At 62.3% G+C, this 57093-nt stretch carries 51 protein-coding genes, 3 tRNA genes and 2 rRNA genes (2 of these 56 only partly in view); 19 read left to right on the top strand and 37 right to left on the bottom strand.

What is annotated here, in order from left to right; translation table 11 throughout:
* The 5 genes from MUB52_RS02800 to msrQ form a co-directional block, all read right to left on the bottom strand.
* A 23S ribosomal RNA gene (locus MUB52_RS02800) occupies window positions 1-1597 on the bottom strand (it extends 1777 nt beyond the left edge of the window).
* Window positions 1598-2031: 434 nt separating this feature from the next.
* Window positions 2032-2107, bottom strand: a tRNA-Ala gene (locus MUB52_RS02795).
* 105 nt (window positions 2108-2212) lie between these two features.
* A tRNA-Ile gene (locus MUB52_RS02790) sits at window positions 2213-2289 on the bottom strand.
* A gap of 208 nt (window positions 2290-2497) precedes the next feature.
* Window positions 2498-3957, bottom strand: a 16S ribosomal RNA gene (locus MUB52_RS02785).
* The 16S and 23S rRNA genes sit together here with 2 tRNA genes alongside, the layout of an rRNA operon.
* Window positions 3958-4734: 777 nt before the next feature.
* A complete protein-coding gene (gene msrQ, locus MUB52_RS02780; RefSeq protein ID WP_263842655.1) occupies window positions 4735-5358 on the bottom strand; it encodes a protein-methionine-sulfoxide reductase heme-binding subunit MsrQ in 624 nt (207 codons plus the stop codon).
* A 39-nt stretch (window positions 5359-5397) separates the two neighbouring features.
* Here msrQ and MUB52_RS02775 point away from each other — a divergent pair, with 39 nt between their 5' ends.
* Window positions 5398-5796, top strand: a complete 399-nt coding sequence (locus MUB52_RS02775) for a DUF2306 domain-containing protein (protein ID WP_263842654.1) — start codon at window positions 5398-5400, stop codon at window positions 5794-5796.
* On the opposite strand, the gene msrP is transcribed toward MUB52_RS02775, so the two are convergent.
* Both msrP and MUB52_RS02765 read right to left on the bottom strand, forming a co-directional pair.
* Window positions 5790-6695: a protein-methionine-sulfoxide reductase catalytic subunit MsrP gene (gene msrP, locus MUB52_RS02770; RefSeq protein WP_263842653.1), complete on the bottom strand. Its 906-nt coding sequence runs from the start codon at window positions 6693-6695 to the stop codon at window positions 5790-5792. The two genes, MUB52_RS02775 and msrP, sit on opposite strands and share 7 nt — an antisense overlap.
* A 110-nt stretch (window positions 6696-6805) precedes the next feature.
* Window positions 6806-7456, bottom strand: coding sequence for an HAD family hydrolase (locus MUB52_RS02765; RefSeq protein WP_263842652.1), 651 nt, complete (start codon window positions 7454-7456; stop codon window positions 6806-6808).
* Between the two features lie 296 nt (window positions 7457-7752).
* Between MUB52_RS02765 and MUB52_RS02760 the strand changes: the two genes are divergently transcribed.
* On the top strand, window positions 7753-8244 hold the full coding sequence (locus MUB52_RS02760) for a fasciclin domain-containing protein (RefSeq protein ID WP_263842651.1): 492 nt from the start codon (window positions 7753-7755) through the stop codon (window positions 8242-8244).
* A 62-nt stretch (window positions 8245-8306) separates the two neighbouring features.
* Here MUB52_RS02760 and clpB read toward each other — a convergent pair whose 3' ends face one another.
* A complete protein-coding gene (gene clpB / locus MUB52_RS02755) occupies window positions 8307-10925 on the bottom strand; it encodes an ATP-dependent chaperone ClpB (protein ID WP_263842650.1) in 2619 nt (872 codons plus the stop codon).
* Between the two features lie 571 nt (window positions 10926-11496).
* Between clpB and pyrF the strand changes: the two genes are divergently transcribed.
* Window positions 11497-12213, top strand: coding sequence for an orotidine-5'-phosphate decarboxylase (pyrF, locus tag MUB52_RS02750; RefSeq protein WP_263842649.1), 717 nt, complete (start codon window positions 11497-11499; stop codon window positions 12211-12213).
* A 227-nt stretch (window positions 12214-12440) separates the two neighbouring features.
* Here the strand turns inward: pyrF and MUB52_RS02745 are convergent, their stop codons facing one another.
* Window positions 12441-12881: an NUDIX hydrolase gene (locus MUB52_RS02745; RefSeq protein ID WP_263842648.1), complete on the bottom strand. Its 441-nt coding sequence runs from the start codon at window positions 12879-12881 to the stop codon at window positions 12441-12443.
* Window positions 12882-12909: 28 nt separating this feature from the next.
* Here MUB52_RS02745 and MUB52_RS02740 point away from each other — a divergent pair, with 28 nt between their 5' ends.
* On the top strand, window positions 12910-14163 hold the full coding sequence (locus MUB52_RS02740) for a DNA polymerase IV (protein WP_263842647.1): 1254 nt from the start codon (window positions 12910-12912) through the stop codon (window positions 14161-14163).
* A gap of 76 nt (window positions 14164-14239) precedes the next feature.
* Here MUB52_RS02740 and MUB52_RS02735 read toward each other — a convergent pair whose 3' ends face one another.
* Window positions 14240-15100 (bottom strand): N-formylglutamate amidohydrolase, encoded by an 861-nt coding sequence (locus tag MUB52_RS02735; RefSeq protein ID WP_263842646.1) that lies wholly within the window; start codon window positions 15098-15100, stop codon window positions 14240-14242.
* Between the two features lie 148 nt (window positions 15101-15248).
* Here MUB52_RS02735 and MUB52_RS02730 point away from each other — a divergent pair.
* From MUB52_RS02730 to MUB52_RS02720, 3 genes are all read left to right on the top strand, one after another.
* A tRNA-Val gene (locus tag MUB52_RS02730) sits at window positions 15249-15323 on the top strand.
* Between the two features lie 84 nt (window positions 15324-15407).
* Window positions 15408-15533 carry a type B 50S ribosomal protein L36 gene (ykgO, locus tag MUB52_RS02725; RefSeq protein ID WP_039685556.1) on the top strand — a complete coding sequence of 42 codons (126 nt, stop codon included), beginning with the start codon at window positions 15408-15410 and terminating at the stop codon, window positions 15531-15533.
* 199 nt (window positions 15534-15732) lie between these two features.
* A complete protein-coding gene (locus MUB52_RS02720; RefSeq protein WP_263842645.1) occupies window positions 15733-16401 on the top strand; it encodes a L,D-transpeptidase in 669 nt (222 codons plus the stop codon).
* 111 nt (window positions 16402-16512) lie between these two features.
* Here MUB52_RS02720 and MUB52_RS02715 read toward each other — a convergent pair whose 3' ends face one another.
* The 4 genes from MUB52_RS02715 to MUB52_RS02700 all read right to left on the bottom strand — a co-directional run bounded on the left by MUB52_RS02715 (window position 16513) and on the right by MUB52_RS02700 (window position 19517).
* Window positions 16513-16800: a hypothetical protein gene (locus MUB52_RS02715; RefSeq protein ID WP_263842644.1), complete on the bottom strand. Its 288-nt coding sequence runs from the start codon at window positions 16798-16800 to the stop codon at window positions 16513-16515.
* 228 nt (window positions 16801-17028) lie between these two features.
* Complete coding sequence (locus MUB52_RS02710; protein ID WP_263842643.1) at window positions 17029-17931, bottom strand: VPLPA-CTERM sorting domain-containing protein; 903 nt, start codon at window positions 17929-17931, stop codon at window positions 17029-17031.
* 312 nt (window positions 17932-18243) lie between these two features.
* Window positions 18244-19017: an anti-sigma factor family protein gene (locus tag MUB52_RS02705; RefSeq protein WP_263842642.1), complete on the bottom strand. Its 774-nt coding sequence runs from the start codon at window positions 19015-19017 to the stop codon at window positions 18244-18246.
* A complete protein-coding gene (locus tag MUB52_RS02700) occupies window positions 19017-19517 on the bottom strand; it encodes an RNA polymerase sigma factor (RefSeq protein ID WP_263842641.1) in 501 nt (166 codons plus the stop codon). Before MUB52_RS02700 ends, MUB52_RS02705 begins: the two co-directional genes overlap by 1 nt.
* A gap of 334 nt (window positions 19518-19851) precedes the next feature.
* On the opposite strand from MUB52_RS02700, the gene MUB52_RS02695 reads away from it, so the two are divergent.
* From MUB52_RS02695 to yghU, 3 genes are all read left to right on the top strand, one after another.
* Entirely contained in the window at window positions 19852-21252 is a 1401-nt protein-coding gene (locus tag MUB52_RS02695) for a selenium-binding family protein (RefSeq protein ID WP_263842640.1), read from the top strand.
* Between the two features lie 4 nt (window positions 21253-21256).
* Complete coding sequence (locus MUB52_RS02690; RefSeq protein WP_263842639.1) at window positions 21257-21916, top strand: hypothetical protein; 660 nt, start codon at window positions 21257-21259, stop codon at window positions 21914-21916.
* A gap of 85 nt (window positions 21917-22001) precedes the next feature.
* Window positions 22002-22871, top strand: a complete 870-nt coding sequence (yghU, locus tag MUB52_RS02685) for a glutathione-dependent disulfide-bond oxidoreductase (RefSeq protein ID WP_263842638.1) — start codon at window positions 22002-22004, stop codon at window positions 22869-22871.
* Between the two features lie 199 nt (window positions 22872-23070).
* On the opposite strand, the gene MUB52_RS02680 is transcribed toward yghU, so the two are convergent.
* The 8 genes from MUB52_RS02680 to MUB52_RS02645 all read right to left on the bottom strand — a co-directional run bounded on the left by MUB52_RS02680 (window position 23071) and on the right by MUB52_RS02645 (window position 30990).
* On the bottom strand, window positions 23071-24747 hold the full coding sequence (locus MUB52_RS02680; protein ID WP_263842637.1) for an ABC transporter permease: 1677 nt from the start codon (window positions 24745-24747) through the stop codon (window positions 23071-23073).
* Window positions 24748-24767: 20 nt separating this feature from the next.
* Window positions 24768-25613: an alpha/beta fold hydrolase gene (locus MUB52_RS02675; protein ID WP_263842636.1), complete on the bottom strand. Its 846-nt coding sequence runs from the start codon at window positions 25611-25613 to the stop codon at window positions 24768-24770.
* On the bottom strand, window positions 25610-26809 hold the full coding sequence (locus tag MUB52_RS02670) for a phenylacetate--CoA ligase family protein (protein ID WP_263842635.1): 1200 nt from the start codon (window positions 26807-26809) through the stop codon (window positions 25610-25612). The genes MUB52_RS02675 and MUB52_RS02670 overlap by 4 nt, the downstream gene beginning before the upstream one ends.
* Window position 26810: 1 nt before the next feature.
* Complete coding sequence (locus MUB52_RS02665) at window positions 26811-27197, bottom strand: cupin domain-containing protein (protein ID WP_263842634.1); 387 nt, start codon at window positions 27195-27197, stop codon at window positions 26811-26813.
* A 10-nt stretch (window positions 27198-27207) separates the two neighbouring features.
* Window positions 27208-28044 (bottom strand): ABC transporter ATP-binding protein, encoded by an 837-nt coding sequence (locus MUB52_RS02660; RefSeq protein WP_263842633.1) that lies wholly within the window; start codon window positions 28042-28044, stop codon window positions 27208-27210.
* A gap of 70 nt (window positions 28045-28114) precedes the next feature.
* The gene (locus MUB52_RS02655; protein ID WP_263842632.1) at window positions 28115-29398 is read right to left on the bottom strand and encodes an ABC transporter substrate-binding protein; all 1284 of its coding nucleotides are present in this window, start codon (window positions 29396-29398) and stop codon (window positions 28115-28117) included.
* Between the two features lie 96 nt (window positions 29399-29494).
* Window positions 29495-30571, bottom strand: coding sequence for a branched-chain amino acid ABC transporter permease (locus tag MUB52_RS02650; protein WP_263842631.1), 1077 nt, complete (start codon window positions 30569-30571; stop codon window positions 29495-29497).
* Window positions 30571-30990 carry a hypothetical protein gene (locus tag MUB52_RS02645; protein WP_263842630.1) on the bottom strand — a complete coding sequence of 140 codons (420 nt, stop codon included), beginning with the start codon at window positions 30988-30990 and terminating at the stop codon, window positions 30571-30573. Before MUB52_RS02645 ends, MUB52_RS02650 begins: the two co-directional genes overlap by 1 nt.
* A gap of 120 nt (window positions 30991-31110) precedes the next feature.
* On the opposite strand from MUB52_RS02645, the gene MUB52_RS02640 reads away from it, so the two are divergent.
* Window positions 31111-31449, top strand: a complete 339-nt coding sequence (locus MUB52_RS02640) for an SHOCT domain-containing protein (RefSeq protein WP_263842629.1) — start codon at window positions 31111-31113, stop codon at window positions 31447-31449.
* A 63-nt stretch (window positions 31450-31512) separates the two neighbouring features.
* On the opposite strand, the gene MUB52_RS02635 is transcribed toward MUB52_RS02640, so the two are convergent.
* From MUB52_RS02635 to MUB52_RS02625, 3 genes are all read right to left on the bottom strand, one after another.
* The gene (locus MUB52_RS02635) at window positions 31513-32502 is read right to left on the bottom strand and encodes a branched-chain amino acid ABC transporter permease (protein ID WP_263842628.1); all 990 of its coding nucleotides are present in this window, start codon (window positions 32500-32502) and stop codon (window positions 31513-31515) included.
* Entirely contained in the window at window positions 32502-33059 is a 558-nt protein-coding gene (locus MUB52_RS02630) for a hypothetical protein (protein ID WP_263842627.1), read from the bottom strand. Before MUB52_RS02630 ends, MUB52_RS02635 begins: the two co-directional genes overlap by 1 nt.
* Window positions 33060-34245: 1186 nt before the next feature.
* Complete coding sequence (locus MUB52_RS02625; protein ID WP_263842626.1) at window positions 34246-35064, bottom strand: ABC transporter ATP-binding protein; 819 nt, start codon at window positions 35062-35064, stop codon at window positions 34246-34248.
* 88 nt (window positions 35065-35152) lie between these two features.
* Between MUB52_RS02625 and MUB52_RS02620 the strand changes: the two genes are divergently transcribed.
* Window positions 35153-35332: a hypothetical protein gene (locus tag MUB52_RS02620; protein WP_263842625.1), complete on the top strand. Its 180-nt coding sequence runs from the start codon at window positions 35153-35155 to the stop codon at window positions 35330-35332.
* 425 nt (window positions 35333-35757) lie between these two features.
* Here MUB52_RS02620 and MUB52_RS02615 read toward each other — a convergent pair whose 3' ends face one another.
* Complete coding sequence (locus MUB52_RS02615) at window positions 35758-37725, bottom strand: AMP-binding protein (RefSeq protein WP_263842624.1); 1968 nt, start codon at window positions 37723-37725, stop codon at window positions 35758-35760.
* 257 nt (window positions 37726-37982) lie between these two features.
* Here MUB52_RS02615 and MUB52_RS02610 point away from each other — a divergent pair, with 257 nt between their 5' ends.
* Window positions 37983-39863: a PAS-domain containing protein gene (locus tag MUB52_RS02610; protein ID WP_263842676.1), complete on the top strand. Its 1881-nt coding sequence runs from the start codon at window positions 37983-37985 to the stop codon at window positions 39861-39863.
* On the top strand, window positions 39860-40561 hold the full coding sequence (locus MUB52_RS02605; RefSeq protein WP_263842623.1) for a response regulator transcription factor: 702 nt from the start codon (window positions 39860-39862) through the stop codon (window positions 40559-40561). Before MUB52_RS02610 ends, MUB52_RS02605 begins: the two co-directional genes overlap by 4 nt.
* 117 nt (window positions 40562-40678) lie before the next feature.
* On the opposite strand, the gene MUB52_RS02600 is transcribed toward MUB52_RS02605, so the two are convergent.
* Entirely contained in the window at window positions 40679-41875 is a 1197-nt protein-coding gene (locus MUB52_RS02600) for a Zn-dependent hydrolase (protein ID WP_263842622.1), read from the bottom strand.
* Between the two features lie 60 nt (window positions 41876-41935).
* The gene (gene fdhF / locus MUB52_RS02595; RefSeq protein ID WP_263842621.1) at window positions 41936-44701 is read right to left on the bottom strand and encodes a formate dehydrogenase subunit alpha; all 2766 of its coding nucleotides are present in this window, start codon (window positions 44699-44701) and stop codon (window positions 41936-41938) included.
* Window positions 44702-44901: 200 nt separating this feature from the next.
* Between fdhF and MUB52_RS02590 the strand changes: the two genes are divergently transcribed.
* Genes MUB52_RS02590 through MUB52_RS02580 form a run of 3 tightly spaced genes read left to right on the top strand, consistent with a single transcriptional unit; the run spans window position 44902 to window position 47239 of the window.
* Window positions 44902-45555, top strand: coding sequence for a histidine phosphatase family protein (locus MUB52_RS02590; RefSeq protein WP_263842620.1), 654 nt, complete (start codon window positions 44902-44904; stop codon window positions 45553-45555).
* Window positions 45556-45566: 11 nt separating this feature from the next.
* The gene (locus MUB52_RS02585; RefSeq protein ID WP_263842619.1) at window positions 45567-46184 is read left to right on the top strand and encodes a glutathione S-transferase family protein; all 618 of its coding nucleotides are present in this window, start codon (window positions 45567-45569) and stop codon (window positions 46182-46184) included.
* Entirely contained in the window at window positions 46184-47239 is a 1056-nt protein-coding gene (locus MUB52_RS02580; RefSeq protein WP_263842618.1) for a saccharopine dehydrogenase, read from the top strand. Before MUB52_RS02585 ends, MUB52_RS02580 begins: the two co-directional genes overlap by 1 nt.
* A gap of 63 nt (window positions 47240-47302) precedes the next feature.
* On the opposite strand, the gene MUB52_RS02575 is transcribed toward MUB52_RS02580, so the two are convergent.
* From MUB52_RS02575 to MUB52_RS02555, 5 genes are read right to left on the bottom strand one after another with little or no spacing between them, the layout of a single operon-like run.
* Window positions 47303-48034 (bottom strand): SDR family NAD(P)-dependent oxidoreductase, encoded by a 732-nt coding sequence (locus MUB52_RS02575; protein ID WP_263842617.1) that lies wholly within the window; start codon window positions 48032-48034, stop codon window positions 47303-47305.
* Window positions 48031-48594 (bottom strand): DUF3833 domain-containing protein, encoded by a 564-nt coding sequence (locus MUB52_RS02570; protein ID WP_263842616.1) that lies wholly within the window; start codon window positions 48592-48594, stop codon window positions 48031-48033. Before MUB52_RS02570 ends, MUB52_RS02575 begins: the two co-directional genes overlap by 4 nt.
* Before the next feature lie 3 nt (window positions 48595-48597).
* Window positions 48598-49833: an MFS transporter gene (locus MUB52_RS02565; RefSeq protein WP_263842615.1), complete on the bottom strand. Its 1236-nt coding sequence runs from the start codon at window positions 49831-49833 to the stop codon at window positions 48598-48600.
* Window positions 49830-50588, bottom strand: a complete 759-nt coding sequence (locus MUB52_RS02560) for a DUF1365 domain-containing protein (RefSeq protein WP_263842614.1) — start codon at window positions 50586-50588, stop codon at window positions 49830-49832. The genes MUB52_RS02565 and MUB52_RS02560 overlap by 4 nt, the downstream gene beginning before the upstream one ends.
* Window positions 50585-51913, bottom strand: coding sequence for an NAD(P)/FAD-dependent oxidoreductase (locus MUB52_RS02555; RefSeq protein WP_263842613.1), 1329 nt, complete (start codon window positions 51911-51913; stop codon window positions 50585-50587). Before MUB52_RS02555 ends, MUB52_RS02560 begins: the two co-directional genes overlap by 4 nt.
* Before the next feature lie 242 nt (window positions 51914-52155).
* Between MUB52_RS02555 and MUB52_RS02550 the strand changes: the two genes are divergently transcribed.
* A complete protein-coding gene (locus tag MUB52_RS02550) occupies window positions 52156-52680 on the top strand; it encodes a sigma-70 family RNA polymerase sigma factor (RefSeq protein ID WP_263842675.1) in 525 nt (174 codons plus the stop codon).
* Between the two features lie 5 nt (window positions 52681-52685).
* The gene (locus tag MUB52_RS02545) at window positions 52686-53345 is read left to right on the top strand and encodes a ChrR family anti-sigma-E factor (RefSeq protein WP_263842612.1); all 660 of its coding nucleotides are present in this window, start codon (window positions 52686-52688) and stop codon (window positions 53343-53345) included.
* Window positions 53346-53421: 76 nt separating this feature from the next.
* Here MUB52_RS02545 and MUB52_RS02540 read toward each other — a convergent pair whose 3' ends face one another.
* The 4 genes from MUB52_RS02540 to MUB52_RS02525 all read right to left on the bottom strand — a co-directional run.
* Window positions 53422-54516: a mandelate racemase/muconate lactonizing enzyme family protein gene (locus MUB52_RS02540; protein WP_263842611.1), complete on the bottom strand. Its 1095-nt coding sequence runs from the start codon at window positions 54514-54516 to the stop codon at window positions 53422-53424.
* Between the two features lie 4 nt (window positions 54517-54520).
* A complete protein-coding gene (locus MUB52_RS02535) occupies window positions 54521-55471 on the bottom strand; it encodes a 2-hydroxyacid dehydrogenase (protein WP_263842610.1) in 951 nt (316 codons plus the stop codon).
* The gene (locus MUB52_RS02530) at window positions 55472-56320 is read right to left on the bottom strand and encodes a fumarylacetoacetate hydrolase family protein (protein WP_263842609.1); all 849 of its coding nucleotides are present in this window, start codon (window positions 56318-56320) and stop codon (window positions 55472-55474) included.
* Between the two features lie 76 nt (window positions 56321-56396).
* Window positions 56397-57093, bottom strand: the end of a protein-coding gene (locus MUB52_RS02525; RefSeq protein WP_263842608.1) for an IlvD/Edd family dehydratase. It continues 1115 nt past the right edge of the window; the window shows 697 of its 1812 coding nt (coding positions 1116-1812); the start codon falls outside the window, past its right edge; it ends in the stop codon at window positions 56397-56399.

Genomic DNA, 57093 nt, shown 5'->3' with positions numbered 1-57093 from the left:
GCTTTCCCACTTAGCCATGAATTAGGGGCCTTAGCTGTAGGTCAGGGTTGTTTCCCTCTCCACGACGGACGTTAGCATTCGCCGTGTGTCTGCCATCTAGTACTCCTCGGTATTCGGAGTTTGGTTAGGATCAGTAAGCCTGTGGGGCCCCATTACCCATCCAGTGCTCTACCCCCGAGGGTATTCGGATGACGCTCTACCTAAATAGATTTCGCAGAGAACCAGCTATCTCCGAGTTTGATTGGCCTTTCACCCCTAGGCACAGCTCATCCCGATCCTTTTCAACGGATGTGGGTTCGGCCCTCCAGTAAGTGTTACCTTACCTTCAGCCTGGCCATGCCTAGATCACTCGGTTTCGGGTCTGATCCCACGAACTCGACGCCCTATTAAGACTCGCTTTCGCTGCGCCTACACCTAACGGCTTAAGCTTGCTCGTGAGACCAAGTCGATGACCCATTATACAAAAGGTACGCCGTCACAAGACTGGAGATCAATTTGGATATGGTTCAGAAATCAAAGGTATACCGCACCGCCAGCGTCTCGCCGCCAGGGTTTGTGTCTTCGATATCCGCGTTGGATTTGTGATCGAATGCAAGTGAGATCCGGCTGTTGTCGGCCAGCGTATAGCCGATGCCGATCAGCGATCTGAATTGCAGGTTGCCACCCAGCGGGCTGCCGCCCGTGCCTTCGTCGTAGTAGCCAGGCATAAAGCTGCCCTCTACGAACCAGGGACCTCCGCCGATGGACCATCTGGCGTGAACGCCCACACCGATGAATATGTCGCCATCATCATCGACTTGGCCGGCTCCGGCGAGCGAATACGATGCCGTCTGGCCCGAAAAAAACGGGTCTGCATGGTATTCGAACACAAGGGCCACAGCCTGCGTATCCGTTTGGTCTAGCACATCGTCGACGCCCAGCCCGATCACATATTCATCGGCAAGGACCGGCGATGTCGCCAGTGCGAAGGTCAGTACGGAAGCGAATGTTTTCATAAGCTTCCAATGACATCCAAATTGAACTCCAGTCAAGCTCCGACTGATTGTAGGCGTTCGGTTTCAGGTACTGTTTCACTCCCCTCGTCGGGGTGCTTTTCACCTTTCCCTCACGGTACTGGTTCGCTATCGGTCAGTAAGGAGTACTTAGCCTTCGAAGGTGGTCCTCCGATCTTCAGACAGGATTTCACGTGTCCCGCCCTACTTAATACGTCCAATCGTGCTTCTTATACGGGACTATCACCCACTATGGTTGCGCATTCCAACGCATTCTAACCACACTCATGGCTCGGCTGGTCCCCGTTCGCTCGCCGCTACTAGGGGAGTATCAATTGATTTCCTTTCCTCCGGGTACTTAGATGTTTCAGTTCCCCGGGTTTGCTCTTATAACCCTATGTATTCAGGTTATAAGTACCTGTTTTACCGCATTATTAATCGACCCCGAGAGGTCAATAATAACACAGTATCAGGTGGGTTCCCCCATTCAGAAATCCATGGATCAAAGCTTATTCTCAGCTCCCCATGGCTTATCGCAGAGTATCACGTCTTTCATCGCCTCTTACTGCCAAGGCATTCACCAAACGCCCTTTTCGCGCTTGATTTGATCCAGAAAAAGAAAGACTTGATCTTTGATGTCCTACCGCGCGGAGCGCTACTTGAGGACGATCAGTCAATCGCGGTGCTGGAAGCTGGTAAGAAACCAACACCCTTATTCTGAACCAAAAGCATACTTTCCCACGTTGCCGTGCGGCAACGCGTGGTTAGTGTACTTGACTTGGACAACTCTGTTCGTTTCAGCTGGGATATTCATAGATCAGCGAGGAAGCACCGAGCCCACGAACCTTCCACCGAAGTGGAACCAACTGAGATCGCCGCCTTACTTGGCAGGATCAAACAGTGTTGATTGTCACTTTAAGATTTCTCTTAAAGTAACTGTATCTCTCTAAACGATGTAAAAGACGATGACCGAAGCCATCTGACGTCCGATTGGACGGCTAAGCACTTGCCAGTGCTTGGCGATCTAATCGGCGGGATATGGTGGAGCCTAGCGGGATCGAACCGCTGACCTCCTGAATGCAAATCAGGCGCTCTCCCAGCTGAGCTAAGGCCCCAGTGCATTTCGCAAAGCGAAATGTGCGTCGCACCGGCAGGCGTTTCCGAAGGAAATGCCGAGAGGTGCCAACCACGTTTTGTTTTCTTTCAGAAAACCAAATTGGTGGTGGGTCGAGGAGGACTTGAACCTCCGACCTCACGCTTATCAGGCGTGCGCTCTAACCACCTGAGCTACCGACCCAGTTGATTTTGCAAAGCAAAATCGACGTAGCCCGGCAGGCGTTTGCAGCGCAAATACCGAGAGGGCCGTAAACGGTCGCCGCTTCCGCAGCAACCTGACTGAAGAGATATGAGGACGGCTCGGTCCGTCTGATTTGACCGGCTTTGATTGCCGATCTTGCTAAGTGTTTCACGAGTGATGCGAACATCGCTTCTAGAAACATCCTTAGAAAGGAGGTGATCCAGCCGCAGGTTCCCCTACGGCTACCTTGTTACGACTTCACCCCAGTCGCTGATCCTACCGTGGCCGCCTGCCCCCCGAAGGTTAGCGCAGCGTCGTCGGGTAGAACCAACTCCCATGGTGTGACGGGCGGTGTGTACAAGGCCCGGGAACGTATTCACCGCGTCATGCTGTTACGCGATTACTAGCGATTCCGACTTCATGGGGTCGAGTTGCAGACCCCAATCCGAACTGAGATGGCTTTTGGGGATTAACCCACTGTCACCACCATTGTAGCACGTGTGTAGCCCAACCCGTAAGGGCCATGAGGACTTGACGTCATCCACACCTTCCTCCCGCTTATCACGGGCAGTTTCTTTAGAGTGCCCAGCCGAACTGCTGGCAACTAAAGATGTGGGTTGCGCTCGTTGCCGGACTTAACCGAACATCTCACGACACGAGCTGACGACAGCCATGCAGCACCTGTCACTGCGCCACCGAAGTGGACGTCCCATCTCTGGGATTAGCACAGGATGTCAAGGGTTGGTAAGGTTCTGCGCGTTGCTTCGAATTAAACCACATGCTCCACCGCTTGTGCGGGCCCCCGTCAATTCCTTTGAGTTTTAATCTTGCGACCGTACTCCCCAGGCGGAATGCTTAATCCGTTAGGTGTGTCACCGAACAGTATACTGCCCGACGACTGGCATTCATCGTTTACGGTGTGGACTACCAGGGTATCTAATCCTGTTTGCTCCCCACACTTTCGCACCTCAGCGTCAGTATCGAGCCAGTGAGCCGCCTTCGCCACTGGTGTTCCTCCGAATATCTACGAATTTCACCTCTACACTCGGAATTCCACTCACCTCTCTCGAACTCAAGACCAGGAGTTTTGGAGGCAGTTCCAGGGTTGAGCCCTGGGATTTCACCCCCAACTTTCTGATCCGCCTACGTGCGCTTTACGCCCAGTAATTCCGAACAACGCTAACCCCCTCCGTATTACCGCGGCTGCTGGCACGGAGTTAGCCGGGGTTTCTTTACCAGGTACTGTCATTATCATCCCTGGCGAAAGAGCTTTACGACCCTAGGGCCTTCATCACTCACGCGGCATGGCTAGATCAGGCTTGCGCCCATTGTCTAAGATTCCCCACTGCTGCCTCCCGTAGGAGTCTGGGCCGTGTCTCAGTCCCAGTGTGGCTGATCGTCCTCTAAAACCAGCTATAGATCGTAGACTTGGTAGGCCATTACCCCACCAACTATCTAATCTAACGCGGGCTAATCCTTCTCCGATAAATCTTTCCCCCGAAGGGCGTATGCGGTATTACTCTCCGTTTCCAGAGGCTATTCCGCAGAGAAGGGCATATTCCCACGCGTTACTCACCCGTCCGCCGCTCACCCGAAGGTGCGCTCGACTTGCATGTGTTAGGCCTGCCGCCAGCGTTCGTTCTGAGCCAGGATCAAACTCTCAAGTTGAAAAGCTCTTACGAGCTTATCCTTGACGTTCGAACCTCTGCACATCACTGGATATGTTTATACCTGCCCGGCCTGGGCAGAACATATCCAATAGTCATCTGTTTGTTGTGCTTCAGGTTTCATAAGAAACCGGAAACCGTCCAAACAGTGAAGCTGACACTCTATCATCGACCGCATGGTCTAAGAGCGCGATATACAGACGTTGATCCATCGAATGAACCAAACCGCCCACATATCTCTTCAGTTATTCATCAATTTCAAAGAGCGTAGAGACAAAATCGACAGTGATGCGCCCTAACTTTCTGGCGCGCCCCGCCTCGTTTACCTCTGAATTTTTGTCTTGCGTCTCGTCTCGGTCCGTTGCGTTTCCGCTCTGTCCCGCTCGTTTGGCGCCCCGTCAGCGCGTCTCAGCGCCGCCGGTGAAGGGGGTTCTACGGTTACTCGCAGAGACCCGCAAGCCCTTTTTTCGCAAAACGTCATTTTTTTTACATCTTTCGTGTTTCTCCTTTGAAAACAGCCGATTGGTTGCGAAAAATTTCCCGAAATCAGGCCATAGGGCAGCAATATTTCGTTCATCAAACCGAAAGGATGTCCGTCCGATCCCTACATATTGCGTTATCCCCAGACCTATCCCCAAGACTCACCGACTCTGCGGAGAAATCAGGCCCGAGTCGTGCCATGAATCACGTGACACGAGACCCGTCAGGCAGATCGCTCGTCAGGATTCGTCCAGATGGTCAAAAAAGAGTCGTCCCGGCCTCACGCCCCGGCGCCCACTCAAGCGGTCTGCTTTTGCCGCCTCTTTGGCAGGCGCAGCGCCAGCAGCCCCAGAACCACAGCAAGGTAAGCCAGCGGTTCCACCGCCCACACCTTGCTCAGCATAACGTAATGCACAGCTCCCAGAATCGCGGCGACATAGGCCAGCTGATGCAGCCGCCGCCAGCTCGGCCCCAGTTTGCGCACCGACCAGCTGTTCGACGTCAGCGCAAGGGGCACGAGCAGAATGAAGGACACCATCCCGATGGTGATGTAGGGCCGCTTGAGAATGTCGGCCCAGATCTGGCTGAGGATGCCCACGTCGAGCACCAGCCAGACCAGCAGATGCAGGGTCACATATGTAAAGGCCAGCAGCCCGAACATGCGGCGAAACTTCAGAAGATTGATGCCGAGATATCGGCGCAGTGGCGTGATGCAGAGCCCGAAGATCAACAGCTGCAACGCGATCTCACCCAGCTCATGCTCCAGCGCCTTGATCGGCTCGCGCCCCAGGCCCCCGGTCTGCGCCAAGTACAAGAGCCACGGCACCGGCAGCAGGTATAGAATATAGAGTGGCCAGGTCGGCACCTTCCGGACAAAGCCATTGATCCGGTCGGCCCAAGTCGATTTCGATGCTATGGTCATCACCGAACGTCCTGCAACCTGATGTGCAAAAACCGGCCCATGTCATTCGCACCCCTCTTCCAGTCGAGCGCCGTCATCATACTCCACGCGCTCGGCGCGTTCACCGCGCTGATGCTCGGCATCGTGCAATTGCTTCTGCCAAAGGGCAGCGAGACGCACCGGATCTGCGGCTATCTCTGGATCACACTGATGGTGCTGGTCGCCCTGTCGAGCTTCTGGATAAATGATATCCGCCATCTTGGTCCTTTCAGCGCCATCCATTTGCTGTCGATCTACACCCTGTTCGGGGTAGCCTCCGGCCTCCGCGACGCCCGACGCGGCAACATTACCGCACACAGAAAAACAATGCGTGAAATCTTCTGGATTGCGCTCATCGGCGCCGGTGCTTTCACGCTTCTACCCGGGCGCGTGATGCATCAGGTGGTCTTCGGTCAGTAGAAACGCGTGAGGTCCATGCCCTCATAAAGGCTCGCCACCTCCTCTTCGTACCCGTTGAACATCAGGGTCGGAATGCGCGGCGAAAAGAGCCCGCCGCCGATCTTACGCTCGGTCGCCTGGGACCAGCGCGGATGATCCACATTCGGATTCACATTGGCATAGAATCCATACTCGCTCGGCTGCAACGCCTGCCAGGTGTTCACCGGCTCTTCATCGGTCAGGGTAATCTTCACGATCGACTTGATGGATTTGAAGCCGTACTTCCAAGGCACCACCAGCCGGATCGGCGCGCCGTTCTGGTTCGGGATCGTGCGCCCGTAGATGCCCGTCGCCATGATCGTCAGCGGATGCAGCGCCTCGTCAAGCCGCAGCCCCTCTACATAAGGCCAGTCGATAAAGCGGCTGGATTGTCCGCGCATCTCCTCAGGACGATAGAGCGTCTCGAAGCGTACGTATTTCGCCTGCGCCTGCACACCGGCCATCGCCAGCAGGTCAGCCAGCTCAAACCCGTTCCACGGGATCACCATCGACCAGGCCTCGACACAGCGGAAGCGGTAGATGCGCTCCTCCACGGTCATCTCGGCCATGATGTCCTTGAAGTCATAGTCTCCGGGTCGGTCCACCAGCCCGTCGATGGTCACGCTCCACGGTTCGGTGGTCAGCGCCGAGGCGTAGGTCGCCGGGTCGCTCTTGCCGGTGCCGAACTCATAGAAGTTGTTGTACTGCGTGATGTCCTCCCAGGCGTTCGGCTCCAGCGCCTCTTCGGCCCGCGCCGCAGTGCCCGCGCCTGCCAGGGCCACACCCGCCGCCGCGCCCGCCATCAGCTGGCGCCGGTTCAGAAACACCGCTTCGGGCGTTGCATCGTCACGTGTCAACGTGTTGGTCCACCGATAGGCCATCGGACCCTCCTGAGGTTCGTCATCACCCGTGATGTAGGAGGTTCCGGCCCGGGCGCCAAACCAAATCGGGTCACGAATGTGACAGGCGCCTGTAACCTTTAAGTGGCCGGTCAGAGCCCCAGCAGGCCGGGCAGCACCGCCATCCGGTCGAAGACCGCATCACAAAGCGGTGTCATGCGCGCGGGGTCGGTCGCGGCCGTATAGCCGAAACAGAGCATGCCCGCCGCCCGCGCCGCTTGCGCGCCGGTCGGACTGTCCTCGATCACCACGGCACGGGATACGGGCACCCCGGCCTGGGCCGCGGCGTGCAGGTAAAGATCGGGCGCGGGTTTCGGGCGCGCCACATCCTGCCGCGAATAGATGCGCCCGGCCAACCGCCGCTTCAGCCCCGTCCGGGTCAGCGTGATCTCCATCTTCTCGTGCCGCCCGTTCGAACCGACGGCGCATGCGATGCCCGCCGCATCGAGCGCATCGAGTACATCGACGATCCCGTCGACCGGTTCGACCTTCGCGGCCAGTTCGGCGTAGATGTCCTGATAGATCAGCTCCACCCAATCGTCGGGAAGATCGGCGCCCATGTTTTGCGCCATTTCCATGATCCCCATCATCGTCCCACCGACAAACAGCTCATCCGCCTGGGCCCGCGACAGATCGAGCCCGTGGCGCGCGAGGTTGTCCCGCATGATCGCGACGCTCAGGACCTCGCTGTCCACCAGCACACCATCGCAGTCGAAAATCACGAGATCGGGCGGAAAGGTCATGAGATGCGCGTATCCTTCTTCTCGGCCTTTCTGTCGTCATTTTGGGGGACTGGTCAATGCTTTGCGCGGCCCGGCTCGCAACCCGACGTGAGCGCATAGAGCAGAGCCCGATCACACGCGGATGACAGGCCCGCCTGACAATTTTGTTATTGGAAATCGTGACCTCGTGCTGCTTAGCGCGGGCGCGTCGTCGGTCAAATGCCATCGGCGGGAATCCCCGGTGATCCAAGCCGCCCGCATCAACGTTTCCCCCTCGATGCCTGAGAGGCATTCACCCTTCAATCAAGGAGATCTACATGTTTCGTCGTACTTTCGTGAGCCTGACCGCCGGCGCAGCACTGCTCGGCACAACTGCCTTCGCGGGAAGCTCGTCCAAAGACATCGTGGACACCGCAGCAAACGCCGGCAGCTTCAGCACGCTCGTGGCTGCAGTCGAAGCCGCCGATCTGGTCGATACGCTGAAGGGCGAAGGTCCCTTCACGGTCTTCGCACCTACCGATGAAGCGTTTGCAGCCCTGCCCGAAGGCACCGTCGAGGCGCTGCTCGAGCCGGAAAACAAGGACCAGCTGATCGCGATCCTCACCTATCATGTCGTACCGGGTAAGGTGATGTCGACCGATCTCAGCGACGGGATGAGCGCTACGACCGTTCAGGGCGGCGATCTGACGGTCGATCTTTCCGATGGCGTGAAGATCAACGAAGCCTCGGTGACCTCTGCGGATGTGGAAGCCTCCAACGGCGTGATCCACGTAATCGACACGGTGATCCTGCCCGACGAGAGCAGCTGATCAAGAAGAACGGCCCGGCAGAGCGATCTGCCGGGCCTTTTCGGTTTCACGATTTGACGTGATCAGTGCACGACCGCATCGTCCGGTTTGGGCCGGTTCGAGGCCGCCACCCGATCTCCGATGATTAGCCCTTCGGCCCCTGCAGTCACGGTCACGCTGTCGCCGTCCTTCACATCGCCCGCCAGCAGCATTTCCGCCAACGGGTCCTGCAAGGCGCGCTGGATCACCCGCTTCAGCGGTCGCGCCCCGAAGACCGGGTCATAGCCCTCATCAGCGAGCCACTTGCGCGCGCCCTCGTCCAGATCGAGGGTGATTTTCCGCCCCGCGAGCCGCTTCAGGAGCCGCGCCATCTGGATCTCGACAATCCCGTCCATGTTCTCGCGGTTCAGCCGGTCGAAAATGATGGTCTCATCGAGACGGTTCAGGAACTCAGGCCGGAAGTGCGCGCGCACCGCATCCATCACGTCGCGCCGCGCTTGGGACGAATCCGCGCCCTCCGGCAACTGGCTCAGCGCCTGAGACCCGAGGTTCGAGGTCAGCACGATCAGCGTCTGTTTGAAGTCCACTGTCCGGCCCTGCCCATCGGTCAGCACCCCGTCATCGAGCACCTGCAGAAGCACGTTGAACACATCCGGGTGCGCCTTTTCGACCTCGTCGAAGAGCACGACCTGATAGGGCCTGCGCCGCACCGCCTCGGTCAGCACCCCGCCCTCGTCATAGCCGACATAGCCCGGAGGCGCGCCGATCAAGCGGGCCACCGCGTGTTTCTCCATAAACTCCGACATGTCGATGCGCACCATCGCGCTGTCGTCGTCAAAGAGGAACTCGGCCACCGCCTTGGTGAGCTCGGTCTTCCCGACACCTGTCGGGCCAAGGAAGAGGAATGAGCCCAGCGGGCGGTTCTCGTCGTTCAGGCCCGCGCGCGCCCGGCGCACGGCGTTGGCCACCGCCTTCACAGCCGTATCCTGGCCGATCACCCGCGCGTGCAGTTGATCTTCCATGCGCAGCAGCTTGTCGCGCTCGCCTTCCAGCATCTTGCCCGCAGGGATCCCCGTCCAGCGTTCGACCACGCTGGCGATCTGATCAGGGCGCACAGCCTCTTCGACCAACACGTCACTGTCGTCGCGACCCTCAGCCGCCTCAAGCTGCTTTTCCAGCTGCGGGATCACGCCGTACGACAGCTCCCCGGCCTTCGCCAGATTGCCCTCGCGCTTGGCGATCTCCAGATCGGCGCGCGCTCGGTCAAGCTGCTCCTTGATGTCCCGCGCGCTCGACAGCTTGTCGCGCTCGGCCTGCCATTGGGCTGTCAGCTCATCGCTGCGTTCCTGCAGGTCGGCAAGGTCCTTCTCCAGCGTCTCCAGCCGGTCCTTGCTCGCCGCATCGTCTTCCAGCCGCAGCGCCTCGGCCTCGATCTGCTTCTGCAGGATCTCGCGATCCAGCGCGTCGAGCTCTTCGGGCTTGCTGTCCACTTCCATACGCAACCGGCTGGCGGCCTCATCCACGAGGTCGATGGCCTTGTCCGGCAGGAAGCGGTCGGTGATATAGCGATGGCTGAGCGTCGCTGCCGCCACCAGCGCGGAGTCCGAAATCCGCACCCCGTGGTGCAGCTCGTACTTCTCCTTGATCCCGCGCAGGATCGAGACGGTATCCTCCACCGTCGGCTCCTGCACCATCACCGGCTGGAACCGCCGCGCAAGCGCCGCGTCCTTCTCCACATACTTGCGATACTCATCGAGCGTGGTGGCGCCCACACAATGCAGCTCACCGCGCGCCAGCGCCGGTTTGATCAGGTTGGCCGCGTCCATCGCGCCATCCGCCTTGCCCGCGCCCACGAGCGTGTGCATCTCGTCGATGAACAGGATGATCTCGCCCGCGGCCTCGGTTACTTCGGTCAGCACCGCCTTGAGCCGCTCTTCGAATTCGCCGCGATACTTCGCACCGGCAATCAGCGCCCCCATATCGAGCGCCAGAAGCTTCTTGTTCTTCAGGCTCTCGGGCACATCGCCGTTCACGATGCGCAAGGCAAGGCCCTCGGCAATCGCCGTCTTACCGACACCCGGTTCCCCGATCAAGACGGGGTTGTTCTTGGTCCGGCGGCTCAGCACCTGCATGGCGCGGCGGATCTCTTCGTCGCGGCCGATAATGGGGTCGATCTTGCCCGCCTCGGCGCGCTCCGTCAGGTCCATCGCGTATTTCTTCAGCGCGTCATAGCCTTCCTCGGCATTCGCCGTATCCGCCGTGCGGCCCTTGCGAATGTCGTTGATCGCGCCATTCAGACCCTGTGCTGTGACACCCCCGGCATCCAGCGCCTCCTTCGCCGCCGATTTGACCATGCAGAGCGCCATTAGGATGCGCTCTACGGGCACAAAACTGTCGCCCGCCTTCTTGGCCAGCGCCTCGGCCTCGGCCAGCACCTTCTGCGTTGCATTGTCGAGGTAGATCTGCGCGGCGTCTCCGCTCACTTTCGGCACCTTCGACAGCGCCAGTTCGACACTTTCAAGCACCCGCGCCGGCTGGCCACCAGACGCAGAAATCAGGTTGCTCGCCAGCCCCTGGTCATCGTCCATCAGTGCTTTGAGAATATGTTCGGGTGCCAGTCTCTGGTGGCTCTCCCGGGTCGCGATGGTTTGGGCTGCCTGAATGAACCCGCGCGACCGCTCCGTGAACTTGCTCAAGTCCATGGTCGTCTCCTTTTTGCTAAGCGTCCTCGTCTTGCTGCGCCCGGCTCAGCGGCACGTCAGCGGTCAGGACCTTGCCCTGTTATCTGGGGCGCCAACGCTTGTGCTTCAAGACCGGTGGCGCCCCAAAATCAACCCTAGGTGTATGTGAGCCGGCGCGCCGTGATCTGAACCAATCGAAAGCGGCATGGGAAAGCGGCAGGGGCTTTCCCCGTTAACCATCCATCTCCAGTGCCTATCTCAAGCTCAGACAGCGGCAATGGATCGGTTTTGCCCCGTGTTCTGCCGGTTTTGTCGATATGTAACCAGTTGGCTTGGTTCGCCAGTTCCTGCCGCTCCGCCTGATCTCACAAAACCACTTGTCAGACGGGGCGGCCGGCGTCGGACATGCGAAGGCTGCAGGCCCAGATCACCCCCCAGGTGCCGCCTTGCAGCCGCATGTTCGAGGTCGTGATTTATCTCGGGCCCGGCGTGCCGCCGCGCGGTATCGTCCGGGCCGCTCTTTTGTCACCCTCAGCAGTGGACAGCCGCGGCGCAACCGCATAGGACAGCACCAGGCGAAGCGGAGCAGCGCATGGCGGACGACAGGTTGATCGTGGCACTTGACGTACCGAACGCACTTGCAGGCGCGGAACTCGCGCAAAAGCTCGGCGATGCCGTGAGTTTCTACAAGATCGGGCTCGGTATGCTCTCCGGCGGCGGGCTGGCGCTGGCGAACGAGCTCAAGCAAGACCACGGCAAGCGCATCTTCCTCGATATGAAGCTCTTCGACATCGGCGCCACCATCGAGGCGGCAGTGCGCGGTTTGGCGCAATTCGATCTCGATTTCCTGACCGTTCACGGCGATCCGCATGTGGTGACCGCAGCGAAGGCGGGTGCGGGCGGGTCGGAGATGAAGATCCTTGCGGTGACAGTGCTCACGTCGCTCGATCGTGCCGACCTCGACGCCTGCCAGATCCGGGCGGGCGATCTGGCTGAGTTGGTCACCGCGCGGGCCGCGCGGGCCTTCGAGGCTGGTGCCGACGGTGTGATCACCTCCCCGCGCGAAGCCGCCCTGATCCGTGCGCTGCCCGAGGCGGATGGCCGCCTCATCGTGACCCCCGGCGTGCGCCCGGCCGGCGCCGATCTGGGTGACCAGAAGCGAGTCGCCACACCCGCAAATGCCATCGCAGACGGCGCTGATCATATCGTCGTTGGGCGTCCGGTGTGGCAATCGCCTAATCCTAAGGCAGCTGCCGAAGCCATTTTGGCCGAGCTCAACAGCCCGCAGGCACAGCAGCCAAACCACTGATCTGTGGTCAGATTTCCGGGTTACCCACAGGCCCGTGCGCGGAGAAGCGCCGCAAGAGACTGTGGCTATCGAACAACAGACCACAGGATGTGGGTCAATCCGACCATTCGCGGTTAGGCCGATTCGCCTTTAGGTGGTAAGTTGAGCCTAGGTGATACTCCCCAACGAACCGCGTCTTCCTGAGGTTCGTTACCTCCCCCCGCTCAGATCAGCGGGGGGTTTTTCGATCAGGGCATCTCTTCCAGACACAGCCGCAGCCGGTCGCGGAGATGCGCAATGACTTTCGGGTGGGCGAGAAACAGCGCCAGCCTGACCGCCGCCCAGCCTTGCCCCTCATCCCCAAACGAGATCTCGCGCAGCGTGCGCTTGTCAATCTTGGCGGCGAACAACCAGTAGCCACGGCCACCGCGTTCGAACCGCCGCCCCCAGATGACGGCAGTGCGCGGCAGGCGCAAACCAAGCTCCTCGCGGGTTTCCCGCAAGGCACATTCGACCGGGTCCTCGAAATTCTCGCGCCCGCCGCCGGGCAAGTCCCAACACCCCGCATGATCGATGTCCGGCGTCGCATCGCGCAGCAGCGTTACCACATGACGATCCGTCAGAAGCGCCAGCTTGGTGCCGTGGAAGGGCATGTTCATTTCCGGAGCGCTCGCATAATATCGGGACATGCCGCACTGATAGCAGAAGCCTGCGAGAATGCCCGCCCTTTGCCGCGATTGTCTCACTGAATTCGACGCCGGTCGGCGCTGCCCCGCCTGCGCCAGCCCGCGCGTCGTGGCACATGGCGAACTCTTCTCGCTCTCCATCGCGCATATGGATTGCGACGCCTTCTACGCCTCTGTCGAGAAGCGAGACAACCCCAGCCTTGAAGGCAAACCGGTGATCATCGGCGGCGGGCGGCGGGGTGTGGTCTCGACCGCCTGCTATGTCGCGCGCATCCGCGGGGTGCGCTCGGCCATGCCGATGTTTCAGGCACTGAAACTGTGCCCTGAAGCGGTGATCATCAAACCCCGCATGCAGGCCTACGTGGAGGCTTCGCGTGCGATCCGTGCGATGATGGAGGAGCTCACGCCCGACATCGAACCGCTCTCGCTGGACGAGGCCTTTATGGACCTCTCGGGCACCGCCCGCCTGCACAGGCACCCACCCGCGACCATGCTCGCCCGGCTCGTCAAACGCATGCGGGAGGAGTTGGGGCTGACCGGGTCGATCGGCCTCAGCCACAACAAGTTCCTGGCCAAGGTCGCCTCCGATCTGGAGAAACCGCATGGCTTCTCGGTGATCGGCGCGGCCGAAACCGCAGCCTTCCTGCACGACAAGCCTGTGCGGCTGATCTGGGGCGTCGGTGCCTCCTCGCAGGCCGCGCTCGACAAGGCGGGCATCCGAACCTTCGCGGACCTTCTGCGCTGGGATCGGACTGACCTCATCGCCCGCTTCGGTAGCATGGGGGACCGGCTCTGGCATCTGGCCCGTGGGCAAGACCGCCGCCGCGTCTCGGCCAACGCCCCCGTAAAGTCGATCTCGAACGAGACCACCTTCCATGAAGACACTGGCGATGCAGACCTGCTCGATGGTCACCTCTGGCGCATGGTCGAGAAAGTCGCGGACCGCGCCAAGGCCAAGGATCTTGCGGGCCGGGTCGTGACACTGAAGCTGAAACGCGCCGATCACTCGCTGCTGTCCCGCAGGATCAGCCTGCGGGACCCGACTCAGATGGCCGACACCATCTATCGCACTGCGCGCGGACTGTTCGACCAGGTGGGTGGCGAAGGCCCTTACCGCCTGCTTGGCTGCGGCCTGTCGGATCTGGTGAGCGCCGAGGGCGCGGACCGCTCAGGCGACTTGCTCGACCCGCAGGCGGCACAACGCGGCAAGGCCGAACGCGCAGCGGATGAGATTCGCGCCCGGTTCGGGCATGACGCGATCCTGAAAGGACGCGCCCTGCGCTGATCGATTGTCAGGTCTTCGGGCCCTAGCGAAGCGAACATCTCGCAGCCCACACTGCGGAGCGCGAGATCGGCAGCCGCTACTCCGCCGCCAGCGGCATCCGCTCCTGCCCGATCTGGGCGATCTCGGCGATGACACCTTTGAGGGTCCGCTGCACCTCAGCAAAACGGGACGACCGCCGGATCCGGCCCTCGTCCATATAGATCGCGCGGTCGATCTCGACCTGGATCGCATGTTGCCCGCGGCTCGGGCGCCCGTAGGCCTGGGCCACATAGGCGCCCGCGAAGGGCGCATTACGCGTAACCACGAAGCCCGCGGCCGCAAACGCCGCCTCCACCCGGTCGACGATATCGCCGCCCGCGGCCGCTCCGAACCGATCGCCAAGAACGATCTCGGGGCGTTTTGCCCCCGACCGCGCAATGCCCTGCACCGCCTCATGCGGCATCGAATGGCAATCAATCAGGACCGCCTGCCCATGATGACGCAGCGCCTCATCCAGCAGCCCCTGAAGCGTATCGTGATAGGGGTGCCAGTATTGATCCAGCCGCCGCTTGGCCTCCAGCATGCTGATCTTGCCGCTGTATATGGCCCGGCCATTCGCGACCACACGGGGAATCACCCCCAGGCCGGACGCGACGCGCGGGTTGTGCCCGCGTCGACGAACCCCTTCGATCAGCGCCGGATCGAGCTCATCCGAGCTGCGGTTCAGGTCCACGAAGGCACGGGGCGCGCCCGCCTTAAGAAAGGTCGCACCGAACTGCGGCGCACAGTCGAACAGCTGATCGACGAAGGCGTCCTCGGAGGACCGGATCGCAAGCTCATCCAGCACGCTCGCGCGCAGCATCGACCAAGGATAGTTCCGCCCGCTGTGCGGCGAGGCGAAAACCACACAGGAGTTCGGTTTTTCCGGATAGCTGACTTCGAATGCGGGTTGTGACATACCTCTTCCTTCAGCGCCGACCATAGCGCAGAAAATGCGAAAACCAAAAGCCCTTGATCTTATCTTCGACTCCTTTTAAAGACCCGCTACCGGCGCGTTCTTCGCGCCCCATTTCGTTTTGGGGCCCGGGCAATTGTGCAGGCATCAAGGGTGATTAGCTCAGCGGTAGAGCACTTCGTTGACATCGAAGGGGTCACTGGTTCGATCCCAGTATCGCCCACCACGTCATTCATCGGTCCGGCTTGCCGGGCTGCCCGCAACCCCGGCGCTGGTCTGCGCGCCGACTGAGAAGACAAAGGAGAGGACCATGAAGGTTCGCAACTCGCTCCGCTCGCTCAAGAATCGGCACCGAGACTGCCGGATCGTGCGTCGCAAGGGCCGCGTCTATGTGATCAACAAGACACAGCGCCGGTTCAAAGCCCGCCAAGGCTGATCTCGGCCATATCGTGTCAGTAAGCCGCTCCTTTCGGGGCGGTTTTTTCTTGCCTGAATGGCGTCGGGCAGGCCATCACAGAGACCGATTGCACAAATCCGTGATCGCGCCGACTCATGCTGATTTCTGTCGTAAAGTTGGTGGAAACTATCAGCTGCTATATCGCGTTGAGTTGAGAGTAACCTAGGACCAGAGACCCATGTTAACGAGAAGACATTTCATCCAGACCACGACGGCGCTGTTTTCTGCGGCGATTCCAGCATCCCTCATTGCGACACCGGCCGACGCGGCCCGCAGCAAATGGGACATCTGGGATGCGCGCGTCACCCCCGCCAATTACGACCCGGCGACATCGAACCCCTGGGGGCTGCATCCGCGCTTCCTGCCAACGCGCGTCGAAGCGAACGCCAGCCTGCGGCCCGGCGATATCCATGTGGATGCCGTTGCGCGTTACCTCTACCATGTGGACACCAACGGCACCGCCATGCGGTACGGTGTGGCCATTGCCCGTGGCAATCTCTACGAACCCGGTGTCTACACCATCCGGCGCAAGGCCAAATGGCCGAAGTGGACCCCGACCGCAGCGATGATCAAGCGAGAGCCCCATCTTTATGAGGAATTCGCCGACGGCGTGCCTGGCGGGCCGACCAATCCGCTTGGGTCACGCGCGCTCTATCTGTTCGAAGGCAACCGCGACACCTACCTGCGCATCCACGGCACCCCCAGCCCCCGGTCGATCGGCGGTCGGGCAAGCTCGGGCTGTGTGCGTATGGTGATGGCCCATATCAACGGGCTCTATGAAAACGTCTCAACGGGCGTCACGGCACATCTCTACCCCGCTGAGACCTACGTCACGGCCCGCAGCTAAAGCCATTTGCCTTGAAGTTGGTTCACCTATTGCAGCCTGATTTCGATGAAATCAACGCAATAGGTGACCAATCCTGTTTCTGGTGAGAAGGGAACGCTCCCAGACCGGGTGTCAGGCCCCGGTCGCGGTTGTGTCCGACTGGGGCCGGGTGCAGATCGGCTGTCCAGCCGCATTGCGCAAGGGCAGAAGCGTCGTTTCCACCGGGCCGACGTGACGATACCAGTAGCAGCCGTCTTCAGGCAGGATTCGAACCGAGGTGAGGTCCTGGTTGGGCGCGGCCATGGCCACGACCTCCTCTGGCAGATTGCGGATCGGTGTGCCACCGGCGCCCGTGCCGGTCTCCGCACATGCGCCGAGCAGAACAGTCAGGGCCAATGGCCAAATCATCTGAAATTTCATCTTCACGTCCATCAAGAGCTTGTCGATTGCTGTCCCACTCCCAAGCGGGGTGTCAACGTTCAATCTAGGCCCATCGGATGTGAAAGAGGTTAATGGCGGCGGTTTTGCAACGCATTGGCTGCCGACACCAAATGCCGGGACCGGAGAGGCTCAACAGGCGAAGGTCGTGAAACCTGCAGTCCGGTCCCGGCGAAAGCACCGGCGTGCCAGGCGCCGGTGCTTATCTCATCAGGCGGTACGGCGCCGGCGGCGCCCGACAGTGGCCCCGCCCAGCAAAGCCGAGCCCAGCAGCACCACGCCCGCAGGCAGCGGCACCGGTGCAACCGTCGGCTCGCCAAAGATGAAGTCGTCCATTGCCACGACGCCCGCCCCGCTGGTGGCTTCGTCGAAAGGAATGAAACCCGCCTGCACAGTCGCGCCGACGATCACCGGCGCATCAAAAAGAATACCGAGGAAGGACAGCCCGCCGGGCCCGCTCGCCTCGGCATTGAAGGACAGTTTGGGCGCGTCCGAACCGATGTCCTGACCCGACAGGAACAGGTTCACAATCGCATCGGTGGTCGGTGCCCCGGTCTCATCATATGTCTCGCTGACATTGGTAAAGATGATGCCCAACCCTCGGGTCGCGGCCGGGGTTTTCTGATCGGCGGGATCAAAGAAGAGGACGTCAAAGATCGTGCCACCCGTCGGCGCAAACAACCGCTCGGGGCTGAACACACCCAGTTCGTCTTCAAAGCCGAAGCGCACCGGCTCGCCCGAGGCTTCCGTGCTGCTCAACTGAAAGCCGTCTGCAATCAATTCTTGCGGGCCCGCATTGGGGTTTTCGCTGGGACGAAACTCGATCCCACGGGCGCGCGGTGCGGCTCCGAAGTTGAAAAAATCGCCGGGGAAAGGGTTCGGATCGGAGATCGCATCCGGCGCGGCATCCCAGTTTATCTGCCTGCGGCCACCGTCGAAATTCTCCGGCTCGTTGGGGTTCAGAGCGCCCAGGGCGTCGCGAAACGCATCAACCTCGGCCTGGATGCTGGCCGCGTCCGCGCCCGAGGCGCTAAAGACGACCGGGGCTGACGGAGCAAGCGACGGAAACAGCACAAGCGCTGCAACCGCAGCGATCAATCGGGGCGAACTCATATTACATCCTGAAGAAAATTTATTGAAAATGCTTTGTAAGGCGGGGCGATCTTCACAACCCGCCCAAGCGGGTAGGAACGCAAACCGCGGAACGGTCGGAAACCAACACGAGCGATCAGGCCGCTGCCCGGTCGCATCCTCCAAAAACCACACACCGGAGGCACATAAGACGATCCCGCCATGTCCAGGCTCCTACCCGCTGGGACAAGCCACCACAGTGTTGCTTGCACAGGGACTACAGCCGAGCGCGGCAGATTATTCTCGGCATCCGAGAAATTCCTTTAATTTTTTGAAAAACGGCGGTCGACGATGTCAGACCTGCGTCGCAGCCGCCTCGGCAATCGTGCTCAGATCGGTCCGGTCCTGATCTCCCACGACAACGAAATTCGCGCCTGCGCCACCCCAGGAGACCATACCAAACGCACCGATGGTCTGCGCGGCGAAGCCCTCGCGCGGAGCTTCCGTTGCAATCAGACAGAGCGCGACAACCCTCTGATCGGCGTCAAGATACATCAGCTGCGCGACGGGTTTGCCCGCGGCCACGAGCAGCCGGGCCCCCTGAAACTCCAGCCCTTGCGCCGAGAGATCGGGGACCGCAACATTGGTGCCCACGGTATTTGTCAGCCAGGTCTGGATATGCTCGCGCTCGGAGGCAGGGACCTCCACAAGATGGCGCGTCTGTGTCGCATAAACCGCGTGATAATCAGCGATGTCCTGCAACCAGCCCGGCGCTGCGGCAAGCGTGCTGTCCTGCGATTGGCCCGCCCAGTATCCGCCAATACCGCCGATCATCAGCGCAATCAGGGCTGCAATCGTAGCGCCCCAGGGTGGAGACCGCCGCGGCGCACCTGTCGCATTCGCCACATGATCGTCCGGCGCCTCCTGGATCGCCTTGGCCAAGTCGAACGGGACCGGCTCGCGCAGCATGGTGTCGAACTCTTCGAGCGCCAGCCGGTCCGCCTCGCGGATCGCTTCGAACTCCGCCAGAAGCGCCGGATCGCCTTCAAGTTCCTTTTCGATCTCGCGCGCCTCCGCTTCGGAGAGCTCGCCATCCAGAAAGGCACTGAGCCGTTCGTGATCTTGCATCACTGCACACCTCCCCCGGTCTCGGCGATCTTCTTCGCAAGGGTCTTCCGCGCACGATAGACCCGGCTCATCACGGTCCCGACCGGAATATCCAGAAGCTCCGCTGCCTCCGCATAACTATAGCCCTCGACGGAGACGACGAGAAGAATCGTGGACAGATCGGCGGGCAGAGCCTCGATCTTGCTCTGCAACTGCACTGCCGCGACGCGCGCTTCGCCGGTTTCCGTTGTGACCAGCTCCACGCTCTCCTCCGCAGGCACGTGCCCATCGCCCAGGCGTACCTGCCGCTTGCGCACCTCGTTGATCCACAGGTTGCGTGTGATGCGGAAAAGCCAACGGTCGAGCGGTTGCGCAGGGTCCCACTGATGCGCGCGCGAGAGGGCGCGCAGACACGCGTCCTGCACAAGGTCGTCCGCCTCGGGGACCGAGCGCGTCAGCGTCCGGGCGAACCGCCGCAGACGCGGCAAGGTCGCGATCATTTCCCGCTTCAGGTCCGTCAAACCGCCCCCTGTGTTCCGGAGTGCCACCGTCTCGGGGGAGATAATGAAGCGCAAATCCGCCCGCCGCAACTGGCTTGCCCGATCTTGAGCTTGGATGGAACGGCTCCGCCGGTCAGGTGGCGTCCCGATAGGTTTGCGGTCAGGCGTCGTATCGATGGTTCGCCAACACGCTGATAAATCGAGAAGACTTCGCGCGCAGGCAGTCACCGGGCTGCCTGCTTGTCGCCGCCCGATTTCGCGGCGCGCGAGAAATCAATTGTCTGACATTTGATTCTGTGTCAGCTTTTCCCGGGGGACGCTGCGATCCGACTGCGTCCAACAGGGAGGAAAACAGATGAATTTGAGACCAGACCCAACGTTTTATCCAACGCCGCAAATGGCTATGCAGGCGCCGGTCGAGACCTTGGCCTTCACGCTGATGCTGAGTCCCGATGGCTCGCAACCCGATGGGCTTGCCGTGGTCGATGTGGACCCGAAGTCCGACACCTACGGCCAGATCGTGCACAGCCTTTTCATGCCGAACAAAGGAGACGAGTTTCACCACTTCGGCTGGAACGCCTGTTCCTCCGCGCTCTCGCCGCTCACCGGCCACGCTTTCCTGGAGCGCCGCTATCTGATTATCCCCGGCATCCGCTCCAGCCGCATCTATGTAATCGACGTGAAGGAGCCGCTAAAGGCCAAGATCCACAAGATTATCGAACCCGAAGAGCTGATGGCCAAGACCGGCTATTCGCGCCCGCATACGATCCACTGCGGCCCCGAGGGCATCTATGTCTCGACGCTTGGCGGTGGCGGCGCGGACGGCACCGACGGCCCTCCGGGTATCTTCATCATGGACTGCGAAACCTTCGAGATTCTCGGACGTTACGAGATGGACCGGGGCGAACAGGACAAGCATTACGACTTCTGGTGGAACCTGCCACGCGACTACATGGTCAGCTCCGAATGGGGGCTGCCGCCGCAGTTCGAAAACGGGATCGTGCCGGAGGATCTGCTCAGCAAAAAATACGGGCACAAGATCCATTTCTGGAACCTGCGCCAGCGCAAGAACGTCCAGACCATCGACCTTGGTGCGAACCATCAGATGGCGCTGGAGATCCGCCCGGCCCACGACCCGGCGAAGGACTACGGGTTCGTGGGGGTTGTCGTGGATACCACCAACCTGCAAGGTGCGATCTTCACCTGGTGGCAGAAGGACGACGGCACGTTCGAAGCCAAGAAAACCATCACCATCGATCCGCAGCCAGCGGATGCCGACGATCTGCCGGAGCTGTTGAAAGGCTTTGGCGCGGTGCCGCCGCTGGTGACCGATATCGACCTGAGCCTCGATGATCGCTTCCTCTATGTGGCCTGCTGGGGGCAGGGCGAGATGCACCAGTATGACGTCTCCGACCCGATGAACCCGAAACTCGCGGGCAAGGTCGAGATCGGCGGCATTGTGAAGAAGACGCCGCATCCCAACGGCAAGGACTTCGGTTATGGTCCGCAGATGGTCGAGATCAGCCGGGACGGCAAGCGCGTCTACTGGACCAACTCGCTCTATTCCACATGGGACGATCAGTTCTATCCGGGTGACCGGGGGGCGGCGATGGTCTGTGCGGACGTGGGCGAGAATGGCGGGCTGACCCTGAACGAAAACTTCTGGGTCGAGTTTCCCGACGGCTATCGCAGCCACCAGATCAGGCTCGAGGGCGGCGACTGCTCTACCGACAGTTTCTGCTACCCCTCCGTCTGAGCCTATGGAGAGCATGAACACGGCGGCGTCCCTTTGGTCCGCTGTCGTGGTCTCGGGCGTCTATCACGGGGTCAACCCAGGCATGGGCTGGCCCCTCGCCGTGTCGGCCGCGCTGATGGCGCGCAAGACCGGCGATCTCTACAAGGCGCTCGCGGCCCTTGCCGCGGGGCACCTGCTGGCCATGGCCGCGATCCTCTTTCCCTTCTCCGCGCTGATGGTACTGGTCCAATGGCAGCGCGAGATCCAGACCGGGGCGGCCCTGTTGGTCATCGCCCTCGGGGTCTATTTGCTGATCAACCGCCGCCACCCGCGCTTTCTCGCGCGCGTGCCGCCCTCGCGTCTGGCGCTCTGGTCGTTTTTGGCCGCCATGGCCCACGGCGCGGGGCTTATGCTGGTGCCGATCTACCTCGGCATCTGCGGCACGCTCGAGACGGATTCGGGCCACGCCGCCGCCTATGACCTGATGTGGAACAACGCGACCACGGCCCTCGCCGTCGCCCTTGCCCACACCGGAGCCATGATCCTTGCAGGTGGCGCCGTCGCCGTGGGGGTCTATTACTGGCTGGGCCTCACATTTCTGCAGAAAAGCTGGTTCAACCTCGATGTGATCTGGGCGCTCAGCCTGATCCTCGTCGGCCTCATCGCCCTCATCACCGCACATTAGACCCTGCACACGCGCGCCTTGCCCTTGCTCTGGCCAGCATCCACGATAGGTGCACCAAGGACGCAACCGCACCGAAAGGGCCGCCATGAGCACAACCGAATACACTCCGCCGAAAGTCTGGACATGGGACGAGGAGAGCGGCGGCACCTGGGCCAGCACCAACCGCCCCATCGCCGGCGCCACACATGACAAGGAGCTGCCTGTCGGCAAGCACCCCCTGCAGCTCTATTCGCTGGCCACGCCAAACGGGCAGAAGGTCACGATCATGCTGGAAGAGCTGTTGGCGCTGGGGCATGAGGGCGCGGAATACGACGCCTGGCTCATTCGCATCGGGGATGGCGATCAGTTCGGCAGCGGCTTTGTCGAGATCAACCCGAACTCGAAGATTCCCGCGATGCTGGACACCACCACGGGCCTGCGCGTCTTCGAGAGCGCATCGATCATGATGTATCTGGCCGAGAAGTTCGACAGCGCGTTTCTGCCCACCGAACTCAAGGCCCGCACGGAATGCCTCAACTGGCTCTTCTGGCTGCAGGGCTCCGCGCCCTATCTGGGCGGCGGCTTCGGTCATTTCTACGCCTACGCGCCCTTCAAGCAGGAATACCCGATCAACCGTTTCGCGATGGAGACAAAACGGCAATTGGATGTGCTCGACCGTCATCTGGCCGATCACGAGTATCTCGCGGGCGAGGACTACACGATTGCCGATATGGTCACCTGGCCCTGGTACGGACGCACCGTGCGGGGCGAGAGCTATGACGCGGGCGAGTTCCTCAGTGTGCATGAGTATGAGAACGTGATCCGCTGGGAAAAGCAGATCGCCGCGCGTCCGGCGGTGCAGCGCGGCGTCAAGGTGAACAAGGTGAACGGCCCGCTCGACCAACAGCTGCACGAGCGCCACGACGCCAGTGATTTCGACACCAAGACGCAGGACAAGATCGGCGAGGAGGTTTGAGCATCCCGGGCGCGCGCTGCGCCGATATCCCGCCCCGCTGAAAAGCCGGGCCTCGCCCGACCTCCCACCAGAGGGCGATTTAGACGTCACAAACAGCCCGACGCCGGCCTTGTCCGCAGTGCTCCACAAAGCAAACGCCTAGCAAACGCCCTCCGGGTCGGGCGATGCCCGTGCGCCAAGGGGCGGCCCAAGGCCCGCCCTACCCGCGGCGGCTCCGGCCCACCTGGCGACAAATCAGGATCACGGGAAGGAGGCCGATGGCCACGATCACGAGGCTCGGGACCGCAGCGCCCTCCAAGCGTTCGTCGCTCGCCAGGCGATAGGCCTGCACCGCCAGCGTGTCATAGTTGAAGGGCCGCATGATCAGCGTCGCGGGTAGCTCCTTCATCACGTCAACGAAGACGATCAGCAGCGCGGTCAGCAGGCTCGGCGCCAGGATCGGCAGGTGTACCCGGCGCAGCGTCCCCGTCGGCGTCTGCCCCAGCGACCTTGCGGCGGCATCCATGTTCGAGGGCACCAGCGCCTGCCCCCCCTCGTAGGCCCCCAGCGCCGCCGCAAGGAACCGCACCATATAGGCCGCCACGAGGAGCCAGATCGACCCGGTGATCAACAGCCCCGTCGAGATGTCGAAGCGCGCCCGCATGACCGCATCCAGCGCGTTGTCAAAGGCGGCAAAAGGCACCAGCAGCCCCACGGCAATCACCCCGCCCGGGACTGCGTAGCCAAGCCGGGCCACATAGCCCGCCCCGAAAGACAGCCGCCCCGGGCGCAGCCGCTGGAAGAACCCCACGGTGATGGCTGCCCCGACCGTGCAAAGCGCCGCCACAGCCGCCAGCGTCAGCGAGTTCTGGATGAACCCCAGATAGCGCGGGCTTGCGAGGTTCTGCTCCGACCCAAGACCCATCGAGAACAGAACGATCACTGGCAGCACAGCGCCCAGCAGCACCGGCACCCCACAGAGCACGGCCGCCAGCACCGCCCGTACACCATGCAGACGGGCCGGCTCCATCCGCTGCTGTCGCCGCGATGCGTCGTGGTACTTGGCGCCACCCCGTTGAGTCCGCTCCAGCATCGCCAGCAGCAGCGCGAAGCTCAAGAGGCACAGCGCCAGCTGCGCCGCTCCGGCGCGATCCGCCAGCGAGAACCAGCTTGTGTAGATCCCGGTCGCGAAGGTCTGAACGCCGAAATAGGCCACTGTCCCGAAGTCAGCAATGGTCTCCATCACCGCCAGCAGCACGCCCCCCGCAATCGCCGGACGCGCCAGCGGCAGGCTGATCTTGAAGAACGCCGACCAGGCACTTGCGCCTAGCGCACGCGCCGCAAGGAAGGTCGTGGCGCTCTGCTGCAGGAACGCCGCCCGCGCCAGCAAATAGACGTAGGGGTAGAGCACGAGGATCAGCATGGTCGCCGCCCCGCCCACCGAACGCACATCCGGGAACCAATAGTCCCGCGGCCCCCACCCCGTCACGTCGCGCAGCAGCGTCTGCACGATACCGGGATGATCCAGCACATGGGTGTAAGCATAGGCCAGCACGTAAGCGGGAAACGCCAGCGGCAGCACAAGCGCGATCTCGAAGACCCGGACGCCCGGAAACCGCGTCATAGTGACGAGCCAGGCAGCGCCTACGCCCAACGCGAAGGTGCCCAGCGAGACCATCAGCACAAGCCACAACGTGGTTGCGGTGTAGCGCAGCAGAACGGTGTCCATCAGATGTGCGATTGTCTCTGTCCCGCCGCTCAGCGCCGCGATGACCACCGCAACCATGGGCAGAGCACAGACCGTCGCGGCCAGCAACGCAATGGCGGCCAAAGCCCGCAGCCCCTCTGTCGCGTGGCGGCGCGGTGCGGAAACGGGCAATGAGGGCACATCAGACATGAGCCTCTTTTTCGACAAATTCAGTCAGAAAGGCCAGAGCGTTCCGGATCGCGCCCTTCGAATATCGCCCGCGCGGTGTCGAAGATCGCGGGTTCGGTCAGAATGAGCATATGCGCATGTCCGGGGAAGCGGCGCAGGGGGACCTCGCCGAGCGTTGCAGCGAAAGCGCGAGTCTGGTTGGTGGAGAACACCGAATCCTCGTCGCCGATAAGCAGGGTCACGGACTCTGGCTTCGGCACCGGTGTCTTGGGCCCCAGCCATCGTTTGAGCCCACCTGCATGCGCCCGCAACAGCCCGTTCTCCGGGTATACCATGCGTGCCGCACGGGCTTCTGTGAACTGGCGGCTTTTCTCGCGCGTGTCGACATGCTGCAGCACCGCCCGCCCGAAGAGCAGGATCCGGTAGTACTCCAGCCAGACGGGCCGCACCCGCAAAGAACGCACCCGCCACGCCACCCCGAGCACATCCCGCGTGGTGCCAAGCATCGTGCGCCACCCGCCCGCGCCGGGAAGTCCGGGGGCAATGGCAACGGTGCGCACCGCATCGCCCAGAAGCGCGGCTGCTTCGATCACTATGGCCCCACCCGTTGAGAAACCCAGAAGGCCGATCTGCCTGTGGGGGTATGCGCGGGCGAAAGCCACGATTTGGCCGGCGGCCTGCACGATGTCGAGCGGCGGTGACAGGGGCCGCCCGTCGAGACCGGGGAACGGGTAGAACACAGGCTCCCACCCCGCGGAGCGCCAGGTCAGCACGGGATCGAAGATCTCAATCCGGGTGAGCGCGCCCGGTGCGCAGATCACAAGCCGCTCGGCCTGCGCCACTGCATCGGCGTCGTAGATCAGCGCGGAAGGATCGGTCTGCGTCACTCGTAGCTGCGCTGGTCCTCGATCACCAACCCGTCGCGCGGCAGGCTGCCGGGGCTGACCACCTCGACCGCGCCCTTGAGCTTCAGCACATCCATCACGCTTTGGGAGAAGGCCTCGGCGGAGCCACCCGCCGCTTCCAGCTGGACCGTCATCACATCCTGCGCGCCTTCGCGCCGCGCAATCACCCGGGCGCGCGCGATTTCGTCGTGCCGCGCCACCAAAGCCGCCACTTGCTCGGGCCGGACAAACATACCCTTGATCTTGGTGGTCTGATCGGCCCGCCCCATCCAGCCCTTGATGCGCGTGTTCGTGCGCCCGCAGGGGCTGTCGCCCGGCATGACCGCGCTCAGGTCGCCCGTTGCAAAGCGGATCAGCGGATAGTCGGGGTTCAGCGTGGTCACGACAACCTCGCCCACGTCGCCTTCAGGCACGGGATCGCCGGTGCCCGGGGTGACAATCTCCACGATCACCCCTTCATCGACAATCATGCCCTCCATCGCGGGGCTCTCATATGCAATATTGCCAAGATCGGCGGTCGCATAGCATTGCAAACAGGCGATCCCCCGCTCGGCATATTCGGCGCGCATGGCGGGGAAGAGCGCGCCGCCGCCCACCGCTGCCTTGGTGATGCCCAACGACACCCCAAGTTCATCGGCCTTGTCGAGGATCACCTTCAGATAGTCCGGCGTCCCTGCATAGGCGGTCGTACCCACCGCTGCTGCCGCCTGCAACTGCAACTCGGTCTGCCCGGTCCCCGCCGGCAGGACCCGCGCGCCCACCGCCCGCGCACCGCTCTCAAAGATCATGCCCGCAGGCGTCAGGTGATAGCCAAAGCAGTTCTGCACCACGTCATCCGCGCCAATCCCCGCCGCATGCAGAAACCGTCCCATGCGCCACCAGTCATGGCTCACCCCGCCGGGCTCATAGATCGGCCCGGGCGACTGGAACACATGCGCCGCATTGGCCACCGGAATGCCGCCAAAGGGCGGCTTTTCGGCCTGCCACGCCGCCAGGTCGGATTTGCGCAGCACCGGCAACTTCGGCAGATCGCTCAGCCCGGTGATCTCCACATCCTCGGCGAGGCAATTGCCGTCCGCCGCCCGCACGCGCGCCACCTGCGCAACCAGCGCCTCGCCCTGCGCCGCGGCCCGCGCATCCGAACTGCGCACCTCCAGATCGTCGTAAAATCCGCTCATCTCACTCCGCCGCCACGGTAAACGGCGCATCCGCGCGCACAATATGGGTGGTCACGATCTCCATGGGCGCATCCCCAAGATTCGTGACCCCGCCATGCACTTGCCCCTCGGGGAAGAACATCGGCGTGCCGGCGGCAAACTCCACCTCCTTGCCGTTGGGCAAGAGCGCGCGCCCGCCCACAACGACCACCGCATGCTCATCGCCGGGATGCGTGTGCAGCGGAATGCGCCCGCCCGGCATGAGCTTCAACTCCGAGACAATGACAACCGTGCCCTCCGCGCCGCTCAAGGGCTGCTCGTTCAGCACCTCGCGCTGCACCAGATCCTCCGCCCAGCCCGGCGCGGCCAGCACGAGCGCCATCAAGGCAAAACCCACCTGCTTCATCATGTCCCCCCCCTTATGACAACCACCTCTTGCGCCGACGATAACTGCGTACGTCGCGGAAGGACTTCCGCCCTTCCTCCGACATGCCCAGATAGAACTCCTTCACATCTGGGTTCTCCCGAAGCTCCGCCGCGGGCCCGTCCATCACCACCCGACCCGACTCCAGGATGTAACCGTAATGCGCAAAGCGCAGCGCCACATTGGTGTTCTGCTCCGCCAGCAGGATCGTGACGCCCTGCTCCTCGTTGATGGACTTCACGATCTCGAAAATCTGCTCCACCAGCTGCGGCGCCAGCCCCATCGAAGGCTCGTCCAGCAGGATCGTTTCCGGCTTGGACATCAGCGCGCGGCCAATCGCCGTCATCTGCTGCTCGCCCCCGGAGGTATAGCCCGCTTGTGACTTGCGTCTCTCCTTCAGACGCGGAAAATATCCGTAGACCATCTCCAGATCCGCCTGAATCGCCGCATTGCCGTCCTTGCGGGTGTAAGCGCCGGTCAGCAGGTTTTCCTCGACGGTCAGATGCTCAAAGCAATGCCGCCCCTCCATCACCTGTACCACCCCGCGCTTCACCGTCTCCGCCGGGTCCGCATGATGAATGGGTTCCCCATGATACTTGATAGAGCCCTTGGTCACCTCGCCCCGCTCAGACGCAAGGAGCCCGGAAATCGCTTTCAGCGTCGTGGTCTTGCCCGCCCCGTTGCCCCCCAGAAGCGCGGTGATCCCGCCCTTCGGCACGGTCAGGCTCACGCCCTTCAGCACAAGGATCACATGATTATAGATCACCTCGATGTTCTTCACATCGAGCACCGTTTCCGCCCGAACCGCAGGCGCCTGCGTTGTGTCCAGCATAGGCTTCACCCGTCCAGAAATACTCAAAATCCCCCGGCGACAGCACAGGCCGCCGCCGGGGGGATGCACATCAGTTGCAATTACTCTCGATGTTGTTCTCCGCCTTGTAGGCGGCGGAATCCTCATCGATGAGCGGTTGGATGATCTCCATATCCGTGGGCGCGAAATCGGCGATTTGTACGAACTCACCGGCCGCCGCATCCCACTGCGTCACAGCCACAAGGCCATCGCCACCATGGTTCTCGCAGGACACGGTGAACTCCGGCCCGAAGCCCGGCACGCCATTGGCCGCCATGATCTCTTCGGTGATCACAAGATTCTCCATCCCGTCGCGCATCTGGCCGGAGGTGATATCGGCCACCCCATGCATCTCCTGCGCCACCTTCACCGCCTCGGCCGCCAGCATCGCCGCATAGAGGCCACGGTTGTAAGGAACGGTACCCAACTGATCGCCCGCGCCCGCAGCTTTGCCGGCCTCGACTACATACTGCCGCAGATCGTCATAGAGCGGGAAGTCATCGCCCACCGCCGACATGGACAGCGCCTTGTAGCCGTTGGCCTTGTCGCCCGCAGGCTGCACGTCAATCTCCGCGCCCGACCACCAGATGCCGATGAAATTCTCCATCGGGAAGCGGATGTTCGCAGCCTCCTGGATCGCCACCTGGTTCATCACGCCCCAGCCATACATGATCACATTGTCAGGCCGCTCGCGGCGGATTTGCAGCCACTGCGACTTCTGCTCCTGGCCGGGGTGATCGACCGCCAGCTGCAGCAGCTCGAACCCGTGTTTTTCCGACAGCTTCTCCAGCGTGCGGATCGGCTCCTTGCCGTAAGCCGAGTTGTGATAGACCAGCGCGATCTTCTTGCCCGAGATATCGCCGCCGTTGACATCGAGGATGTGGTTGATCGCCGCCGAGGCGCCATTCCAGTAGTTCGCCGGGTAGTTAAACACATGGCTGAACACATCGCCGTTGGCCGCCGAGGTGCGCCCGTAGCCCATGGAGTGGATCGGGATATCATCAGCGGTCGCCTTCGGGATCAGCTGATAGGTGATGCCGGTCGAGAGCGGCTGATAGACCAGCGCGCCTTCGCCCTTGGTGCTCTCATAGCACTCCACACCCTTCTCGGTGTTGTAGCCCGTTTCGCATTCGACCACGCGGGTCATCACCCCACCGATACCGCCATCCCGCTCGTTCAGCAGCGTGAAGTAGTCGGCATAGCCATCTGCAAAGGGGATGCCCCCTGCGGCATAAGGCCCGGTGCGGTAGCTGAGGCTCGGAAAGACAAGATCCGCCATCACGGGGCTTGCCGCCATCAGGCCCGCCACGGCCCATGTACCCAGTTTGTAGTTCATCGGTGATACCTCCCTTGGTTTTTGTCCGATGTGCCGGTGGCCCGGCGCTTTTCTTTACAAGGGGTGGCCTGAAAGCCCACCCCACCTGTCAGTTGCTCAGTGCGGGAACGGCCACAGCCGCAATTTCTCCTTGGCCACCCGCCAGAGCTGCGCGAGCCCATGCGGTTCCGCGATGAGAAACACCACGATCAGCCCGCCCACGATCACGAGGTTCAGATGCGCCACGATATCCGTGGGCCAGCCGAACCAATCGACCCCGATGATCTTGAGAAGCACCGGCAACAGCACGAGAAACGCCGCCCCCGCAAAGCTGCCGAAGATCGAGCCGAGGCCCCCGATGATGATCATGAAGAGCACGAGGAAGGACTTGGTGATCCCAAAGGCCTCGCCTACCTCCACAGCACCGAGATAGACCGCAAAGAAGAGCGCGCCCGAGATGCCCACGAAGAAGGAGCTCACCGCAAAGGCCGTCAGCTTGGCCTTCAGCGGGTTCACCCCGATGATCTCAGCCGCGATGTCCATATCGCGGATTGCCATCCACTGCCGCCCCACGGACCCACGTGTGAGGTTCCGCGCGACCACAGCGGAGAAGATCGTGAAGATCAGGCAGAACATATAGGTCGCCCAGGCTTCCGTATTCGGCCCGGTGATCAGGATGCCGAAGGTGTCCCGCTGTGGCGCGTTGATCTGGCCCGAGGCTGAGTAATTGTAGAACCAGCTCACCTTGTTGAAGAGCCACACCAGGAAGAACTGCGCCGCCAGCGTCGCCACCGCCAGGTAGAACCCCTTGATCCGCAAGCTGGGCAGCCCAAAGAGCACGCCCACCATCGCCGTGATCCCGCCCGCCAGCAGCACATGAATGAACATGCTGACCTCCGGGAACCCCGTCATCAGCTTGTAGCACGCATAGGCGCCCACCGCCATGAACCCGCCGGTGCCCAAGGACACCTGGCCGCAGTAGCCCACCAGGATGTTCAGCCCGATCGCGGCGATTGCATAGATCAGGAACGGCATGAAGATCGAATTTACCCAGTAGTCATTGATCACGAAGGGGATGATCACCACCGCAATGAACAGCACCACGTAATAGCGATACCGGTCGAACTTGATCGGAAAGGTCTGGCTGTCCTGCGGGTAGGTGGTACTGAAATCCCCGGCCTCACGATAGAACATCAGTAGAGCAGCTCCTTGATTTCGCGGAATTTATCCGTGTAGTGGAAGTTGATCATCCGAAAGGAACTACCCTGCGCCTCCCCCGAGACCGTCCAATAGACGATCCGGCCGTCGTGTTCGGTCATGAAGATCTCTGAGATGAACTCCGGATTCTGCCGGGCCCGCTTGATCGTGACGCATTTCATGTCTTCTTCTGGCAGAATGGCCTTCAGACCATCGGCCAATTGCTTTTTCGCTGCGTCTGCAATCTCGAAATCTTCGAACGCCTGGTCGAAGCGGCCCTCACTGACCAGTTCCTTGACCCGTTCCAGGCCCGCGCTTGGTGGCGGGTCCGAAAAGCCGGAACACTCTGCTCCTGCCGATGCGGCCAGACACAGGCTCGCAAGTGCAGCGCACCCTAGATGATCGAACGCACGCATCAGGCGTCTCCTGCCAGGCGGCGATTGCACCCGTTAACCACATCACAATCTTTCACGGATTCTCCCCATTTCGCCCCATTTCCCCTGCCACATCTGCCGTTGGGGGCAGGAGTGGGATCAATGACGGCCATCCTGAAGGATCTGCGCGAGCTCGACGCCCGTCTGAGCCGCGGCGAGATCACCGATGTGGAATACATAGCGCGGCGGAGCGCGCTAATCGACAGCATCGACGTTGTCGAAACCGAATTCGTCGCGCATGAAACCCCCGCAGACCCCCCCGACACGAAGCTGCCCGGGCCAATGAAATGGGGCTTCGGCATCGTTGTCTGCCTCGGCATCATTGGCGTCTGTCTGTGCTTTGCGATGCTGATCTTTGGCGACATGAACCTCGCGCTGACCCTCGGCGTGACGATCCTCGCCGCCCTCACGGTCGCCCTCTTCCGCAGCCTCGAAGAATGAGCCTGCAGGGGGTCTGCCAGTTCGCGGCGGACACGCTCTAGTGGGGCACCTCTGTGTCGCTGCTCACACACGTTCAATGATCTTCTCCCCAAAGAGCCCCTGCGGGCGGAACACCAGGAAAACCAGCGCCAGCATATAGGCAAACCAGTTCTCCGTTGCGCCCCCCAGATACGGCAGGCCGATCCAGAACTCAAAAAGCTTCTCCCCCACCCCGATGATCAGCCCACCGACAATCGCGCCAGGAATCGAGGTGAAGCCCCCCAGCATCAGGACCGGCAGCGCCTTCAGGGCAATCAGGCTCAGCGAAAACTGCACCCCAGATTTCGCACCCCACATGATCCCAGCCACAAGGGCGACAAACCCTGCCAGCGACCACACCAGAATCCAGATGAAATTCAGCGACACGCCGACGCTCAGCGCCGCCTGATGGTCATCGGCAACGGCGCGCATCGCGCGCCCTTGTTTGGTGTATTGCGCAAAGGCCACCAGCGCCGCCACCAGGACAATCGCCACGATGCTCGCCACGATGTCCAGATTGTCGATGAAAAGCCCATAGCCAAAGAGGTTGAAGGTCGCCTCGTCGATGGTCTCATTGATCCCTTGCGGCAGACCCACATCCAGCGTCTTGATGTCAGAGCCCCACATGAGATCGCCCACACCCTCAAGGAAATACGCAAGCCCGATGGTCGCCATGAACAGAATGATCGGTTCCTGCCCCACGAGGTAGCGGAAGATGAACCGCTGCACCATCCAGGCCAGCAGGATCATCACCGCCACGGTCATGACAATTGCCAAGAGCGCGGGCAGCTCCCAGCCGAAATAGTGGATCTCCGTGCCGAAGATTGCATTGATCAGATGCGCAAAGGGCACCTGCCCATTCATGATCCCGTAAAGGGTCATGGCCGCGAACAGCGCCATGACCCCCTGCGCAAAGTTGAAGATACCGCTGGCCTTGTAGATCAGAACAAAGCCCAAGGCGACGAGCGCGTAGAGCACCCCCGCCATGAGCCCGTTGAGAAATACCTCGATCGTAAAGGCCAGCTGTTCCGGCATCAGTTTGCTCCTTGCCCCAGCAGAAGCCGCGTGTGTTCGCGCTCCGGCTGATACGAGACTTTGAGCCGGGTCAGACCCGCCTCGCTCAGGTTCCAGTTCAAGGTGATCTCGGTCACCCGCCCGTCCTCACGGGGGGCGGCCAGGAAAACGGCCGCATAGGCGCGCGGCATCTCGCGCTTCGAGACAGGTTCGAACGGGGCCGTGGCCGCAAACTGCGCCCCTTCCCCTTCCCGCCAGTCGCGATAGGCGAGCAGCAGGTCGGAATACTGCATCCCCGTCATCAGAAGCTCACACGACGGGTAGTCATCCCCGTAAACCACAGCAACCTGTGGATTCGCCGTGGTCATATAGCCCAGCGTGACCTGCGTGAGCTCACTCGCCGCAAACCGGGCCTTCGCCCCGCTGGGAATTTCGCGCAAAGTGGAGCGGTCCAGCGACGCTGGATCGTCGAGATAAGCTGCGCAATAGGATTGATAAAGCTCGCAGGTTTCCTGCATCGCCGGGGTCGGCTGCCCGCAGAACTGCGGGCCCGCCTCGGCCTCGGTGCCTGTGAACACTACTCCAGACAGGGCGAAGGCGCCCCCTATAGCGGTTCGACTTACAGCTGAAAAACACGCATCACTTTTGGCGTTCGAGCCGAAGGCGAGAGGCAGCGAAAAATGATCCACCAAAAAGTCGAACTGCTTAAACCACCATTTACTCATGTGTACCCTCCAAACGGTATCCATTGTCCGTCTGCTCTCTGACACCGACGAAACCGTGCCGATGTGTGCTGAAGGGCAGGACCGCCGGCAGACAAAGCGGGTTCTTGCCCATTTTGCCTTGGTACCACGGAAACAATCCGCCGATGACTGGCCAATTGTTCAAAAAATATAACAGGAGTGGAGTGTTCGTGAGGGTATGGTTGGCTTGCCCAAGATGACGAAGCCAGTGTTGTCAAAACCTTGCCGCCGCAAGGACACATCTCGAAAACCCGGCGCGCATTGTTATTGTTCCTCATCATTTGAGACATATTGGAGAGACACCCAGCGATTGACTGAGCAGCAACACTGGGAAGCCCAACTACAATGACAGAGATTATCGGTCTAAGCATTTCTTCATTCCGACTAACTCGTGCCATCGCGTTTCGCTTGCCATACGGTGTACAGTTGAGCAGTCGCCTGCTTAGGTAACTCGTAAGACAAGTGAATGATCAGATGTGGATTTCGCCATCCATGACTGCGAATCTTGCGAGAATTTGGACGATCTGGTTCCATTTCTGTGTATCGGCCAGACCCAACCAATTCATCTACTTGTTTAGACCCAGCATAGTCCTTATCGGGTACCGTTTTCTGTCTCCAATAAATGCTGCAACTTTCAACCGTATTGTCAGTGCGAAGCACAATGTTCATCGCAAAAGCGCCGTCCGGCGACTCGAAAACGGTCCACGAGTCATGCTCGGACAAGAAAATCAGATTCTGCCAGAATGGCTGGTCGAATTTCTCCATTGGCTCCAGACAGCGCGAATAAAACTCGGTCCATATGTCTGCACGCAACGGCGATGCTACCACCAACGTACAAGAAGCCACCACGATCGAAACAATATGGAAGAATTTGACGCCTAAGCGCCGCACAAGATGCGAATTCAGTGGTGGCCTTTGCAGTTGGGAAACCAAACAAACCCCTACCCTACCGCCCGCAACGCACCGACGTAATACCGACGTGATACCGACGCAAAACCGACGCGCCACCGACGGACCCAAATCAGTCATGCGCGACCCCCAGATAAGCGTCGATCACCGCCTGATTTCCGCGCACCTCATCGGGCGTCCCGTCACCGATCTTCTTGCCGTAGTCCATCACGACGACTCGGTCAGAGAGGTCCATGACCACGCCCATGTCATGCTCGATGAGCGCGATGGTCGTGCCAAACTCATCATTCACGTCGAGGATAAAGCGGCTCATGTCCTCCTTTTCCTCAACATTCATCCCCGCCATCGGTTCGTCCAGCAGCAGAAGCGACGGCTCCGCCGCCAACGCCCGCGCCAGCTCCACCCGCTTTTTCAAGCCGTAGGGAAGACGCGACACCGGCGTCTTGCGGATCGCCTGAATCTCCAGAAAATCAATAATTTTTTCAGCAACCTCCCGGTTCTCCGTCTCTTCCTTCTCGGACTTGCCCAACCACAGCGCCTGGCTGAACAACCCCGTCTTCATCTTGGTAAGCCGCCCGGTCATGACGTTGTCGAGCACCGACATCCCCTCGAAGAGCGCGATGTTCTGAAACGTCCGCGCGATCCCCTGCTGCGCCACCTGGTAGGGCTTCATCGCAGGCCGCGGCGCGCCCTTGTAAAACACCTGCCCCTCCTGCGGCACATAGAACCCAGAGATGACATTCAACATCGAGGATTTGCCCGCACCATTGGGCCCGATGATCGCCCGGATCTCTCCCTCGCGGATGTCGAACGAGATATCCTTGATCGCCTCAACCCCTCCAAACCGAAGGGTAATATTGCGCATCTCCATGACGACGCCACCGATCTTGCGGCCGTCTTCGGTGGTGTAACCTTGCGATTGATCAAGCATGGCCGACCTCCAGCGTGCGCAAGCTCCGCGATATGTTAACCATCATCTGCCTAAGCTGGCGGAAGGAGCAGCAAAAGGAGACATCCCGATGCGCAATGATTGGGAACGCACCTGCCTGATATCCATGGCGGCCAAACGCAAAACCCGCGGCCTCAGCCGCGCCGAAGCGATCCGCGACATCGACGCCGCCCTGCGCGGCTTCTCGACCCGCTTCCACATCAGCCGCGCCGTTAGCGCCGCCTACGACGGCCCAGCCAAAGACCTGTGATCGCGCCCGCGCATATCCGTTGAAAGTTTCATCGACCTCACTAGTCACTCAGGCTGCCTCCCCAGATGAAAACCAATAGGTATTGAGCAGGCCAACAGCGATGTATCCCAAAAACGGCGCACCTCCCACCATTACGAGCCGAAGTGACTGTCGCTCCTCTGCCTCATCTGTTTCAATTATCCCCAACGGCCGAAAGCCCTCCGGACGGCGGATTGCGTAGCGCGCCATCGTAAGCCCCAGAAACAGGCAAAAAATCACAAACGGCGAGGAAACCGGCGCTTGAAACCAGAGGAGCAAACCACCAGCCAAGACGCCTAGACCAACAGACCTGCCTACACCTATGCGTCCGATCAGACCGTCGATAGAAGCATGTACTCTGGCTAAGAAACTCAGCACGCGCCATGCAACGTAAGACGTCGACCACATCATTCCGCCGCCATTTTCTGGGCAACCGTCTGCACCGTCGCCGAGCGCACCTCCAAGGTCGCGGAAATCGACCCCTTGCGCCCATCCTCATAAGTCACTTCGGTGACCGTGCTGACAGACCCCGACCCATCGTAAAGTGCCGCGATGATATCCGCGTATTTCTCCTCGATGATCCGGCGACGTACCTTCCGTGTCCGCGTCAACTCGCCGTCATCCGCGTCCAACTCCTTGTGCAGCACCACAAAGCGGTGCACCTGACAGCCCGACAGCATCTCGTCTTCGGCCACCGACCGGTTCACCTGCTCCACATGAGACTGGATCGTATCCATCACCTGAGGGTGGCGTGCGAGTTCCTGATAGGAGGCATAGCCGATGTTGTTCCGCTCGGCCCAGTTGCCCACGGCCGTGAGATCAATGTTGATGAAGGCCGTGCATTCGTCCCGTCCGTTCCCGAAGACCACCGCCTCCAGGATATTCGGGAAGAACTTCAGCTTGTTCTCCACATATTTGGGCGCAAAGAGCGCGCCTGACGCCATCTGCCCGACGTCCTTCGCCCGGTCGATGATGCGCAGGTGCCCGGTGTCTTCCTCCACAAAGCCCGCGTCCCCGGTCGCGACCCAGCCTTCTGCATCCTTGGTCCCGGCGGTGCTTTCGGGGTTCTTGTAGTACTCGACGAACACGCCAGGTGAGCGATAAAAGACCTCGCCATTCTCCGCGATCTTCAGCTCCACACCGGGGCAACAAACCCCCACCGTATCACTGCGCACCTCGCCGTCAGGCTGCGCGGTGATGAACACCGTGGCCTCGGTCTGACCATAGAGCTGCTTCAGGTTGATCCCCAAAGAGCGATAGAAATCAAAGATTTCCGGGCCGATCGCCTCACCCGCCGTATAGCCCACGCGCACCCGGCTCAGCCCCAGGGTGTTCTTCAACGGCCCGTAGATGAAAAGCTCCCCGAGATTGTATTTGAACCGGTCCCACTGGCTCACCGGCTGACCGTCCAGAATGGCCGGGCCCACCTTGCGCGCCTGCGCCATGCAGACGTCAAAGAGCCACTTCTTGAAGCGCCCCGCGTCCTCCATGCGGATCATCACATTGGTCAGCTGGGTCTCGAACACCCGCGGCGGGGCGAAATAATAGGTCGGCCCGATCTCGCGCAGATCCACATGCATGGTATCGGCGCTCTCGGGGCAGTTCGTGCAGAACCCCGTCCACATCGCCTGCCCGACCGAGAAGATGAAATCCCCAACCCAGGCCATCGGCAGGTACGCCAGAATATCATCACTCTGCCGCAGATCGTCGAACTCGGAGGAGGACTTCGACGTCTCGATCACGTTGCGGTTGCTCAGCACCACGCCCTTGGGTTTGCCGGTCGTGCCGGAGGTGTAGAGCATGACGCAGGTGCTGTCGTAGTCAAGCTTGTCTTGCCGCGCGGTCAGCTCGCCCGACAGCTCGTCGCGCTTGGCGCGGCCCACGTCCTGAATATGGCTGTACTGGTGTAGCCGGGAATGATCGTACGTCCGCAGTCCGCGCGGATCGAGATAGATCATCTGCTCGAAATTCGGCAGCTCGGCCTGAACCTCAATGACCTTATCGACCTGCTCCTGATCGCCGGCAATCACGAAGCGCGCGCCGCAATGCCCCAGCACGTAAGCCATCTCTTCGGCCACCGCATCCTGGTAAAGCGGCACCGGCACGGCTCCGCACATCTGTGCGGCCACCATCGACCAATAAAGATAAGGGCGGTTGCGCCCGATGATCGCGACAAAGTCGCCCTCCGCCACGCCGAGATCGAGCATCCCGAGTGCCAGCGCCTCGACCTCCTCGCGCGTCTCCGCCCAGGTCCAACTCTGCCAGATGCCATACTCCTTTTCGCGATACGCGGGCGCGTTCGCGAATTCGGTCGCATTGCGGTGCAACAGCGCCGGAACGGACTGCGGTCCGCCGACGCCCGTGGGGCTTGTCATCAACTGTTGTCCTCCCAGACCTTGCCTTTTCCAGACAAGCGCGGCGCTCCCCGCCGTCCTTCCGGTAACAATGTGACAATTACGCTCGACGTCAACTTTTTCGTCATGATTTCTCAATCCTTACGAATTGTTACAGCGCGATCCGAGCCATGCGGCAAAGCTGATTTTCCCTCGATTATTCCGTGATAGGATAGCGGGCGGGACCATCCGGAACAGGAGTGATCGTGCCCCCCGCCGAGACCAGAACACAAGAGCTCATGGCCGCCGGTCTCAACCTGATCGGCCAATCGCTGACGATCTACGATTCCGACCTGCGGCTGGCGGTGTGCAACGGCCCGTTTCAGCGCATGTTCGACCTGCCGGATGAGCTTGTCACGCCTGGCGCCGCCTTCGAGGACACCATCCGCCATCTGGTCGCGCGTGGAGAGTACGGTGACGTCGCCGACATCGAGGCCTTCGTGACCGAGCGCGTCGAGCAGGCCCGCGCCTTCGAGCCACACTACATGGAGCGAACCCGGTCGAACGGGCGGATCATCAGCGTGGAAGGCGCGCCCCTGCCGCAAGGCGGCTGGGTCACCGTCTACACAGACATCACCCGCACCAAGCGGCAGGAAGCCCTGCTGCAAAGCCGGTCGGAGGAGTTGTCCGATCAACTGAACACCTATGCCGAAGAACTCTCCAGCACGAACCGCGCACTGGCGGCCATGAACGCGGCCCTGCAGGAGGCCAAGCGCGAGCTCACAGAGATCGAAGCGCGCACCCGGCTCACAACCGAGATGATGCCGGCGCATATCGCTCATGTGGATGCAAGCGGGCACTACACCTATTCCAACAGGCAGCTCAGCAGCGTGATGCCGGGGCGCCCCACTGACATCTTCGGCATGCACATCAGCGATGCGCTCGGAGCCGCCACCTATGACCGCATCGCGCCGCATCTCAGTACCGCCTACGGCGGTCAGCCGTCCGTTTTCGAGTTCACTGATGATGCCAGCGCGCGGCGCATCCGCGCGGCCTTCACGCCCGACGGCCGGGGGGGCGTCTATATCCTCTCCATGGATGTGACGGCCGAGATGCAGGCCCGCGTTGCGCTGCAACAGACCCGCCGCCGGGCCCTGGCCGCGCAGATGACCTCGGGCCTCACCCATGATTTCTCGAACCTTCTGACAATCATCCTCGGGCTGCAGTCCAAGCTGCTGCGCCAAGACGGGCTCGCGCCGGATGTGGTCGAAATGGCGGAAGGCACGCTGGCGGCCGCGCGGCGGGGTGGCGCGCTTCTGAGCAGCATCGCAGGCATGACAGCCGAGCGCGCGCTCCGACCGAAGGCCACAGACCTTGCGCAGCTGATGGACAATCTCAGCACGCTGGCCGATCACACCTTGCCTGATGGCATCACGCTGCACATCGACGGCGCAGCACCTCAAGGTCCGGTGATGCTCGACGCGGGCATGGCCACCGACAGCCTCTTGAACCTCATCCTGAACGCGCGCGATGCCTGTGGCGCCAGCGGCCAAATCCGAGTGTCGCAGCGCATCGTGCATGACACCTGGATCGAATGGCAGGTGACTGACACGGGCCCCGGTTTCTCGGAGCGCGCGCTCAGCCACGGGTTCGATCCGTTCTTCACCACCAAGGGTGCGGAAGGTTCCGGCCTCGGGCTGCCCATGGTCTACGACATGACCAAGCTCGCCGGAGGCGATCTGCGGCTCGACAACACCGAAAGCGGCGCGCGGGTGGTGCTGCGCCTGCCCTACCGGCCCGCCATCGAGACCCCGCAAGCGCTCGTCCTGCTTGTCGAAGACCGCGACGACCTGCGCGCGCTCTACCGGGATATGCTGACGGGGCTGAACCACTCCGTGATCGAGGCGGTCAGCGCCGATGAGGCCAGCGCGCTCATGGCAGATCTGCCTGAGATCTCGCTGGTGCTCTCGGATATCCAACTGGCGGGAGAGGCGACCGGCATCGACCTTGCGCGGCGGCTGTCCGGTGCCGTTCCGGTCGTGCTGATGACCTCGCTGCCGCCCGACGACCCGCTGTTCCAGACCGCGCAGAAGACCGCGCCGCTTCTGCAAAAGCCCTTCACGGCGGAGGAGATCGGCGCGGTTCTGGGTGGGCGAGCCGCAGAGGTTCTCGCGTCATGACAGCCCCCCTCGTCACCATCCTCGACGACGAACCGGCCATCCGCACGATGCTGACGGACGCGCTGGAGGATGCGGGTTTCCGCACGCTCAGCTTCGGCCGCGCGCAGGCCTTCACCGCGGCACTCGCGCAGCATCGGCCCGATGTCTGCCTCGTCGATCTGTCGCTGCCGGATACCGACGGGCTGACGTTGGTCCACAAGCTTGCGCTGGAGCAGGGCGCCATCGTGATCATCATTTCGGGCCGTGCGCTGGTGCAGGACAAAGTCACGGGGCTGGAGCTTGGCGCCGATGACTACATCATCAAACCCTTCGACCCTGCTGAGGTGGTCGCCCGCATCCGGGCGCGGCTGCGGACGTCAAGGCCCGCGGCAACCTCGGGGCAGGTGGCGCGCTTTGCCGGTTGGCAGGTGCTGTTCGATCAATATGTGATCGAAGATGCCCAAGGCCAGCAGACCCCGTTCTCCCACGCCGAAGGCGAGGTGCTGCGACTCTTCCTCGAGAACCCCAAGCGGCTGATCAGCCGCGCCCAGATGCAGGACCATCTCGGGGGCGCGGCAAGCGAAAGCTTCGACCGCGCCATGGACGTGCGGATCTCGCGCCTGCGTACCAAGCTGCGCGAGGACCCGAAGAACCCCCAGCTGATCAAGACAATCTATGGCGCGGGCTACATCTTCCTCGGCGACGTTGCCTGGCAGTAGGACCGCCGAGCAGGCCTGTTGAAGCATTTCGATGTGGTCTTGAAACGCAATGCGCTGCCTCTCCCTTGCGGTCGAACGCAAATTGCGATGCAGCGTCCAACCTGCAATCGAAACGCTTCAACCGGCCAGCGACGCCACCGCATCGGCCAGCACCTTCAGACCGACCACCAGATCGGCCTCGTCGGTATCCTCGTCGAAGGTGTGGCTGACCCCGCCGATCGACGGCACGAAGAGCATTGCCACGGGCATCAGCCGCGAGACATTGGTGGCATCATGCAGCGCGCCCGACGGCATCTTCCGCCAGGTCTCGGGCGCGTGCACACGCGCCGCCCGGACCAGAGCGTCCTGAAGCTTCGGATCCATGTGCACGGGCTCCAGTCCCAGCATCGGTCCAAAGGACAGCTGCATGCTCCGGTGCGCGGCCACCTCTTGCGCGATCTCGCGGATGATCTCCTCCATCCGGCGCAACCTGTCGCTGTCGCCATCGCGCCACTGCATGGAAAACACGGCCTTCCCCGGCACGATGGATGAGGCGTTCGGATGCAGGCTCACATGGCCGATCGTCCAGACGGTCTGCGGCGTGACCACATTGCGCAACCGATCCTCGAGCAAGGTGTTGAACGCGGACACCGCCTGGAACGCATCGCGACGCAGATGCATCGGCGTGGTGCCTGCGTGGTTCTGCTGGCCCTCAAAGGTGATCTTCATGTCGCGGATACCCACGATGTCCGTGACCACCCCGATCTGTTCGTGGGTTGCATCGAGCGTCGGCCCTTGCTCGATGTGCATCTCGACAAAGCCCGAGAACTGCGCCGGATCGACCGCGCCAGTCACCATCTCCGCCATTGCTGCGCGCGCCTCGGCGAGGGTCACGCCGCCATGATCCCTCAGCCCATCCGCCTTCTCGAGAGGCAAAAGCCCGGACCAGACGGTGGAGCCGGTGGTCACGCCAAAGCGGCCCTCTTCATCCTGGAACGACACCACCGAGACCGGTGGGCCACCCGCCGCCTTGGTTGCGCGTGCCACCTCCAGCGCGGCAATGACCCCCAACGCCCCATCGAGCCAGCCGCCCTCCGGCTGGCTGTCGCTGTGCGACCCAAGCAACAGCGAAGGACCGTCCGCCAAACCAAAGACGTTGCCCATGGCATCGACCTCGACCCGGAGCCCGGCATCCCGCATCTGGTGCGCCAACCAGTGCCGCGCCGCGATATCCGCCTCGGAATAGGCGGGGCGCACGACACCCTTGCCCACCTCTGCCGCGCCGAAGCTCCGCAGAGTATGCAAATCAGCCAGAAATCGCTCCGGATCAACCACGCGCGCGCCCTCCTTGATCGGTCGTTCAAACCCTAAGGTCTGACGCCGACAAAGAGAAGATCACTCCGCAGCGACAGCCCCTTCGGCCTTCTCCACGCGCACGGCCGAGAACTTGAACTCCGGGATCTTGCCGAAAGGGTCGATGGCCGGGTTGGTGAGGATGTTCGCCGCCGCTTCCACATAGGCAAAGGGCACAAAGACCATATCGGGCGCCACCGCGCGATCCTCTCGCGCCATGATCGAGATGCTGCCGCGCTTCGTCGTCAGCAACACGTGCTCCCCCGGTGCGACCCCCAGCTTGCGCAAGGTCGAGGGGTGTAGCGAGCAATTCGCCTCGGGCTCCAGCCCGTCGAGCACGGTCGAGCGACGGGTCATGGAGCCCGTGTGCCAGTGCTCCAGCTGCCGCCCGGTGGTCAGGATCATCGGATAGTCTTCATCCGGCACGTCGTCGGGCGCAATCACACTCGCGGGGGTGAACCGCGCGCGACCCTCGGGCCGCGGGAACCCATCGCCGAAGACAATCGCCTGACCGGGGTCCTGTGGGCTCAGCGACGGGTAGGTCACTGCGTTCTCGCCGCTCAGCCGCTCCCAGGTGATGTTGTCGAGGCTGCGCATGTTCTGCTTCATTTCGGCGAAGACATCCGCCGGGCTCTGATAGTCCCAGGGCAAGCCCAGCCGCTTGGCCAGCTCCACCTCGATCCACCAGTCTTCGCGCGCGTCACCGGGCGGCGCAACCGCAGGGCGACCCATCTGCACCTGCCGGTTGGTGTTGGTCACCGTGCCGGTTTTCTCGGCAAAGGCCGACGCGGGCAGGATCACATCGGCATAGTTCGCCGTCTCGGTCAGGAAGATATCCTGCACCACCAGATGATCGAGCTTGGCCAGAGCGGCGCGCGCATGTTCCACGTCCGGATCGGACATGGCCGGGTTCTCGCCAAGGATATACATCCCCTTGATCTTGTCCGCATGCACCGCGTCCATGATCTCGGTCACGGTCAAGCCTCGTTCGTTCGAGAAATCGGCCGTGCCCCAGACCTTGGTGAAGGCCGAGCGCACACCGTCATCCGTGACCGGCTGATAATCCGGCAGAAACATCGGGATCAGCCCCGCATCCGACGCCCCCTGCACGTTGTTCTGCCCCCGCAGCGGGTGCAAACCGGAGCCGGGCCGTCCCACCTGTCCCGTCATCAGCGCAAGCGAAATCAGACAGCGCGAGTTATCCGTCCCGTGGATGTGCTGACTGATGCCCATGCCCCAGAAAATCATCGCGGCCTTGGCCCCCGCAAAGGTCCGCGCCACATCGCGCAGCACCTCGGGCTCAATCCCGCAGATCGGTGCCATCGCCTCGGGCGAGAAATCCGCCAGATGCCGCTTCTCCGCCTCCCAGTTCTCGGTATAGGCGTCGATGTACTGCTGATCGTAGAGACCTTCCTCGACGATCACATGCATGATCGCGTTCAGCATCGACACATCGGCGCCCGGCCGGAACTGCAGCATATGGCTGGCGAACCGCTTCAGCGCCTGCCCGCGCGGGTCCATGACAATCAGCTTGCCGCCGCGTTTGGCGAACTGCTTGAAGAAGGTCGCCGCAACCGGGTGGTTCTCGATCGGATTGGCCCCGATCACGATGGCCACATCGGCATTCTCGATCTCGTTGAAGGTCGCAGTCACCGCGCCCGAGCCCACATTCTCCATCAGCGCCGCCACGGACGACGCATGGCAGAGCCGCGTGCAGTGGTCCACGTTGTTGTGGCCAAAGCCCTGCCGGATCAGCTTCTGGAAAAGATAGGCTTCCTCGTTGGTGCACTTGGCCGAGCCAAACCCAGCAATCTCGCGCCCGCGGCCCTTCATGCCAGCCGCGGCAAAGTCCAGCGCTTCCTCCCACAAGGCCTCGCGGAAATGCGTTTGCCAATTGCCGGGATCCACGTTCAAACCCTTCTCCGGCGCGTCCTGCCGGCGAATGAGCGGCTTGGTCAGCCGGTGCGGATGGTGGATATAGTCAAACCCGAACCGCCCCTTCACACAGAGCCGGCCCTCGTTCGCCGGGCCGTTGATCCCTTCGACATATTTGACCTTGCCGTCCTTGACCTTGAGCGAGACCTGACAGCCGACCCCACAGAAGGGGCAGATGCTCTCGACCTCCTCGTCGAAATCGGCACTGTCCCCCACCTGGTTGTCATCGACAACCGTCGACGGCATCAGCGCCCCGGTCGGACAGGCCTGCACGCACTCGCCGCAGGCCACACAGGTGCTTTCCCCCATCGGATCGGCCATATCGAAGGTCGGATAGCTGTCATGCCCGCGCCCCGCCATGCCAATCACATCGTTGACCTGCACCTCACGGCAGGCCCGCACGCAAAGCCCGCATTGAATACAGGCATCGAGGTTCACCGACATCGCCACATGGCTGTCATCCAAGAGCGGAATGCGCCCCTCTTCCAGCTTCGGGAACCGGCTGTCGGAGACGCCGTTCAGCTCCGCCATTTCCCACAGGTGGCTGGAGCGGTCGTGCGCCACCGGCCGCTCCGGCTGGTCTGCGAGCAGCATCTCCACCACCATCTTGCGCGCGCTCTCCGCTCGGGCGGAGTTGCTCGTCACAACCATGCCGTCGGAGGGTTCCCGAATGCAGGAGGCCGCAAGCGTCCGCTCGCCCTCAATCTCCACCATACAGGCGCGACAGTTGCCATCCGGGCGATACCCGGGCGCAGGCTTGTGGCACAGATGCGGGATCACAAGGCCGCGCCCGTTCGCGACCTCCCAGATGGTCATGCCCGTCTCGGCCTCAACCTCCTGACCGTCCAGCGTGAAGGTGATCTTGTCGCTCATCGCAGCGCTCTCCCGGAAAACTCCGCCCGACTATAAGGGTAGCACATCCCCCACCGTAGCCCCAATCCCGACACCTCACATGGTATTCGCGCCACCCGCGTTTCCGATAGCGAACAGCCGTTCCTTCACCCGTCCAAAAATACTCCCGCCGGAGGCACCTCCCCTTTCCACCACGCCACCGCTCGCCTAAGAAGGCGCACATGTCCCACATCACCCTCATACGCCACGGCCAGGCCAACTCAGGCGCGCAGGACGAAGCGAGCTACGACAGGCTGAGCGCGCTCGGCCACCAGCAATCCGCCTGGCTCGGCACCCATCTGCGCGAGCGCGGTCAGCACCATGCCCGGCTTTACACCGGCACCCTACGTCGCCACGTGGAAACGGCCACGTCCATGGACATGGAGCTTGAACCCGTACGCGACGCGCGCCTGAACGAGCTGGAATATCTGACGCTTGCCCGCGCACTGGAAGCCGAGCACGGCATCCCGTTCCCGACCGACAACGCCAGTTTCACCACCCACCTGCCGCTGGTCTTCCAGTACTGGCAGGATGACCGGATCGACGGTGCGCCCGAGCGCTTCGCTGACTTTGAGGCGCGCGTCAACGCGGCGCTGACCGAGATCGCCGAGGGCGATGGACCGGCACTGGTGGTCACCTCCGGCGGGCTCATCTCCATGGCGATGCGACAGGTGCTGCGGCTTGATATCACGGCCATGGCGCAGATGGCCTTGGCGATCTACAACACCTCCCAGCACCGGCTCTTCCCCATTGGCGGCACGCTCTCGCCGACGATGTTCAACGCCATCCCGCACCTCGAAGCGCCCGACAGGCACTACGCCCAGACCCACGTGTGAAAGGATACGCCATGCGCCTCCACTACGCCCCCCGCACCATCTCCGTCGCCGTCGCCATCACGCTGGAAGAGGCGGGCCTGCCTTACGAGCCGGTGCCGGTCGATTTCAGCGCCGGCGAGCAGAAAGGCGACGCCTATCTTGCGCTCAACCCCAAGGGCCGCGTGCCCACGCTTGAGACGGACAGCGGCACCGTGCTGACCGAGACCGGCGCGCTTCTCGACTACATCGCAGCCCTGGCTCCCGGCGCTCGCCTGGTACCGCAGGACCCTGAGCGCGCCGCCCAGATGCGCAGCGTCATGTACTTCCTCGCTTCGACCATGCACGTCAACCATGCCCACATGCGCCGCGGCGACCGCTGGGCCACCAAGAAGGCGAGCTTCGATGACATGATCGCCAAGACGCCGGAAAACATGGCCGAAAACGCACGCTACTTCACCACCGACTGCCTTGAAGGCGATTACGTGCTGGGCGACCAGTTCTCCATCGCCGATCCCTATTCCTACATGCTGTGCAGCTGGCTCGAGCGCGACGAGGTGTCGCTGAAGGACTTCCCCGAGATCGCCGCCTATCTCGACCGCATGAACGCCCGTGCCTCGGTGCAGGCCGTCAAGGCAAAGGGCATGCTCTGATGCCCCACCTCTGGCTGCGCGCCGAGCAGCGCGCCAATGAAACCCGCACGGGCCTCACACCGGAAGGCGCCGGCCAGCTGATTGCGGCGGGGACGGTCGTCAGCGTTGAAGCCTCGCCCAGCCGCGTCATCCCCGACAGTGCCTATGCGCAAGCCGGTTGCGCTATTGTGCCGAGCCACAGCTGGCCTGACGCGCCGCAGGACGCGATCATCTTCGGTCTGAAAGAGCTGCCGGACGACGGCACGCCCCTACCGCACCGCCACATCATGTTCGGCCACGCCTTCAAGGGCCAGCCAGCGGGGCTTCGTTTGCTGCAACGCTTCAAGGCGGGCGGCGGCACGCTGCTCGATCTGGAATACCTCACGAACGAGGCCGGGGCCCGCGTCGCCGCCTTCGGCTACTGGGCCGGCTATGCGGGCGCCGCCGTGGCCCTGAAGTGCTGGGCCGCCCAGCAGCGCGGCAGCATCGCAGCCCCCGTCGGTTCCTATGACAGCTCCACGCACCTGCTCTCCGAACTTCAGGCCGAGCTTGTCGCCACTGGCAGCTTTCGCCCCACCGCCCTGATCATCGGCGCGCTTGGCCGCGTGGGCACGGGCGCGGCCGATCTCTGCACCGCCATGGGTGTGGCCACCACGAAATGGGACATGGCCGAGACCGCGTCGGGCGGCCCCTTCCCCGAAATCCTCGCGCATGAGCTCTTCTTCAACTGCATCCTCGCACGCCCGGGGACGCCGGTCTTCGTGCCCGCTGACACACCCACACGCCCGCGCAAGCTGCGCGTGATCGGCGACATCGCCTGCGACCCCGAGAGCGACTTCTCGCCCGTAAAGATCTACGATCATACTACCACTTGGGAGGCGCCGGCGCTGCGCGTCCACGACGCCCCGCCGCTCGACGTCACGGCAATCGACAACCTGCCCTCGATGCTGCCCCGCGAAAGCAGCGAAGACTACGCAGCCCAGCTGCTGCCCGCCTTGCAGGACCTCGGACCCCCGGACGCCCCCATCTGGAGCCGCGCGGCAAAGATCTTCCAAGATCACGCGGCCCGGCTCTGAGTAGCCGCCCCCTTCACCCGTCCGGAAATACTCCCGCCGGAGGCGGATCCACAGGCCTGCCGCTCAGGAAAACACCCGAAAGTAGAGCCAGTCGGGCAGCAACTGGCTGCCTCTGAACACGAGGGAAAACAGCCGCGGAAAGCTCACCTTGAACTTCCTGCCGCTCATCTGCCGGAACATGTGCTCCGCCGCCTCCTCCGGTGTCATGAGGAAGGGCATCTTGAAGTCGTTCTTGTCGGTGAGCTGTGTCTTGATAAACCCGGGGTTCGCCACCTGAACCTGCACCCCGGTCTGCCGAAGATCGGCGTACATGCATTCGGCCAGCGACATCGTCCCCGCCTTCGACGCCGTATACCCGATTGAGCCCGGCAGCCCACGAAAGCCGCTAAGCGACCCGGTGATCACGATGTGCCCCGCATCGCGGCGCACCATCCCCGGCACGACGGCCCCCATCACCCGCACCAGCCCGGTGAAGTTGATATCCGCCATCGCGGTCGCCTGATCGGCATGCCACTCCTGCGCGCCGAACGGCCAGTAAACACCTGCCAGAAAGACAACCCCGTCGACGAGCCCGACCGCCTCGGCCGCCTGGGCCACGCTCTCATCGTCAGCCACATCCACGGTCTGGTAGCTGCCCTCGGTCGGCAGGTCGGCGACCAGCGCGCTGAGCTTGTCTTCCGACCGGGCGGAAACAATCACATGCGCGCCCGCAGAACTCAGACGGCGGGCCAGGGCCGCCCCCAGCCCGTCGCCTGCGCCCACGAGCCAATAGCGTTTGCCGTGCCAGTTCCTCATGCGGCATCCTTGGGTCGCATCGTCGCCACCAGCTCCGCGACCTTGATGCCGAACTTGCGAAACTGCGAGCGGTTCATGATCGTGCCGTTGGGCGTCAGATACATCCAGTCCACGGTGTCGAGCACATGCCCGCCCGACCCCTCCGGCAGCCGGATGCGATAGTTCAACAGCACCGTCGGTCCGGTCTGTCGACCCGACCCTTCGCCGACCACATCTTCTGCGGTCGCCCGGATCGCACCCCGGTCATCCAGCTCGAGGTTCCACTGGCGTTTCTGGGTGCTGCCGTCGTCATAGATGAAATGCTCTTTCATCGATCCCTGATCCCCGTCCCACGCGCAATCGAAGTCCGCGACAAACCGGCTGCTGACCCGCCCGGTTGGCCCATAGATCACCCCTTCGCAGAGCATCGGTCCGTTGAGGTGCTTTCGGATGTCGAAATCCGGTGTGCCGTCCTCGTAATCCTCGGGCCGCTGCGCGGCAAAGCCCATCATCCGCTTGAAAAGAACCAGCAGGATCAACGCGAGCGCCGCGCCGAGTGCCACATACATCCAGGCTGTCATCTCTTACACCTCGCTCAGGTCAGTGATGGCCAAGAGGGCTATGGCCGCCAGCTTCAGGACACAGGGAACCCCGGCATAGAGCACCGACAGAAGCGCCAGTGCCTCCGGGCTGTTTTCGGACGCGCTGCCGCTTTGAAAGCCGGCACGCTCCAGAACGGGCAACAGGGTGACGGCGGCAAAGGCCAGCGTCAGCTTCGACACGAAAGACCACAGGCCAAACCCCTCGGCCGCCGAGGGCGAGATCCGCGCCATCCGATTGGCGAAGGTCGCGGGCAGGAGCGTCAGGTCCGCGCCCAGCGTCGCACCGGAGGTCACGCAGATGACCGCGAACAGCACCCAGTCACCCGGGCCCAGCGTCAGGGTCAGGCCAAAAGCGCAGATCGCGAGCACCATGGCAAAGATCAGCACATCCTTGGGGCCGAAGCGTTCCGCCATGGCACCCCAGAAGGGGGCGGCCAGGGCAGCGGACAGAAAGAAGATTAGCAGCAGCGGCCCCTCGAACCCGGGCGCGTCGAGCTTGCTTTCGACAAAGAACAGAAACAGGGTCGAGCTGACCGCCACCGGGGCGGCGTTCACCAGCGCGATCAGCAACAGCCGCCGCGCGAGCTTGTCGCGCAGCACGACGCCGAAGCCGGTCCCCGCGGCGAGACCCGCGGTGCTCCACTCGTCCCGCATCGCATAGGCGGCCAGAACGGCGAGCCCCGCAAACCCAAGGGCAAACCAGGCGAAGGGTGCCTCGAACGCCGCGGCCAGCGCCACCGGGGCGACGGCCGCCACGCAGACACCGAGGAGCGCCCCGCTCTCACGCCAGCGCGCGAGCCGGTAGTGGCCCTGCCCCGGCAAGGCAGTGCCCTTCATCACGCCCTGAGCATAGAAATTGATGGTCAAGAAGCTGAAGGCGGAGAAGACCAGCGTCAGCGTGAGCCCGAACCACAGAAGCGGCGACAAAAGCGGCGGAATGGCAAAGAGCGCCACCATCGCCCCGCCGATCACCGCGCAACCGATGGCCACCGCCAAGGCGCGGCGGTCGCGCAGCTTCTCGGCCAGCTTGCCAAGCAGCGGATCCTGCACCACGTCGAGCAGCCGCAACCCGAAGAGCACCGCGCCAAGAGCGGCCAGCGACACGCCATATTCATCCACGTAGAACTTGGGCGCATGGATGTAGATCGGCAGACCCGCCGCTGCGAGCAGCGCCGCAAAAAGCGAATAAGCCGGAAGCCGCTCGGAGGCGTTCGTCACCGCGACACCTCCTTCTTCGGCGGCAGTGGGCGCACCCGATAACGCGCGCCTTTCCACCACAGCTTCAGCGCCTGCCAGTGGATGAGCCCCAACACCCGCCGCGCGCCCAGAGGCCGCTTGAGCGCCGAGCCCAGGATCGCCCGGTTCGTCAAGGGACGTCGTTTGCCGGTCAGCGTGGCGATCAGCCCGCCATCCCCGCGCGCATAGTCGATCCAGATGCCGATGCGCGCCGCCGAAATGTCGAAGCGAAACTTGTACCCGCCCTCCACCGGCTGAAATGGCGAGACATGGAAGATCTTCGTGGCTGTCAGCGTGTCGGATGGCTCAATCGGCCGCAGGTCGGGATGATGACAGAGATAGCTGTGCCGGTCCCCGAAGGTGTTGCTGACCTCGGCAATCACCGTGATCAGCGCGCCATCCGCGCGACGGCAAAGCCAGAAGCTGACGGGGTTGAACACATGGCCCAGCATCCGCGGCTGGGCGAGGAGCTCGATCTGCGCCACGCCGGTGATCTGATGCTGTTCCAGCACCTCGCGCACCCAGGGCGCCCCGCGCCCTGCCTTGGGCGGCCCGCCATGGTCGACGTCGTGCAGCGAGGTCAGCGCCGCGCCATTGCGCGCAAAGAGCCGCGGGCCCCGCACTTCGGCCTCCGCATCCAGCAGGATGTAATCCACCGAATAGCGAAAGGCGTTCTCTACCGATCCCTTGCGGCCATGAAAGGTCTGGCCCGCGATATGATCGACACTGGTTGTCATTCGGCGGCCACCCGGTCCTCTTCCACGGCGCGCAAGCTGCGCACTACATCCACGGCGCTCGACAGCCCGTCTTCGTGAAAGCCGTTCTTCATCCAGGCGCCGCAGTACCATGTGTTCCGCGTGCCGTTGAGGGCGGCCACGTCCTTCTGCGCATCGAGGGCCGCCAGGTCGTAGACCGGATGGCGCAGTGTCACCTGGTCGTAAATCAATTCCTCGCGGATCGTCCGCTTGGTGTTGAGAGTCACGAAATGCGGATCATCCATCGGAATGGGCTGCAGCGAGTTCATCCAATAGGTGAGGTCGATGCGGTCCGAATGGGCATTATTGTCCTCGGTGTAGACCCAACTGGCCCAGGTCTTGCGCGCCTTCGGCATCATCCGCGTGTCCGCGTGCAGCACGATGTCGTTGGGCTGGTAGCCGATGGCGCCAAGCGCGCGGCTCTCTTCAGGCGACGGGTCACCCAGCAACCGCAGGCTGTCGTCGGAGTGCGTGGCGAAGACCACATGATCGAAGACCTCGGGCTCGCCACCCCAGGTCCGCAGCACCACCTTGCCGGGTCCACGGATGACCGCCTGGACGGCTGCGCCAAGGCGGATGTCGGTGCCCTGGTTCCGCAGCGCCGCCTCGAGCCGGCTGACGTATTGGGTCGAGCCGCCCTGAACCGTGTACCACTGGTGCTGGCCATAGACGCCCAGAAGCGCATGGTTCTTGAAGAATTGCACCATGGCATGGGCCGGAAACTCCATGATCTTCTCGACCGGCGTTGACCAGATGGCCCCTGTTAGCGGTAAAAGGTAGTGATCGCGGAAGGCATCACCGGTGCCGAGCACCTTGAGGAAGTCACCGAGGCTGAGCGAACGGTCCTCTGCCACCCGCACTGCGCGCCTGTTGAACTTCATGATATCCCGCACCATCCCGAGGAACCTCGGGCTCATCGCGTTGCGGCGCTGCGCAAACAGCGCATCGAGCGACGTGAGCGCATATTCCAGCCGCCCGCCGTCGATCGAGGCGCCGAAACTCATGTTCGACTTGGTGATCGGCACATCGAGCTGCCGGAAGAGGGCGGACATATACGGGTAGTTCGCGTGATTGAAGACGATGAAGCCGGTATCGACTGGCTGGTCGCCTTTCTGTCCCGCCATCACGGTGCGTGCGTGCCCCCCCAGCCGCGGCTCTGCCTCGAACAAGGTCACCCTGTAGTCCTTGCTCAGCATGAAGGCAGCGCCCATGCCGGAAATTCCGCCACCGATCACGGCGATCTTTTGCGTTTTTCTGGGCGTGCGGGAGGGCGTGAAGGTACCTGTGGTCAGGGCGTCAAAGGGCATAGAGGGGCCGTCCGGTCTTTTTGTTGGTATGCGTTTTATACGGTGTGCTCTGCAAAATGGATGTCTTACTGGAAAAGCAAAGTTTTTTTGATCCAGTTTTGCACCGGCGGCGTATCCTGAGCATGTTGGTGGGTCTTGATAGCCATGTGAAAACCGAGTCTGTTCCCCAAGCGGTGACAGGCCCCTTGTTGACGAGGAAGACTGGACGGAAACACGTGAACGGTAAGACCGGATCAACACGAATGCTTTGGGTGGAGCATGTCGCACGTATCCGCGATCACAAGGATACGCAGGCGTTTGCCGAACTCTTCGATCACTTCGCCCCGAGGGTGAAGGGATTTTTGATGAAATCCGGGGCCGATGCATCCTTGGCCGAGGAATGCTCGCAGGATGTGATGGCAGCGCTCTGGAACAAGGCGCATCAGTTCGACCCCGCCCGCGCTTCCGTCGCGACGTGGATTTTCACGATCGCGCGGAACCGCAAGATCGACCTCCTGCGCCGCCAGCGCAGGCCAGAACCAGAGGACCTCACATGGGGTCCGGAAGAAGAACCGGATCAGGCAGACGTCCTGACCCTGCAACAGGAAACCGAAGCTCTGGGTGCTGCACTGGCCAATCTGCCGGACGCGCAGCGAGAGCTGATTGAAAAGGCGTATTTCGGGGATCTGACCCACAGCGAAATCGCCGCAGAAACCGGTCTGCCTCTGGGCACGATCAAATCGCGAATAAGACTGGCGCTGGACCGCTTGCGCCATGCAATGAAGTGAATGCCATGCGTAACGAGATCAAACATCACCTGAATGACAGCATCCTGATGGCCTATGCGGCAGGGGCGCTGCCGGAGGCCTTCAGCCTCATGGTCGCCTCGCACCTGTCGCTGTGCGACACCTGCCGCGCGCAGGCGGAGAGCTTCGACGCGCTGGGCGGCGAAGTGCTCGAGTCCATCGACGGCGTTGATATCGCTTCGCTGCGCCCGGAGAGTTTCGAGGCCACGCTTGCGCTCATCGCCGGCGGGCCGGTCGAGAAACCGCAGCCCGCGCCGATGACCTGCTCGGTGCTGCCACAGCCGCTGCGTGACTATGTCGGCGGCGATCTGGACGCGATCCGCTGGACGCCCGTGGGAATGGGTGTGAAACAGGCGATCCTGCCGACCTCAAAGGACGCCTCCGCACGGCTTCTCTTCATCCCCGCAGGCACCGCCATGCCCGATCACGGCCATCATGGAACGGAGATCACCATGGTGCTGCAAGGGGCGTTTCAGGACGAGGATGATTACTTCGCCCGGGGCGATGTGGAAATTGCCGACAGCGACATGCACCACACGCCCGTCGCCGACATCCATGAGGATTGCATCTGTCTTGCCGTTGCCGATGCGCCGCTGCAATTCGACCGGCTGATCCCGAAGATCGCACAGCGGTTCCTGCGGATCTGAGCGCCGGAGCTTGGCGCACGGTCGGAATTGAGTATTTTTCGACGGGTGAAGGGCAGTGTCTTCGTGCCAGGCGCCCCTACAACAACACCTCGAAGGGCTCCAGCCGCAGCCAGTCGAAGATGACCCCCACACCAGGGGCATCGGGCGCCACCGCCCGGTGGCCCTCGATGACCAATGGGCGGGTTGTATAGCGGTCAATCGGGAAGCTGTGTACTTCGATCCAGCCTGCATGCTTTTGCGCGGAGACGAGGCTCACGTGCAGCTCCTGCATTCCGTGGCTGCAAACCGGGACGCCCGCCTGTTCTGCCAGGTCGGAGGCCTGTCGCCAGCCGGTGATGCCGCCGCAATTCGACGCATCGGGCTGGATGAACCCCAGATCGCCCTGCGCCAGCGCCATCTCGAACTCATGAATCGTGTGAAGGTTTTCGCCCTGCGCCACAGCCATGCCGGTCGCACGCGCAATCTCGGCGTAGCCAGCGTAGTCGTCCGGGATAATCGGCTCCTCGAACCAGAGGATGTTCTGGTCTTTCACCGCATTGGCCAGCGAAATGGCTTGCGGCACGCTCATCGAGTAGTTCGCGTCGATCATGAAAGCCGCCTCCGGCCCGATCTGCTGGCGCACAGCACGGATGCGTTCCACATCCTCGGCCTCCGTCGGCTGGCCGATCTTGATCTTCACCCCATTCAACCCGGCATCGAGGTAGCTCTGCACATGGGCAAGCAGCTTCGGCAGCGGATAGGCCAGATCGATCCCGCCCCCATAGGCCTTGCAGGTTTTGGCAGCTCCTCCCACCATCTGCCACAGCGGTTGCCCCGAGGCCTGCCCGCGCAGATCCCAGAGCGCGATATCCACCGCCGAGATCGCAAAACTCAGGATGCCGCCGCGCCCCACGTAGTGCATATGCCACTGCATCGCCTCGTAGAGCGCTTCGACATCCTCGGCGTCACGCCCCACGAGGAACGGCGCCAGATCGTGGGTGATCATCGCGGCGGTTGCATGACCGCCGCGCCCGCCGTTGTAGGTGTACCCGGTCCCCTCGCGCCCATCCTCCAGTGTCACGGTCGCCGTAATGAGGTGAAAGTGGCTGTGAGACCCATGCTTGGCGTCCACCAGCACCTCATCGAGCGGCACGTTGAAGAGCCGCGCTTTGACCGAGGCGATCCGGGTCACTGGCTTACATATCCGCGCATTCCGGCACCGCCGAGATCACCGTGCCATCCTTCAGGTGCTGCAGCAGGTTGTCCACCGTCAGCGCCCCCATGGCCGCCCGCGTCTCATGGGTGGCCGAACCCACATGTGGCAGCAGCACCACATTGTCGAGCTTGCGCAGCGCCTCCGGCACATGCGGCTCTGCCTCGAAGACATCGAGACCGGCCCAGCCAAGCCGCCCCTCTTGCAGCGCTGCGATCATCGCCGCCTCATCGACAACCGAGCCGCGGCTGACGTTGATCAGCGTGCCTTGCGGCCCCAGCGCATTCATCACCTCGGCGTTCACGATCTTGTTGGTCGAGGGCCCGCCCGGGGTGATGCAGATCAGCGTATCGACGTCCTTCGCCATCTCGGTCAGATCGCCATAATACTTGTACGGCACGTCCTTCGCACTGCGCGAATGATAGACTATCGTTGTCCCCCAGGGCGCGAGCTTGTCCGCAATCGCTTGCCCGATCCGCCCCAGCCCCAGAATACCCACGGTCTGATTGTCCGCCGAACGCGTCAGTGCTGAATTGCCCTCCGCCTCCCAGCGGCCCGAGCGCACATAGGCATCGTCGCGCAAGAGCTCGCGATAACAGGCCAGCATCAGCAGCACCGCTGTCGTCGCCACCTCGGCGTTCAGCACATTCGGCGTGTGCGTTACCACGACACCCTTGGCCTTGGCCGCCTGTACATCGATGGCGTCATAGCCTACGCCGTAGCAGCTGATCGCCTTCAGGTTCGGCATCGCCGCCATGTACTCCGGCGTCACCCCGTCATGGCCATTGGTCGCCACATGGGTGATGCGACCGCCGTTCTCGGCGAGCCAGGCCTGCGGGTCATCCATCTCACTGGCTTTGTGCACCGCAAAGGCCGCCTCCAGCCGCTCCAGCATGACGTCGGTTGCGCCACCGATCAGAAACAACTCCGCCATCTATGCGTCCTCCGTCACGGTCTGTCGCTGGTGGCCCAGCCCTTCGATGGTCAACTCCATCACATCGCCTTTCTTCAGATACACCGGCTCCGGCTTGATCCCCATGCCCACGCCCGGAGGCGTTCCGGTCGTGATCACATCGCCTGGGTGCAGCGTCATCAGCGAGGAGAGATGCTCGATGATCTCCGCCACCGTGAAGATCATCGTCGCAGTGTTCCCCGTCTGCATCCGCTTGCCGTTCACATCGAGGCTCATGGCGAGGCTCTGCGGGTCCGGCACCTCGTCACGTGTCACCAGCCAGGGCCCGGTCGGCCCGAAGGTGTCGCAGGATTTGCCCTTGGTCCACTGCCCGGTCAGCTGCGTCTGGAAATGCCGCTCGCTCACGTCATTCACAACGCAATACCCCGCCACATGGTCGAGCGCGCTTTCCTTGCTCACGTATTTCGCCGTGGTGCCGATCACCACACCAAGCTCGACCTCCCAATCGGTATGGGTCGAGCCCCGTGGCATGCTCACATCGTCATTCGGCCCCACGACGGCAGAGTTGGCCTTGAAGAAGAGGATGGGATGCTCTGGGATTGCCGCACCCGTCTCAGCGGCATGGTCTGAATAGTTGAGCCCTATGCAGAGGAACTTGCCGATGTTGCCGACGCAGGCGCCAATCCGTGGCGCGCCATCAACCAGAGGCAAGCTCGCCGGATCGAGCGCGCGCAGCTTGTCGAGCGCGGCATCCGACAGCACATCGCCCGTGATATCCGCCACATGCGCCGACAGATCGCGCAATGCCCCGTCGCCATCCAGCATTCCGGGCTTCTCGGCGCCCCTCTCCCCATATCGCACAAGTTTCACGTCTCTTGGTCCTTCTCAGTTTGCGGGTACGGTGGGCTTCAGGCCACCGCGCCTCGTGGTGTCCTGCGGCATGCGCTCAGTGATTGTCGCGCGGCATGAAGCGACGGGAGATATCCTGATATCTGTCCGCATCCTCCAGGATCATCCCCTGGTCGAAGCGGCCCACCTTCTCGCGGAAGTACTGCTGCCAGGGCGACTGGCTCTCGGGCGCGTCATAGCCGCCATTCGCCTCGAAGAGCCGCGCGCGCTCGGCCAACTCCTCGAGCGAGACAAGCATATTGGCGGTGCAGTCATTCAGATCGATGCGCACCCGGTCCCCGTTCTTGAGCAACGCAAGCCCCCCGCCCGCCGCCGCCTCGGGCGAGGCATTCAGGATCGAAGGGCTACCGGAGGTGCCGGACTGTCGTCCGTCCCCCACACAGGGCAGCGCTTCGACGCCCTTCTTCAAGAGGTATGAAGGGGGCCGCATGTTCACGACCTCCGCGCCGCCCGGGTAGCCCTTGGGCCCTGCGCCGCGCATGAAGAGGATGCAGTCCTCGTCGATGTTCTCGCTCGGGTCGTCGATCCGGTGGTGGAAGTCCTCCGGCCCGTCGAACACCACCGCGCGACCCTCAAAGGCATTGGGATCATCCGGGTTCGACAGATACTTGGCGCGGAACGTCTTGCTGATCACGCTCGTCTTCATGATCGCGCTGTCAAAGAGGTTACCGGTGAGGTTGATGAACCCCGCCTTCTCCTTCAGCGGCTCCGTGACCGGCTTGATCACCTTGGTA

It is taken from the genome of Roseobacter sinensis (assembly GCF_025755255.1).
Taxonomy (GTDB): Bacteria; Pseudomonadota; Alphaproteobacteria; order Rhodobacterales; family Rhodobacteraceae; genus Roseobacter; species Roseobacter sinensis.
Note: the sequence above shows the minus strand (reverse complement) of the source record. Positions and strands in the feature narration are given on the sequence as shown.

Bases quoted from the DNA above. Each gene is read 5' to 3' on its own strand.
- msrQ (WP_263842655.1), bottom strand. From the start codon at position 5,358: ATGACCATAGCATCGAAATCGACTTGGGCCGACCGGATCAATGGCTTT.
- MUB52_RS02775 (WP_263842654.1), top strand. From the start codon at position 5,398: ATGTCATTCGCACCCCTCTTCCAGTCGAGCGCCGTCATCATACTCCAC.
- msrP (WP_263842653.1), bottom strand. From the start codon at position 6,695: ATGGCCTATCGGTGGACCAACACGTTGACACGTGACGATGCAACGCCC.
- MUB52_RS02765 (WP_263842652.1), bottom strand. From the start codon at position 7,456: ATGACCTTTCCGCCCGATCTCGTGATTTTCGACTGCGATGGTGTGCTG.
- MUB52_RS02760 (WP_263842651.1), top strand. From the start codon at position 7,753: ATGTTTCGTCGTACTTTCGTGAGCCTGACCGCCGGCGCAGCACTGCTC.
- clpB (WP_263842650.1), bottom strand. From the start codon at position 10,925: ATGGACTTGAGCAAGTTCACGGAGCGGTCGCGCGGGTTCATTCAGGCA.
- pyrF (WP_263842649.1), top strand. From the start codon at position 11,497: ATGGCGGACGACAGGTTGATCGTGGCACTTGACGTACCGAACGCACTT.
- MUB52_RS02745 (WP_263842648.1), bottom strand. From the start codon at position 12,881: ATGTCCCGATATTATGCGAGCGCTCCGGAAATGAACATGCCCTTCCAC.
- MUB52_RS02740 (WP_263842647.1), top strand. From the start codon at position 12,910: ATGCCCGCCCTTTGCCGCGATTGTCTCACTGAATTCGACGCCGGTCGG.
- MUB52_RS02735 (WP_263842646.1), bottom strand. From the start codon at position 15,100: ATGTCACAACCCGCATTCGAAGTCAGCTATCCGGAAAAACCGAACTCC.
- ykgO (WP_039685556.1), top strand. From the start codon at position 15,408: ATGAAGGTTCGCAACTCGCTCCGCTCGCTCAAGAATCGGCACCGAGAC.
- MUB52_RS02720 (WP_263842645.1), top strand. From the start codon at position 15,733: ATGTTAACGAGAAGACATTTCATCCAGACCACGACGGCGCTGTTTTCT.
- MUB52_RS02715 (WP_263842644.1), bottom strand. From the start codon at position 16,800: ATGAAATTTCAGATGATTTGGCCATTGGCCCTGACTGTTCTGCTCGGC.
- MUB52_RS02710 (WP_263842643.1), bottom strand. From the start codon at position 17,931: ATGAGTTCGCCCCGATTGATCGCTGCGGTTGCAGCGCTTGTGCTGTTT.
- MUB52_RS02705 (WP_263842642.1), bottom strand. From the start codon at position 19,017: ATGCAAGATCACGAACGGCTCAGTGCCTTTCTGGATGGCGAGCTCTCC.
- MUB52_RS02695 (WP_263842640.1), top strand. From the start codon at position 19,852: ATGAATTTGAGACCAGACCCAACGTTTTATCCAACGCCGCAAATGGCT.
- MUB52_RS02690 (WP_263842639.1), top strand. From the start codon at position 21,257: ATGGAGAGCATGAACACGGCGGCGTCCCTTTGGTCCGCTGTCGTGGTC.
- yghU (WP_263842638.1), top strand. From the start codon at position 22,002: ATGAGCACAACCGAATACACTCCGCCGAAAGTCTGGACATGGGACGAG.
- MUB52_RS02680 (WP_263842637.1), bottom strand. From the start codon at position 24,747: ATGTCTGATGTGCCCTCATTGCCCGTTTCCGCACCGCGCCGCCACGCG.
- MUB52_RS02670 (WP_263842635.1), bottom strand. From the start codon at position 26,809: ATGAGCGGATTTTACGACGATCTGGAGGTGCGCAGTTCGGATGCGCGG.
- MUB52_RS02665 (WP_263842634.1), bottom strand. From the start codon at position 27,197: ATGATGAAGCAGGTGGGTTTTGCCTTGATGGCGCTCGTGCTGGCCGCG.
- MUB52_RS02660 (WP_263842633.1), bottom strand. From the start codon at position 28,044: ATGCTGGACACAACGCAGGCGCCTGCGGTTCGGGCGGAAACGGTGCTC.
- MUB52_RS02655 (WP_263842632.1), bottom strand. From the start codon at position 29,398: ATGAACTACAAACTGGGTACATGGGCCGTGGCGGGCCTGATGGCGGCA.
- MUB52_RS02650 (WP_263842631.1), bottom strand. From the start codon at position 30,571: ATGTTCTATCGTGAGGCCGGGGATTTCAGTACCACCTACCCGCAGGAC.
- MUB52_RS02645 (WP_263842630.1), bottom strand. From the start codon at position 30,990: ATGCGTGCGTTCGATCATCTAGGGTGCGCTGCACTTGCGAGCCTGTGT.
- MUB52_RS02640 (WP_263842629.1), top strand. From the start codon at position 31,111: ATGACGGCCATCCTGAAGGATCTGCGCGAGCTCGACGCCCGTCTGAGC.
- MUB52_RS02635 (WP_263842628.1), bottom strand. From the start codon at position 32,502: ATGCCGGAACAGCTGGCCTTTACGATCGAGGTATTTCTCAACGGGCTC.
- MUB52_RS02625 (WP_263842626.1), bottom strand. From the start codon at position 35,064: ATGCTTGATCAATCGCAAGGTTACACCACCGAAGACGGCCGCAAGATC.
- MUB52_RS02620 (WP_263842625.1), top strand. From the start codon at position 35,153: ATGCGCAATGATTGGGAACGCACCTGCCTGATATCCATGGCGGCCAAA.
- MUB52_RS02615 (WP_263842624.1), bottom strand. From the start codon at position 37,725: ATGACAAGCCCCACGGGCGTCGGCGGACCGCAGTCCGTTCCGGCGCTG.
- MUB52_RS02610 (WP_263842676.1), top strand. From the start codon at position 37,983: ATGGCCGCCGGTCTCAACCTGATCGGCCAATCGCTGACGATCTACGAT.
- MUB52_RS02605 (WP_263842623.1), top strand. From the start codon at position 39,860: ATGACAGCCCCCCTCGTCACCATCCTCGACGACGAACCGGCCATCCGC.
- fdhF (WP_263842621.1), bottom strand. From the start codon at position 44,701: ATGAGCGACAAGATCACCTTCACGCTGGACGGTCAGGAGGTTGAGGCC.
- MUB52_RS02590 (WP_263842620.1), top strand. From the start codon at position 44,902: ATGTCCCACATCACCCTCATACGCCACGGCCAGGCCAACTCAGGCGCG.
- MUB52_RS02585 (WP_263842619.1), top strand. From the start codon at position 45,567: ATGCGCCTCCACTACGCCCCCCGCACCATCTCCGTCGCCGTCGCCATC.
- MUB52_RS02580 (WP_263842618.1), top strand. From the start codon at position 46,184: ATGCCCCACCTCTGGCTGCGCGCCGAGCAGCGCGCCAATGAAACCCGC.
- MUB52_RS02575 (WP_263842617.1), bottom strand. From the start codon at position 48,034: ATGAGGAACTGGCACGGCAAACGCTATTGGCTCGTGGGCGCAGGCGAC.
- MUB52_RS02570 (WP_263842616.1), bottom strand. From the start codon at position 48,594: ATGACAGCCTGGATGTATGTGGCACTCGGCGCGGCGCTCGCGTTGATC.
- MUB52_RS02560 (WP_263842614.1), bottom strand. From the start codon at position 50,588: ATGACAACCAGTGTCGATCATATCGCGGGCCAGACCTTTCATGGCCGC.
- MUB52_RS02555 (WP_263842613.1), bottom strand. From the start codon at position 51,913: ATGCCCTTTGACGCCCTGACCACAGGTACCTTCACGCCCTCCCGCACG.
- MUB52_RS02550 (WP_263842675.1), top strand. From the start codon at position 52,156: ATGCTTTGGGTGGAGCATGTCGCACGTATCCGCGATCACAAGGATACG.
- MUB52_RS02545 (WP_263842612.1), top strand. From the start codon at position 52,686: ATGCGTAACGAGATCAAACATCACCTGAATGACAGCATCCTGATGGCC.
- MUB52_RS02535 (WP_263842610.1), bottom strand. From the start codon at position 55,471: ATGGCGGAGTTGTTTCTGATCGGTGGCGCAACCGACGTCATGCTGGAG.